This is a genomic window from Psychrobacter namhaensis (assembly GCF_016107545.1).
Classification (GTDB): Bacteria; Pseudomonadota; Gammaproteobacteria; order Pseudomonadales; family Moraxellaceae; genus Psychrobacter; species Psychrobacter namhaensis.
Genome location: NZ_JABASS010000015.1, coordinates 1 through 56196 on the forward strand (window position 1 = coordinate 1; position 56196 = coordinate 56196).

67 protein-coding genes (1 of these 67 only partly in view) are annotated in these 56196 nt (G+C 44.3%); 13 read left to right on the forward strand and 54 right to left on the reverse strand.

Translation table 11 applies throughout. The features are described 5' to 3' along the window. Window positions 1-435 precede the first annotated feature (435 nt). Window positions 436-1332, reverse strand: coding sequence for a CDP-diacylglycerol--serine O-phosphatidyltransferase (gene pssA / locus JFC06_RS10340; protein ID WP_226949477.1), 897 nt, complete (start codon window positions 1330-1332; stop codon window positions 436-438). Between the two features lie 26 nt (window positions 1333-1358). After that, window positions 1359-2234 carry a 23S rRNA (adenine(2030)-N(6))-methyltransferase RlmJ gene (locus tag JFC06_RS10345; protein WP_198334999.1) on the reverse strand — a complete coding sequence of 292 codons (876 nt, stop codon included), beginning with the start codon at window positions 2232-2234 and terminating at the stop codon, window positions 1359-1361. 141 nt (window positions 2235-2375) lie between these two features. On the opposite strand from JFC06_RS10345, the gene JFC06_RS10350 reads away from it, so the two are divergent. After that, a complete protein-coding gene (locus JFC06_RS10350; RefSeq protein ID WP_198335000.1) occupies window positions 2376-3131 on the forward strand; it encodes a 2OG-Fe(II) oxygenase in 756 nt (251 codons plus the stop codon). A gap of 53 nt (window positions 3132-3184) precedes the next feature. After that, on the forward strand, window positions 3185-4402 hold the full coding sequence (gene dapE / locus JFC06_RS10355; RefSeq protein ID WP_198335001.1) for a succinyl-diaminopimelate desuccinylase: 1218 nt from the start codon (window positions 3185-3187) through the stop codon (window positions 4400-4402). A 98-nt stretch (window positions 4403-4500) separates the two neighbouring features. Here the strand turns inward: dapE and JFC06_RS10360 are convergent, their stop codons facing one another. From JFC06_RS10360 to JFC06_RS10385, 6 genes are all read right to left on the reverse strand, one after another. After that, window positions 4501-5010: a GyrI-like domain-containing protein gene (locus tag JFC06_RS10360; protein ID WP_198335002.1), complete on the reverse strand. Its 510-nt coding sequence runs from the start codon at window positions 5008-5010 to the stop codon at window positions 4501-4503. Window positions 5011-5074: 64 nt separating this feature from the next. Beyond that, a complete protein-coding gene (gene iscX, locus JFC06_RS10365) occupies window positions 5075-5284 on the reverse strand; it encodes a Fe-S cluster assembly protein IscX (RefSeq protein WP_021812734.1) in 210 nt (69 codons plus the stop codon). A gap of 163 nt (window positions 5285-5447) precedes the next feature. Beyond that, a complete protein-coding gene (locus tag JFC06_RS10370) occupies window positions 5448-5987 on the reverse strand; it encodes an acyl-CoA thioesterase (protein WP_198335003.1) in 540 nt (179 codons plus the stop codon). Between the two features lie 135 nt (window positions 5988-6122). Further along, window positions 6123-7520: an NAD(P)(+) transhydrogenase (Re/Si-specific) subunit beta gene (locus JFC06_RS10375; protein WP_198335004.1), complete on the reverse strand. Its 1398-nt coding sequence runs from the start codon at window positions 7518-7520 to the stop codon at window positions 6123-6125. Further along, window positions 7517-7855: a proton-translocating transhydrogenase family protein gene (locus JFC06_RS10380; protein WP_198335036.1), complete on the reverse strand. Its 339-nt coding sequence runs from the start codon at window positions 7853-7855 to the stop codon at window positions 7517-7519. Before JFC06_RS10380 ends, JFC06_RS10375 begins: the two co-directional genes overlap by 4 nt. Before the next feature lie 114 nt (window positions 7856-7969). Continuing rightward, complete coding sequence (locus tag JFC06_RS10385) at window positions 7970-9124, reverse strand: Re/Si-specific NAD(P)(+) transhydrogenase subunit alpha (RefSeq protein ID WP_198335005.1); 1155 nt, start codon at window positions 9122-9124, stop codon at window positions 7970-7972. Between the two features lie 500 nt (window positions 9125-9624). Here JFC06_RS10385 and yaaA point away from each other — a divergent pair, with 500 nt between their 5' ends. Further along, on the forward strand, window positions 9625-10437 hold the full coding sequence (gene yaaA / locus JFC06_RS10390; protein ID WP_198335006.1) for a peroxide stress protein YaaA: 813 nt from the start codon (window positions 9625-9627) through the stop codon (window positions 10435-10437). A gap of 166 nt (window positions 10438-10603) precedes the next feature. On the opposite strand, the gene JFC06_RS10395 is transcribed toward yaaA, so the two are convergent. From JFC06_RS10395 to JFC06_RS10405, 3 genes are all read right to left on the reverse strand, one after another. Continuing rightward, window positions 10604-10990 (reverse strand): hypothetical protein, encoded by a 387-nt coding sequence (locus JFC06_RS10395; protein ID WP_198335007.1) that lies wholly within the window; start codon window positions 10988-10990, stop codon window positions 10604-10606. A gap of 355 nt (window positions 10991-11345) precedes the next feature. Then, window positions 11346-12995: a chaperonin GroEL gene (gene groL / locus JFC06_RS10400; protein WP_193005989.1), complete on the reverse strand. Its 1650-nt coding sequence runs from the start codon at window positions 12993-12995 to the stop codon at window positions 11346-11348. 78 nt (window positions 12996-13073) lie between these two features. Further along, a complete protein-coding gene (locus JFC06_RS10405) occupies window positions 13074-13364 on the reverse strand; it encodes a co-chaperone GroES (RefSeq protein WP_075103679.1) in 291 nt (96 codons plus the stop codon). A 502-nt stretch (window positions 13365-13866) separates the two neighbouring features. On the opposite strand from JFC06_RS10405, the gene JFC06_RS10410 reads away from it, so the two are divergent. Then, window positions 13867-14631 carry a DUF3108 domain-containing protein gene (locus JFC06_RS10410; protein WP_198335008.1) on the forward strand — a complete coding sequence of 255 codons (765 nt, stop codon included), beginning with the start codon at window positions 13867-13869 and terminating at the stop codon, window positions 14629-14631. A gap of 124 nt (window positions 14632-14755) precedes the next feature. Here JFC06_RS10410 and JFC06_RS10415 read toward each other — a convergent pair whose 3' ends face one another. After that, entirely contained in the window at window positions 14756-15238 is a 483-nt protein-coding gene (locus JFC06_RS10415) for a hypothetical protein (protein ID WP_198335009.1), read from the reverse strand. 62 nt (window positions 15239-15300) lie between these two features. Beyond that, window positions 15301-15918 carry an NAD(P)H:quinone oxidoreductase gene (gene wrbA / locus JFC06_RS10420; RefSeq protein ID WP_198335010.1) on the reverse strand — a complete coding sequence of 206 codons (618 nt, stop codon included), beginning with the start codon at window positions 15916-15918 and terminating at the stop codon, window positions 15301-15303. Window positions 15919-16246: 328 nt separating this feature from the next. Between wrbA and JFC06_RS10425 the strand changes: the two genes are divergently transcribed. The 3 genes from JFC06_RS10425 (at window position 16247) to JFC06_RS10435 (ending at window position 20899) form a co-directional block, all read left to right on the forward strand. Beyond that, a complete protein-coding gene (locus tag JFC06_RS10425) occupies window positions 16247-17797 on the forward strand; it encodes a YihY/virulence factor BrkB family protein (RefSeq protein ID WP_198335011.1) in 1551 nt (516 codons plus the stop codon). Window positions 17798-17889: 92 nt separating this feature from the next. Next, entirely contained in the window at window positions 17890-19509 is a 1620-nt protein-coding gene (locus JFC06_RS10430; RefSeq protein WP_198335012.1) for a DUF2254 domain-containing protein, read from the forward strand. A 118-nt stretch (window positions 19510-19627) separates the two neighbouring features. Further along, window positions 19628-20899, forward strand: coding sequence for a cation:proton antiporter (locus JFC06_RS10435; protein ID WP_198335013.1), 1272 nt, complete (start codon window positions 19628-19630; stop codon window positions 20897-20899). Between the two features lie 92 nt (window positions 20900-20991). Here the strand turns inward: JFC06_RS10435 and JFC06_RS10440 are convergent, their stop codons facing one another. The 3 genes from JFC06_RS10440 to JFC06_RS10450 are packed head-to-tail and all read right to left on the reverse strand — an operon-like array spanning window position 20992 to window position 23878. Further along, the gene (locus JFC06_RS10440) at window positions 20992-21540 is read right to left on the reverse strand and encodes a DUF2127 domain-containing protein (RefSeq protein WP_198335014.1); all 549 of its coding nucleotides are present in this window, start codon (window positions 21538-21540) and stop codon (window positions 20992-20994) included. After that, window positions 21533-22744 carry a dihydroorotase gene (locus tag JFC06_RS10445; RefSeq protein WP_227670131.1) on the reverse strand — a complete coding sequence of 404 codons (1212 nt, stop codon included), beginning with the start codon at window positions 22742-22744 and terminating at the stop codon, window positions 21533-21535. Before JFC06_RS10445 ends, JFC06_RS10440 begins: the two co-directional genes overlap by 8 nt. A 60-nt stretch (window positions 22745-22804) precedes the next feature. Next, window positions 22805-23878 carry an aspartate carbamoyltransferase catalytic subunit gene (locus tag JFC06_RS10450; RefSeq protein ID WP_198335015.1) on the reverse strand — a complete coding sequence of 358 codons (1074 nt, stop codon included), beginning with the start codon at window positions 23876-23878 and terminating at the stop codon, window positions 22805-22807. 389 nt (window positions 23879-24267) lie between these two features. Here JFC06_RS10450 and JFC06_RS10455 point away from each other — a divergent pair, with 389 nt between their 5' ends. Both JFC06_RS10455 and JFC06_RS10460 read left to right on the forward strand, forming a co-directional pair. Next, entirely contained in the window at window positions 24268-25248 is a 981-nt protein-coding gene (locus JFC06_RS10455) for a class 1 fructose-bisphosphatase (RefSeq protein ID WP_198335016.1), read from the forward strand. A 107-nt stretch (window positions 25249-25355) separates the two neighbouring features. Next, the gene (locus JFC06_RS10460) at window positions 25356-26150 is read left to right on the forward strand and encodes a TrmH family RNA methyltransferase (protein WP_198335017.1); all 795 of its coding nucleotides are present in this window, start codon (window positions 25356-25358) and stop codon (window positions 26148-26150) included. An 85-nt stretch (window positions 26151-26235) separates the two neighbouring features. Here JFC06_RS10460 and JFC06_RS10465 read toward each other — a convergent pair whose 3' ends face one another. The 8 genes from JFC06_RS10465 to JFC06_RS10500 form a co-directional block, all read right to left on the reverse strand. Further along, window positions 26236-27168 carry an electron transfer flavoprotein subunit alpha/FixB family protein gene (locus tag JFC06_RS10465; protein ID WP_198335018.1) on the reverse strand — a complete coding sequence of 311 codons (933 nt, stop codon included), beginning with the start codon at window positions 27166-27168 and terminating at the stop codon, window positions 26236-26238. 148 nt (window positions 27169-27316) lie between these two features. Beyond that, a complete protein-coding gene (locus JFC06_RS10470) occupies window positions 27317-28066 on the reverse strand; it encodes an electron transfer flavoprotein subunit beta/FixA family protein (protein WP_193006005.1) in 750 nt (249 codons plus the stop codon). A 432-nt stretch (window positions 28067-28498) separates the two neighbouring features. Beyond that, on the reverse strand, window positions 28499-29059 hold the full coding sequence (locus JFC06_RS10475; RefSeq protein ID WP_198335019.1) for a DUF421 domain-containing protein: 561 nt from the start codon (window positions 29057-29059) through the stop codon (window positions 28499-28501). A 253-nt stretch (window positions 29060-29312) separates the two neighbouring features. Continuing rightward, a complete protein-coding gene (locus JFC06_RS10480) occupies window positions 29313-29525 on the reverse strand; it encodes a cold-shock protein (protein WP_057758834.1) in 213 nt (70 codons plus the stop codon). 369 nt (window positions 29526-29894) lie between these two features. Beyond that, a complete protein-coding gene (locus JFC06_RS10485; RefSeq protein ID WP_193006007.1) occupies window positions 29895-30320 on the reverse strand; it encodes a hypothetical protein in 426 nt (141 codons plus the stop codon). 279 nt (window positions 30321-30599) lie between these two features. Then, window positions 30600-31616 (reverse strand): ketol-acid reductoisomerase, encoded by a 1017-nt coding sequence (gene ilvC, locus JFC06_RS10490; protein WP_193006008.1) that lies wholly within the window; start codon window positions 31614-31616, stop codon window positions 30600-30602. Between the two features lie 167 nt (window positions 31617-31783). Next, complete coding sequence (gene ilvN, locus JFC06_RS10495) at window positions 31784-32281, reverse strand: acetolactate synthase small subunit (RefSeq protein ID WP_193006009.1); 498 nt, start codon at window positions 32279-32281, stop codon at window positions 31784-31786. Beyond that, window positions 32281-33993 (reverse strand): acetolactate synthase 3 large subunit, encoded by a 1713-nt coding sequence (locus JFC06_RS10500; protein WP_193006078.1) that lies wholly within the window; start codon window positions 33991-33993, stop codon window positions 32281-32283. The genes ilvN and JFC06_RS10500 overlap by 1 nt, the downstream gene beginning before the upstream one ends. Window positions 33994-34873: 880 nt before the next feature. On the opposite strand from JFC06_RS10500, the gene JFC06_RS10505 reads away from it, so the two are divergent. Continuing rightward, window positions 34874-35368, forward strand: a complete 495-nt coding sequence (locus tag JFC06_RS10505) for a DUF4124 domain-containing protein (protein WP_198335020.1) — start codon at window positions 34874-34876, stop codon at window positions 35366-35368. A 3-nt stretch (window positions 35369-35371) separates the two neighbouring features. Here the strand turns inward: JFC06_RS10505 and JFC06_RS10510 are convergent, their stop codons facing one another. Further along, complete coding sequence (locus JFC06_RS10510; protein WP_198335021.1) at window positions 35372-37183, reverse strand: NAD(P)H-hydrate dehydratase; 1812 nt, start codon at window positions 37181-37183, stop codon at window positions 35372-35374. A gap of 194 nt (window positions 37184-37377) precedes the next feature. Between JFC06_RS10510 and queG the strand changes: the two genes are divergently transcribed. Further along, entirely contained in the window at window positions 37378-38562 is a 1185-nt protein-coding gene (gene queG, locus JFC06_RS10515) for a tRNA epoxyqueuosine(34) reductase QueG (RefSeq protein WP_198335022.1), read from the forward strand. An 82-nt stretch (window positions 38563-38644) separates the two neighbouring features. Here queG and lysM read toward each other — a convergent pair whose 3' ends face one another. The 6 genes from lysM to JFC06_RS10545 all read right to left on the reverse strand — a co-directional run bounded on the left by lysM (window position 38645) and on the right by JFC06_RS10545 (window position 43197). Continuing rightward, complete coding sequence (lysM, locus tag JFC06_RS10520) at window positions 38645-39154, reverse strand: peptidoglycan-binding protein LysM (protein WP_193006015.1); 510 nt, start codon at window positions 39152-39154, stop codon at window positions 38645-38647. Between the two features lie 291 nt (window positions 39155-39445). Beyond that, complete coding sequence (gene acpP, locus JFC06_RS10525) at window positions 39446-39682, reverse strand: acyl carrier protein (protein ID WP_057758815.1); 237 nt, start codon at window positions 39680-39682, stop codon at window positions 39446-39448. 270 nt (window positions 39683-39952) lie between these two features. Then, window positions 39953-40687, reverse strand: coding sequence for a 3-oxoacyl-ACP reductase FabG (gene fabG / locus JFC06_RS10530; RefSeq protein ID WP_230709260.1), 735 nt, complete (start codon window positions 40685-40687; stop codon window positions 39953-39955). After that, window positions 40678-41646 (reverse strand): ACP S-malonyltransferase, encoded by a 969-nt coding sequence (fabD, locus tag JFC06_RS10535; protein WP_193006017.1) that lies wholly within the window; start codon window positions 41644-41646, stop codon window positions 40678-40680. Before fabD ends, fabG begins: the two co-directional genes overlap by 10 nt. Before the next feature lie 456 nt (window positions 41647-42102). Further along, window positions 42103-42285 carry a 50S ribosomal protein L32 gene (gene rpmF, locus JFC06_RS10540; protein WP_010196743.1) on the reverse strand — a complete coding sequence of 61 codons (183 nt, stop codon included), beginning with the start codon at window positions 42283-42285 and terminating at the stop codon, window positions 42103-42105. A gap of 318 nt (window positions 42286-42603) precedes the next feature. Then, the gene (locus tag JFC06_RS10545) at window positions 42604-43197 is read right to left on the reverse strand and encodes a YceD family protein (protein WP_198335023.1); all 594 of its coding nucleotides are present in this window, start codon (window positions 43195-43197) and stop codon (window positions 42604-42606) included. Between the two features lie 159 nt (window positions 43198-43356). Between JFC06_RS10545 and JFC06_RS10550 the strand changes: the two genes are divergently transcribed. Beyond that, window positions 43357-44118 carry an elongation factor P hydroxylase gene (locus tag JFC06_RS10550; protein WP_198335024.1) on the forward strand — a complete coding sequence of 254 codons (762 nt, stop codon included), beginning with the start codon at window positions 43357-43359 and terminating at the stop codon, window positions 44116-44118. Between the two features lie 285 nt (window positions 44119-44403). Next, a complete protein-coding gene (locus JFC06_RS10555) occupies window positions 44404-45024 on the forward strand; it encodes an L-threonylcarbamoyladenylate synthase (RefSeq protein WP_198335025.1) in 621 nt (206 codons plus the stop codon). Window positions 45025-45112: 88 nt separating this feature from the next. Here JFC06_RS10555 and rplQ read toward each other — a convergent pair whose 3' ends face one another. From rplQ to rpsS, 23 genes are all read right to left on the reverse strand, one after another. Continuing rightward, window positions 45113-45472, reverse strand: coding sequence for a 50S ribosomal protein L17 (rplQ, locus tag JFC06_RS10560; RefSeq protein ID WP_021813387.1), 360 nt, complete (start codon window positions 45470-45472; stop codon window positions 45113-45115). Window positions 45473-45491: 19 nt separating this feature from the next. After that, window positions 45492-46499, reverse strand: coding sequence for a DNA-directed RNA polymerase subunit alpha (locus JFC06_RS10565; RefSeq protein WP_193006024.1), 1008 nt, complete (start codon window positions 46497-46499; stop codon window positions 45492-45494). A gap of 81 nt (window positions 46500-46580) precedes the next feature. Then, the gene (gene rpsD / locus JFC06_RS10570; RefSeq protein ID WP_010196731.1) at window positions 46581-47222 is read right to left on the reverse strand and encodes a 30S ribosomal protein S4; all 642 of its coding nucleotides are present in this window, start codon (window positions 47220-47222) and stop codon (window positions 46581-46583) included. 48 nt (window positions 47223-47270) lie between these two features. Next, on the reverse strand, window positions 47271-47660 hold the full coding sequence (gene rpsK, locus JFC06_RS10575; RefSeq protein WP_058368279.1) for a 30S ribosomal protein S11: 390 nt from the start codon (window positions 47658-47660) through the stop codon (window positions 47271-47273). A 20-nt stretch (window positions 47661-47680) separates the two neighbouring features. After that, on the reverse strand, window positions 47681-48037 hold the full coding sequence (rpsM, locus tag JFC06_RS10580; RefSeq protein WP_021813384.1) for a 30S ribosomal protein S13: 357 nt from the start codon (window positions 48035-48037) through the stop codon (window positions 47681-47683). A gap of 251 nt (window positions 48038-48288) precedes the next feature. After that, a complete protein-coding gene (gene rpmJ, locus JFC06_RS10585) occupies window positions 48289-48405 on the reverse strand; it encodes a 50S ribosomal protein L36 (protein ID WP_010196721.1) in 117 nt (38 codons plus the stop codon). Between the two features lie 31 nt (window positions 48406-48436). Further along, window positions 48437-49768, reverse strand: a complete 1332-nt coding sequence (gene secY / locus JFC06_RS10590; protein ID WP_193006079.1) for a preprotein translocase subunit SecY — start codon at window positions 49766-49768, stop codon at window positions 48437-48439. A gap of 19 nt (window positions 49769-49787) precedes the next feature. Continuing rightward, window positions 49788-50228, reverse strand: coding sequence for a 50S ribosomal protein L15 (gene rplO / locus JFC06_RS10595; RefSeq protein ID WP_193006026.1), 441 nt, complete (start codon window positions 50226-50228; stop codon window positions 49788-49790). Continuing rightward, on the reverse strand, window positions 50228-50407 hold the full coding sequence (rpmD, locus tag JFC06_RS10600) for a 50S ribosomal protein L30 (RefSeq protein WP_057758718.1): 180 nt from the start codon (window positions 50405-50407) through the stop codon (window positions 50228-50230). Before rpmD ends, rplO begins: the two co-directional genes overlap by 1 nt. A gap of 20 nt (window positions 50408-50427) precedes the next feature. Further along, window positions 50428-50943 carry a 30S ribosomal protein S5 gene (rpsE, locus tag JFC06_RS10605; RefSeq protein ID WP_193006028.1) on the reverse strand — a complete coding sequence of 172 codons (516 nt, stop codon included), beginning with the start codon at window positions 50941-50943 and terminating at the stop codon, window positions 50428-50430. A gap of 2 nt (window positions 50944-50945) precedes the next feature. After that, window positions 50946-51296, reverse strand: coding sequence for a 50S ribosomal protein L18 (gene rplR, locus JFC06_RS10610; RefSeq protein WP_087040761.1), 351 nt, complete (start codon window positions 51294-51296; stop codon window positions 50946-50948). 11 nt (window positions 51297-51307) lie between these two features. Further along, a complete protein-coding gene (gene rplF, locus JFC06_RS10615) occupies window positions 51308-51841 on the reverse strand; it encodes a 50S ribosomal protein L6 (protein ID WP_198335026.1) in 534 nt (177 codons plus the stop codon). Window positions 51842-52065: 224 nt separating this feature from the next. Continuing rightward, on the reverse strand, window positions 52066-52464 hold the full coding sequence (gene rpsH / locus JFC06_RS10620; protein ID WP_193006032.1) for a 30S ribosomal protein S8: 399 nt from the start codon (window positions 52462-52464) through the stop codon (window positions 52066-52068). Between the two features lie 11 nt (window positions 52465-52475). Continuing rightward, window positions 52476-52781, reverse strand: coding sequence for a 30S ribosomal protein S14 (gene rpsN, locus JFC06_RS10625; protein ID WP_193006033.1), 306 nt, complete (start codon window positions 52779-52781; stop codon window positions 52476-52478). A gap of 12 nt (window positions 52782-52793) precedes the next feature. Further along, window positions 52794-53330, reverse strand: coding sequence for a 50S ribosomal protein L5 (gene rplE, locus JFC06_RS10630; protein ID WP_198335027.1), 537 nt, complete (start codon window positions 53328-53330; stop codon window positions 52794-52796). 21 nt (window positions 53331-53351) lie between these two features. Continuing rightward, complete coding sequence (rplX, locus tag JFC06_RS10635; protein ID WP_010196703.1) at window positions 53352-53669, reverse strand: 50S ribosomal protein L24; 318 nt, start codon at window positions 53667-53669, stop codon at window positions 53352-53354. 8 nt (window positions 53670-53677) lie between these two features. Beyond that, the gene (gene rplN, locus JFC06_RS10640) at window positions 53678-54046 is read right to left on the reverse strand and encodes a 50S ribosomal protein L14 (protein ID WP_010196702.1); all 369 of its coding nucleotides are present in this window, start codon (window positions 54044-54046) and stop codon (window positions 53678-53680) included. 182 nt (window positions 54047-54228) lie between these two features. Further along, window positions 54229-54504, reverse strand: a complete 276-nt coding sequence (rpsQ, locus tag JFC06_RS10645; protein WP_021813375.1) for a 30S ribosomal protein S17 — start codon at window positions 54502-54504, stop codon at window positions 54229-54231. Continuing rightward, the gene (rpmC, locus tag JFC06_RS10650) at window positions 54501-54698 is read right to left on the reverse strand and encodes a 50S ribosomal protein L29 (protein WP_010196696.1); all 198 of its coding nucleotides are present in this window, start codon (window positions 54696-54698) and stop codon (window positions 54501-54503) included. Before rpmC ends, rpsQ begins: the two co-directional genes overlap by 4 nt. Continuing rightward, window positions 54698-55111 carry a 50S ribosomal protein L16 gene (gene rplP, locus JFC06_RS10655; protein ID WP_075102274.1) on the reverse strand — a complete coding sequence of 138 codons (414 nt, stop codon included), beginning with the start codon at window positions 55109-55111 and terminating at the stop codon, window positions 54698-54700. Before rplP ends, rpmC begins: the two co-directional genes overlap by 1 nt. 3 nt (window positions 55112-55114) lie before the next feature. Continuing rightward, window positions 55115-55843: a 30S ribosomal protein S3 gene (rpsC, locus tag JFC06_RS10660; RefSeq protein ID WP_193006036.1), complete on the reverse strand. Its 729-nt coding sequence runs from the start codon at window positions 55841-55843 to the stop codon at window positions 55115-55117. A gap of 3 nt (window positions 55844-55846) precedes the next feature. Next, on the reverse strand, window positions 55847-56176 hold the full coding sequence (rplV, locus tag JFC06_RS10665) for a 50S ribosomal protein L22 (RefSeq protein WP_021813373.1): 330 nt from the start codon (window positions 56174-56176) through the stop codon (window positions 55847-55849). Window positions 56177-56186: 10 nt separating this feature from the next. Beyond that, on the reverse strand, window positions 56187-56196 hold the end of the coding sequence (gene rpsS / locus JFC06_RS10670) for a 30S ribosomal protein S19 (protein WP_010196682.1). 266 nt of this gene lie beyond the right edge of the window; 10 of the gene's 276 nt are visible here — the last part of the coding sequence; the start codon falls outside the window, past its right edge; the stop codon is at window positions 56187-56189.

The following is a 56196-nucleotide window of genomic DNA, read 5'->3' on the forward strand; positions in this document are numbered from 1 at the left end:
GTGCGTATTATAGACGCTTTTTTTATCAAGTCAAGAAGTATTTTTTATTTAGTTTGAGGTTCTTTTCATACTCTCTATGAGTAGTAAAAGCCCTTCATTCTAATAAAGCATTCTGAGTGGTTATGCAGTTTTACTGCCCCTTCAGTCTGCCTTCCCTTTCGACTGGGTGGCATTATACGCGCTTTTAATGTGGGGTCAAGCACGAAGTTATAAATAGTTTGATTTATTTTACTAGCAGTACAGCAGTTCCGCTTAACTATTTGTTTTAGTTAAAAAATTTATTTACGCTTGATGCTCCTCACCTTGTCTTTTAAGGAGAGATGGTTGGTTTACTGTCTCCTCTTATCAATATAAGTAAATTGACACCCACATTTGACCATAAAAAAAGGAACTTACCGATTGGTAAATTCCTTAATATAAAACGTATCACTGGTTTTACATCTTTGCTTTGATCGTAGTAAAAATACCTGATAGGGCATATATAACACCAATGGCTAAAATACCGACAGGGATGTCATAGAGCACGATGCTCATAATCAATACGCCAATAATAAGAACGACAAAAGGCACTTTCTTTTTATCAAACTCTTTAAAGCTATAGTACTTAACGTTACTGACCATCAGTAAACCACAAGTGACTACCCACGCGGCAAATAAGAACATGACCAGCGTGTCGTACTGCCCTATCCATTCATTATGATCGATGGCTACCATCACCGCTGCAGTAACCAAGATGGCGGCAAGCGGACTGGCCAAACCCACAAAATACTTTTTATCAACGATGCCGACTTGCACATTGAAGCGTGCCAAACGGAACGCGCCACAAGCGGTAAAGACAAAAGCACAGCCAAGACCAATACGACCTAATGGTTGTAGCGCAAAACTATAAATCAAAATAGCAGGTGCCACACCAAACGCTAACATATCTGCTAGGGAGTCATACTGCTCACCAAATGGGCTTTGGGCATTGAGCATACGTGCGACGCGGCCATCTGCCCCATCGAGAATAGCGGATAAAAAGATGGCCAAAGACGCTTTATAAAACTCACCTTGTGTACTCGCTAAAATCGAGTAAAAACCTGATAGCAGTGACAAGGTTGTGATCAAGTTGGGTGCTAAATAGACACCGCGACTGACCACCCGTTTACCTTCGGCAACCTCAGCCTCAATCACCTCAAATGTCAAGCCATCATAACTGTCACTATCCGCTAAGCGAATATTAAACTCATGCTCATCGACGAAAGGCGGCTGGGTTGCCGCTCTGTCGTGTATTGGCCCATCGTTTAGCGGCGTGTTACTTGACTGGCTTTTGGGTGGTTGCTTATTTGTCATCTTAATATCCTTATTTACCGATATTACTATTCACCAACTAGCCAGCGCACATTGGTCGCACTATCAGGCGTTAAATCTGGCGCGTCAGCCACTTTTAGGGCAGGCTGTAAAAAGCGTACGATCTCACGCGCATGATTATCAAACTGCCAAGGTGGATTGATAACGAGCAGTCCCGTCCCATTCAAGCCAACTGCGACATCATTTGGATAGATGTTTAGCTCACAAACCAGCTGACGTCTCATTTCGGTACGTTTGAGCTTTTTGTAAAACAGCTCTACTGCCTCGATGTTTTTGATTGGATACCAAAGTGCATAAGTACCTTGTGGCCATTTATTATAAGCCGCAACCAGCAGGTCAATAAGGCGCGTAAAGTCTTTGTGCTCTTGCTCATAAGGAGGATCAAGGAAGATGAGACCACGTTTCTCTTTTGGTGGAATAACCGCAGTGATGCCCTCAAACGCATCACGATGATGAATACCGATTGGTAATTTATGCAATTGATAGTTCAACGCGTCATATTCGGTGGCTTTGGCTTCAAACGCCTCACCGCGTACGCCGGCCTCAGGGTTTTTCTCAACATGATGAGCAATCCACCAAGGGGAACCTGGATAGACTTTATTGTCATAAGTAAATCTGGCTTGCTTAATGCCTTCCATATAATCTTTGACAGCGGGGGGCGCTTTTTCGGTATCTGCTTGTAGCAACGCTTGGATACCGCCTTTGGCCTCCCCTGTCTTGCGTGCTTCTTCACTGCTCAGTGAGTACAGTCCACGACCGCCATAAGCGTCAAGCACATAAAAAGGTTTGTTTTTTTGCCCCAATTGATTGAGCAGTTGTACCAATAAAATGTGTTTAACCACATCAGCAAAGTTACCAGCGTGGTAGGCGTGTTTATAGTTCATAATCTCAAAAGTTTAAATAAGAAAAATTACATCTATGGTAGCATAGGCAGAGTAAAAGATAATGTGGTTTTGGTAAGTGCTGGCAATAAAAAGACACTGATTGACGATATATTGACAGCTGATTGATAATAATGAGATGAAATGACGCAGATTATTAGCAACCTTAATGTGACAGAGTTGGTCGTCGATCATCCGATAGGTCAGGATAATCCACCCTCTCTGTTTGCAAACCGTGATAACGCGGGTCAAAAGCCGCCCACTCAGCGTGTATTGCAGTTATCTGATTTTGAGATAAATTGGCAAGACAAGCTAACGGACACACAGCTGGATAAGTTTGTCAGTGATGGCTGGCTAATTATTGACGATGTGTTTGAGCCTAAAGCGTTGATGGCCTTGCAGGCGGAGAGTGGTTTTATTGACTACCGAGATGCTGCACTGACCGCTGGCGTTCGTATCAGTGATATTCGCGGTGACAAAATACGCTGGATCACTGAGAACTTCTTTGCAGGTTACTATTACTTGCAGAGTATTAATGCACTTGCCGCTTTATTCAATCGAAGCTTATTCGCCGGTATTCGCCATAGTGAAGCCCACTACGCCTGCTATCCTGTCGGCTTTGGCTACCAATGGCACAGCGACAATCCTGCTGGACGGGATGAACGCGTTATCTCAGCGGTATTTTATCTCAACGATGAATGGACACTTAACGACGGCGGCGCGTTAGAGATCGTTGATAAGCAGGGTGTGCATCATAATGTCATGCCTGCCGCCAATCGGTTGGTCATATTTGACAGTGACCTACCCCATCAAGTGCAAATCGCCCACCGCCAACGCTACTCTATCGCTACTTGGATGCGCCGAGATGGTTTGGTGCCGTTTGTTGAAGAAAGCCCTTAACGCATCACTGACAAAAACTCTAAAAATCGACTTTACATATAAAAGGTTTATCCATGTCTGACTCTCATAACCAAACCCACACTCATCAACAAACGACGCATCAACAAGCAACTCTAGATTTGAGTATTGCGCTACTGGAACGCCCTTCGGTCACACCAGATGATGACGGCTGCCAAGATATATTGTCCAAGCGTTTGGCACAGGCAGGCTTTGATTGCGAGTTTATGTATTTTGGCGATAGAGATCAAAGCGGCGAGTACGCTGAAGTCAAAAACTTATGGGCACGTCGTGGTAGCACTGATCCTGTGATTTGCTTCGCGGGTCACACGGATGTCGTACCGACTGGCGATGAGACCAACTGGACTTACCCACCTTTTAGCCCAACCATCGCTGATGGTTATTTGTGGGCGCGCGGTGCCGCTGATATGAAAACCGGTATTGCTGCTTTTACCATCGCGGCCGAACGCTTCGTGCAAGCCCACCCTGAGCATAATGGCTCTATTGCCTTTTTAATCACCTCAGATGAAGAAGGCCCGTCAGTAAATGGCACAGTCAAGGTCATTGAAACCCTAGAAGCGCGTCATGAAAAAATCACTTATTGCCTCGTTGGTGAGCCATCAAGTACCGACACGCTTGGCGATATTATCAAAAACGGTCGCCGTGGTTCATTAGGAGCGGTGCTCACCGTCACAGGCAAGCAAGGCCATGTCGCCTATCCGCATCTGGCCTCGAATCCTATCCACGCCGCGATGGCAGCACTGGCTGAACTGACGGCTGCCACATGGGATAGTGGTAACGACTACTTCCCCGCAACGTCCTTGCAAATATCAAATATCAATGGCGGCACAGGCGCGACCAACGTCATTCCTGAAACCTTAGAGGTTATCTTTAACTTTCGCTTCTCAACAGAAACCACTGAAGCAGAATTAAAAGCAAAAACGCACGCTATATTTGATAAATATTTTTCAAACAGCAAAGCCAGTTACGACATTGATTGGAAGTTATCCGGTCAACCATTTTTAACGCCTGAAGGTAAATTGGTTTCAGCCTGTCAAAAGGCGATCAAAAAAGTGACCGATGTTGATACCACGCTATCTACATCAGGCGGCACCTCAGACGGTCGCTTTATCGCGCCAACGGGTGCGCAAGTTGTGGAGCTGGGTGTGCGCAATGCCACAATTCATCAAGTTGATGAAAAAGTAGAAGTCGATGACTTGGGTAAATTGGCGCAGATTTATGAAGGGATTTTGGAGAACTTACTGTTGGGTTAGTTAGCGTAATATCAATTGTAGGCAATTAAAAAAGCGCCCTCTATGTAAAAGGGCGCTTTTTTATATTTGTACGTAATTAAGAATACTTAACCCCAGCTTTACTCGATACCAATATACAGATCGACTTGACCGTACTCTAGATTGCCATCAATATAACGCTCAAAATCGACAGCAAACGTTCGGGTGTGCTCACAGTCTGCTGTATTGAAATATTCCCACGCCTTCTCCCACGCATTCATGACCGTATTTGGCATATTGCCTTTTTCAGAAAATACCAAATACTTGCCAGCAGGAATGGTTACCTCTACCACATTGCTAGCGTTAGCCGTACCGTCACTGTCTGACTGTTCCGCTTCGCCTTGCTCATTAGTCGTCTGCCAAGCAGCGACCACATCAAACGCGCCTACTAAGTCGTCGCTCTCATAGTTATGATAAATACCATAAATGTCCTCACCTTTCTCAAGATGACTGACATGGTTCTGGTAAAATTTCTGCCATAACCTACCTAATTTAGCCGTTTCATGGCTGATCTCAGCGTTATTGGTCGTACGAACGCTGATGCCGCGACAAGCTATGGCGTCGGATAGCTCTTGAATTTGTGATGTCATCATGCAGCCTTTTCTATCTGTTTATTTAATTTTTATTTGTAGCAATGCTAAAAAGCCGAGTCGATTAATCCGCTTCATCAATCCAATTCATTTGAATGGCTTCTAAGATGCCTTCGTTTGATTTTTGTGGGTCATCATCAAAGCCTTCTAGCTCAGTCACCCAGCGATGCAAATCAGTAAAACGTATGTACTGTGGGTCTGTCTCTGGGAATTTCTCATAAAGCTCAATCGCGATATCTAAGCTGTCTGTCCATTTTAATTTTTGTGGTGTCATAACGGTACCTTATTTTTTAGTCGTTTTAAAAATAGTCATTTTGAAACACGGTGTGGTCGCCTGAATATTGACGACTTGATGGACTCTATCCTACCAAAATTCAGCAAATGATTATAGCCAAGTTGTTTTACGACAGTATTTTTCGCTGTTTTTTCGGTGTTATTTATACCGACTTAGTCGACTTAACAGCCACTTGGTGCTCATTCCATGTGGTAATAACAGCCGTTAGCTGCTTCCCTGTCATATCTAGTACCTCTGGGGCCTGCTGCTGTCCTTTTTTATCCATCAAGACAAATTTGGTCATCCCCACGCTCATTAACTGGTTTTTGACAAAGAAGCGATGTTCGACATACACGTATTTATGGTCCCAGCCCACCAATGTACTACTGACAGTCATCTTGTTAAGAAATTTGATTTCTTTTAGATAAACCATCTCTTGCATGGCGATCACCCAGTTTAAAGGTTTGGCGCCTTTTTGTTGGCAGCACGTCATCAGCCAGCGGGTAATATTTAGCTCAATAAAAGACAGGTAGCGATAATTGGGAAGATGATCGCGAAAGCCCATATCATGGGGCAACACACGATAATGACGAACTATCGGCGCGGTCAGGGTTTCTATACTAAGACTTTCTCTCACCGACTGCTGTTTGAGTTGCTGCTTTAGCAAGCTGGTCATAATAAAAAAACGCAGTAACATATTCATGAGCAATTCTCTTATTTGTATTCATTGTAATAAGCAATTATATAGGTGGCAATGTCGTAGGGGGCATCAATGTCGCCCACTTTAACGCAAAAAAGCCACCTAGGTGACTTTTTTATTGAGCAACTGGCTTAGAGATTAATGACCGCCGCCATTGATACTGCGCACCATTTCTTCTACCATTTTTTTGGCATCACCAAAGATCATCATAGTTTTGTCCATGTAGAACAAGCTGTTATCTAGACCAGCATAACCCGTGCTCATCGAGCGTTTGATAACCATGACGGTTTGGGCCTTATTCACTTCTAGGATAGGCATACCAAAGATAGGTGACGTAGGATCGTCCTTCGCAGATGGGTTTACAACGTCGTTTGCACCAATAACCAAGACCACATCGGTACTAGCGAAATCTGAATTGATCTCGTCCATCTCAAGGATATCATCATAAGGTACGTCGGCTTCTGCCAATAGTACGTTCATATGGCCTGGCATACGACCAGCAACCGGATGAATCGCAAAACGCACGTTGACGCCTTCGTCTTTTAATAATTCATACAGCTCTTTTACCGCATTCTGGGCACGGCCTTGTGCCATACCATATCCCGGTACAATGACCACATTGCTGGCGTTAGACATCAAGAAGCCTGCGTCTTCTGCCGAGCCTGCCTTGTAGTTCTTAGGTGCATCATCACCGCCTGCTGCGACGGCTGACGTACCCATACCACCAAACAGTACATTGAGTAATGAGCGATTCATGGCTTTACACATGATGTAAGACAAGATCGCACCTGAGGAACCAACGAGCGAACCTGCGATAATTAGCATTGAGTTGCCAAGGGTAAAACCAATCCCCGCGGCCGCCCAACCTGAGAATGAGTTTAGCAAAGACACAACCACTGGCATATCACCGCCACCAATTGGTGCAATCCACATCCAGCCAAAGATAACCGCAATCACTGCCATCGCATAAAACGCTGGGAGTGAGTCGGTAACAAAATACACCCCGCCAAAACCGATCATTGCAATAAACAATAGCGCTTGTACAGGTTTCACCCAGCCGCCAACCAAGGTCTTGGCCCAGCTTTTTGCGGCCAATTTACCAAAGGCAAAAACAGACGCTGAGAAAGTAATCGCCCCGATAAAGCAACCGATAAATAGCTCGACACGAGCCACCGCACCATGCTGTTGTTCAGTATGCAGCACTGTTGCCAGCGCAATCGCCACCGCTGCCAAGCCGACAAACGAATGCATCAAAGCGACCGTCTCTGGCATTTGGGTCATTGCGACTGTTTTTGCCTTCCACATCCCAACGACGGCCCCTAAAATCATCGCGCCGATAATCAACCAAAGGACAGGGCCTTCTGCTAAAAAGAAAGTCGTCACGACAGCAATCGCCATCGCTGCCATACCGAAGCGGTTACCGCGAATGGCGGTCTTTGGACTAGACAAACCACGTAGGGTCAAGACAAAGAGAATAGCACCGACTAAATAGAACCAATCAGCATTGGTAGCAATGAAGTTTGTTAAGTCGCTCATACATCGCCTCCACTTTCAGTCGTAACGACTGGTGATTTTTTTGCTTTAGGTTTAAACATCGCAAGCATACGCTCAGTCACGGCAAAACCACCAAAAATATTGATACTGGCCAAAAAGACAGCAAAGGCACCAAGCAAGCTGGTTGGCGTAAATACCGAGCCGTCAATCGTGACGGTCTGTAGCATCGCACCCACGATGACAATACTGGATAAGGCATTGGTTACCGCCATCAAAGGCGTGTGCAGTGCCGGCGTGACGCCCCAAACGACGTAATATCCAACAAAAATAGCGAGTACAAATACGGTAAAAATCGCTACAAATGGTGTGCTACTCATGGCGGCTCCAGCTGGCGCTGCAGCTAAAATAGTGGCTATCATCTAATCCTCCTAAAATTTATTCGTTACTGGCAAATGTATGGTGACAACATGTGTAATGATAGGCCGTCAAACCTAGCGCTTGGCAAGGCGTACTTGACTATCATGCGTCACTGCCAGTGCACCCTGAATTTCATCATCCATGTCTATATTAAGTGCCAGCTCAGTTGTTGCAGCGTCATCGTGAGCAGGCGCAATCAAAGTCGTGATAAAGTTGACAAGGTTATTTGCGTACAAGTCTGAGGACTGCGCGGCAAGCATCGATGGAATGTTGGCCGCGCCAACAACACGCACGCCATTATCCGTGGTGATGGTTTCGTTAGGCACACTGCCTTCTACGTTACCGCCTGTGCCAGCAGCCATATCGATCAGCACAGAACCGGCCTTCATTTTGGCAAGAGTGGCTCCATGGACCAAACGCGGGGCTTGACGGCCCGGAATTTGCGCTGTCGTGATAACGATATCAGCGTTGCTCAAGGCTTTGTCCACCACGGCAGCTTGGTCTTTGATATATTGCTCTGAGGGCGTCCACGCATAGCCGCCCGTTGCTTTGGCCTTCTGGGCTTCATCTTCGCTCATCGGCACATCAAGCCATTTACCACCAAGGGATTCGACTTGCTCTTTGGCCGCAGGACGCAGGTCACTGGCTTCAACGACTGCCCCTAAACGCTTCGCTGTCGCAATCGCCTGCAGACCTGCCACACCCACGCCTAAGATCACCACTTTGGCTGGCTTGACGGTACCCGCTGACGTCATAAACATCGGAAAAGGACGCGAGTATTCATTGGCCGCGAGCAATACCGCTTTATAACCAGCAAGGTTGGCTTGTGATGACAATACGTCCATATTCTGTGCACGTGACAGTGTGCGTGGTAACAGCTCCATCGCAAAAACCGTTGCGCCCTTGGCTGCATAAGTGTCAAGCTGCGTATTGCGATATGGGTCGAGCATGCCAATGACAATTTGACCAGATGTCAAGCCATCAGTCGCCGCAGCTGGCAAGTCATTGACGGTCGTAATAATCTGAGATTGGCTGATGACCTCGGCGCTGCTGTTGGCAATGTCGGCACCCGCAGCCTGATACAGCTCATCAGCATAATACGCTGCTTGACCTGCACTTGACTGTATGACGACTTCAAACCCAAGCTTACGCAATTTTTTGACCGCGTCTGGGGTTAGCGCGACGCGGCTCTCGCTCGCGATATCTGCACTGATTACACCGATTTTCATACCGTCTCCTTACTTACGTCTAATGACTTTATTTACGTCTCAATGACTACCTTTAATACCCTCAACGCACATTCAAAAAGCACAGGGGACAAAAAAACCTTTGGTCATATTTGCTTCAAGATTACGACCAAAGATTATCAATTTAATAAATGATAGCTACTTTGCCATCATGTCTTTTTATTATAGAGACATCATCCGGCAACTTTCATTGTCTAATGATGACCCACAAGTAAAATAAAAAGTTAGGCATTTACACCATCTGCATAACTTTTATTGTTATATTAAAAACTTTTATTTTTCTGATAAATGGTTAGGCTGATTCAATATCACCTCTCGATACTCAAAACCACCTTTCAAATGTTTGTAAATTTCGAGTAGAGCGCTAAAAAGTACAAAATAATGGTGCGTAAGATCAGTTAAGCGCGTGAGTATCGTATAATAAGAAAACTGGATACTTTAATAGAATGGTCGCCATTGACTCACTATAATAAGGAATAGCGATGTATTTTTTACTCTCTGCTGCCAAATCTTTGAATGAAGCAGATGCGATACCGGTAAATCTAGGCAACTACTACAGTCAGCCTGAGCTCATCGAACACTCACAGGCGCTGATGAAAATACTGAAGACAAAAGAACCTGTCGATTTGCAAGCATTAATGAGCATCTCTGATGATCTGGCGCAGCTCAATGCAACGCGCAATCAGCAGTGGCGTTGGAGCAAAGAGCAGCCGTTTACTACTGACGCATCTGATCATGCCGCCAAACCTGCGGCTTACTTATTTGATGGTGATGTCTATACTGGCCTTGACATGTATCACATGGATAAAGACACGGCTATTTATGTCAATGAGCATCTGGGGATTTTGTCTGGTCTTTACGGGGTGTTGAAGCCGCTGGACTTAATCCAACCTTATAGGTTAGAGATGGGCACCAAGCTTAAAAACGAGCGCGGTGATAACTTATATGAGTTTTGGGGTGAGGAAGTGACGGACGTGATTAATGCGCGCATGGCTGACAGCGATGACAAGGTCTTGGTCAACCTAGCCTCTAATGAATACTTTAAGTCGGTCAAGAAAAAGGCGCTAAATGCTGACATCATCACACCACGATTTGAAGATGAGAAAAATGGTCAATACAAAGTCATTAGCTTTTATGCCAAAAAAGCACGCGGACTGATGGTGAAATATGCCGCTGATAACAAGCTGACTAGTGCGGAGCAGTTAAAAGATTTTGATTTAGCGGGTTATTATTATTGCGAAGCAGCGTCTGATGATAAGACGTGGACGTTTAGGCGAGAAGCAGCGGATCAGTAGTGTTAAAGTTTCAATCTATTCTCATAAAAATCCTCTGATAAGCTCAGCTGATCAGAGGGTTACTTGGTTTATACCTGCCTAAGAGTTACGATACGAAGATAAAATACATCACCTAAATAACGTACAACGATATAATCTGTATCGTCTCCTACCTATTAATACATAATTACTTAACGGTCTCGTCAGTTACATCAGCGCAGCCCTTTCTATTATACTGCGTTGAAGCTGCTTCATATTTACCTCTTAAAAGAGCATAGTTAGATTGAAGTGCACCATCACCTCCTTCTAAAAAGAAAAGTGCAGGCCAAAACAATACTAACCCAACACCCATTTGCCAAGCGTCAGCTGATGCCTCTTTATCTACCTGACCAGTAATCGTGGCTACTCTTTGCGATATCTCTCTCATTTCATTTTCTAAAGTAGCACAGCTAAGATTAGCGTATTCATTCGGAGATACGTAAGTGATAGGAATCTTAGTAGATTTACTAGCACAGCCGCCTATGGTCAAAACAGTAGCTAGCCCTAACAAAATGGCAGGTAATTTAGCTTTCAATAAATACTCCTTATTTTTTATCTTTGAACTTTTAATAGTAAGCAAAGAGGATAAACAATGATCTAATTGTCAAAATTTACATTATATACAAATAGAAATAATTATGTAACATTATTAATGTTCTAAAAAATGTGTAAAACTCCAGTAAACTCTACCTATGGCACAAAAAAAAGCGCTGCTATCTTAACGATAACAGCGCTTTCGGTAGGCAAAACACTTTTACTATTCTAGATTCATAGTGAAAAGCACTTTATGGGTTGACTGAAGCAGTACGACTAGGCAACCGAGTAAAGCGTGTACTTATAGTACATCGAACACAGTTAACGACATCGTACAAATTCAGTCGAGGCATAAATTACATCATGCCGCCCATTCCACCCATACCGCCCATTCCACCAGCACCAGCCATGCCAGCCATTGGGTCTTCTTTTTCTGGTAGGTCAGTAATCATGGCTTCAGTCGTCAGCATGAGACCAGCAACAGAGGCGGCATTCTCTAGCGCTGAGCGAGACACTTTAGCTGGATCAAGGATACCCATCTCTAGCATATCGCCGTATTCACCAGAGGCAGCATTGTAACCGTAGTTACCAGTACCGTTTTTCACTTCGTTCACCACGACTGATGCTTCTTCGCCAGCGTTGGTGACGATTTGACGCAGTGGTGCTTCCATTGCGCGACGTAAGATGTTGATACCCGCATCTTGGTCATCGTTATCGCCTTTTAGCTCAGACAACGCATTCATTGCACGTACTAAGGCAACACCGCCACCAGGGACAACGCCTTCTTCAACCGCTGCACGAGTTGCATGTAGCGCATCATCAACACGGTCTTTTTTCTCTTTCATCTCAGTTTCGGTCGCTGCGCCAACTTTGATAACCGCTACGCCGCCTGCCAGTTTCGCAACACGTTCTTGTAGCTTTTCTTTATCGTAGTCAGACGTTGACTCTTCGATTTGACGGTTGATAGACTCAACACGGTTATCGATGTCAGCCGTGTTACCAGCGCCATCAACGATTACGGTGTTTTCTTTACCAACAGTGACTTTCTTAGCTGTACCCAATTGCTCAAGCGTCGCAGTCTCTAAGCTTAGGCCAATCTCTTCAGAGATAACCGTACCACCTGTTAGCGTTGCGATGTCTTCTAGCATGGCTTTACGGCGATCACCAAAACCTGGTGCTTTCACCGCACACGTTTTTAGGCCGCCACGCATGTTGTTGACAACCAGAGTCGCGAGCGCTTCGTTTTCTACGTCTTCAGCGATGATGAGCAATGGCTTGCTCTGCTGCATGACCTGCTCAAGTAATGGCACGATCTCGCGGATGTTGCTGATTTTTTTGTCAACGAGCAAGATGTATGGGTTTTCAAATTCAGCAGTCAGGCTGTCTTGCTTATTGGCAAAGTACGGGCTGATATAGCCACGGTCAAACTGCATACCTTCAACCACTTCTAAGGTATCTTCAAAGCTTGAACCTTCTTCTACCGTGATAACGCCTTGCTTACCTACTTTTTCCATCGCTTGCGAGATCAGCTCACCGATTTTGGTGTCTGAGTTAGCAGAGATAGAACCCACTTGTGCGATGGCTTTTTCATCATCAGCTGGCGTTGATAGTTTATGAATCTCTTTAACTGCCGCGCGAACTGCTTTGTCGATACCGCGCTTAAGATCCATTGGGTTCATGCCAGCAGCCACTGACTTCATGCCTTCTTGCAAGATTGACTGAGCCAATACCGTCGCAGTCGTCGTACCATCACCAGCGACATCATTTGTGCGGCTAGCGACTTCACGGACTAACTGAGCGCCCATGTTTTCAAATTTGTTTTCAAGCTCGATTTCTTTGGCAACGGATACACCATCTTTAGTGATGGTAGGCGCACCAAAAGATTTATCGATAACCACGTTACGACCTTTAGGGCCTAAGGTTACGCGTACTGCGTTTGCTAGAACGTTTACGCCGTCCATCATTTGTTTACGGGCATCAATGCCGAATTTTACGTCTTTTGCCATGTTAAATTACTCCACTATTATAAGTATGAGAATACAATTGAATGATTCGTTAGTATGGTTGGACATGCTGTCAGCCAATTAGCCTTCTAGCACACCCAATACATCAGATTCTTTCATAATAAGCAGTTCTTCGCCGTCAACTTTTACGGTTTGACCAGCATATTGACCGAACAAAACTTTGTCGCCAGCTTTTACATCTAATGCGCGAGTTTCACCGTTGTCACGAACTTGACCATTACCAGTTGCAAGCACCTCACCTTGTGATGGTTTTTCTTGTGCTGAACCAGGAAGTAAGATACCACCGGCAGTTTTTGTCTCTTCTTCTATGCGGCGGACGACAATACGGTCATGTAAAGGACGAATGTTCATCGATATGACTCCAAAAGTTGGTTATTTAAATAAAGGGTTTATTTGAATTAATAGTCTCAACGCTAGTATCTACAAGCATTACTGCGTAAAGCAGCCTGCTTAAGATAAGCCTTGAGCTTGTAACAAAAAGTGGGGGCACGCGTGGCTCGCTTCAAGTGTAAAGCCCAAAAATTTACAAGAATTTTGCATAACACGCGCTATTAAATGAGGAATGTCATTATTTAAAAACGTTTCGTTTGCAGTACCCTATGACAAATGGCGTTAGTATGGTGTTTAAAGCGTTAATTTGAGTCATGATAGGATTACAGTCGGTTACTCAGTATGCGAACACTAGCTTTGCTCGTAACATTAACTACAAGCGCACCACATCAAAGGCCACTGCCTTCCTTGAAAATGTAACACAATATGACCATTATAATTTTTGACCCTGTCATGTCAGTCATCAAAAAACAGTCATCAAAAAAACGAACATGACTGCATAAAAGTTAATTAAGGAATATCCATGAGTTTTTTCTCAATGATTAAAAAAGCAACTGTCACTAATGACGCACAGCGCAGCAAGTCTAAACGCCTGACTGCCTTAACCTCAGGGGCAAGTATTGCTGCCATTGGAGCTTTAAGTATGACCGCACCCACACTAGCAAACGCAAAAACCGTTCAACCATCAAGCGCGAATTATAGTTTTACAGTAGAAGATAAATATAAAGGGACGGCTACGCGCACCTTAAGCAAGTCGGGCAATACTTGGAAATATGATGTCAATGCTCGCGTGGCTGGTGTTGCAAGCGCGGCGCAAAGCAGTACCTTTACCATCATCGGTAATAATGTCACGCCAACCCAAGCGAGCACCACTTATAAGTTACTAGGTATGGGACGTACCCATAAGTTGAACTTTAACCCTCGTAGTAAAAAAGTCACCAGCAACTACAAAGGCAAAACGACGACCATGGACATGGCACAGCAAGCCTTTGATGATTTGAGTCTTGAAGTACAGATTCGTCAAGACTTGTTAAACGGTAAATTCTCTGGCAACTACTACATGGCGAAAAAAGATAAAATTGAGAAGACGCCATTTAAAAAGTCTGGCAACACTAAAGTCACTGTACCAGCTGGGACATTTGACACTGTGCGTGTCGACCGTATCCATGATGACAACAGTCGCTCTACCAGTTTTTGGTTAGCGCCAAGCTTAAATTACTTACCCGTCAAAGTAAGCCAGATCAATGACGGTAAAAAAATGGATTTAGAATTGACTAAGGTCAACTAATAAAACTATCGGTACTTTTCTTGTTTTAAATGGATTGTACAAAATACAAAAGCGGCGCTCTAAATAGAGCGCCGCTTTTTTTTGATCCTGATCGTACATGATGAGGTTACGATTCATTCATCGGTCAACGTGGGGGTTTGACGACGTTATTCATCGATGGCAGACGCTTGAGCAAAACAAACAGCCAAACATTGATAGTGAATAACAGCACAAAATCAACCAGATAAACTATTATTTCAGCCCAGCTGCTGCCGTAAGCGCGGGTAAAAAGCACCACACCACTGGCTCCTAAGTACACCAAGGTAAACATACTGCCTATTAATAACGCATATGGTGAGCGGCCACGTAGTATCCACGGCGTCAAAACAAATGCTGGCACCAGCCACAGCGCTTGCCATGCGATGCCACCGATGATATCGGGACTACGTGGGTTAAAGAGGTTAATAGAAATAGGCAGTCCAAGCAATCTGTAGACCAACCAAACGAGCCAAGTCACCATCAAGCGCTGACGAATAGGCGCAATAGGCTTTTTGGCTTTGACAGATTTACCGGACTTGTTTACTGGTGCAGTAGACTTTGTCTCACTATTGGAGCGGTTTGTAACCATTAGATGTATGTAGTTCCTAATTAATAACACGGTAGCATGAGGCTTAACAAGCTAAGCGCAGCTTAGTTACTCCAGTTGGCTTGCGCCAGCGCAGTGGCACTAATAGCCAAACGACGACCTTGGGCGATAGCCAGCTCACGCTCATCAGCAGACACTGGCTGATCATGAAGTGCGCCACTGACGTGACTGGCGCCATAAGGCGTACCACCGCGATGGGTACGGTTGAGCGCAGGCTCTGCATAAGGCACACCAACGATGATCATGCCGTGATGCATCAATGGTAGCATCATCGTCAATAAGGTCGTCTCTTGGCCGCCGTGCATCGAACCCGTTGCGGTAAATACTGACGCGGGTTTATTCTGCAAATTACCTGCCAGCCATAGCGTGACGGTATTGTCCCAAAAATACTTCATGGGCGCGGCCATATTACCAAAATGCGTGGGGCTACCAAGTGCCAAACCGCTACAGTCTTTCAGATCATCCATTGTGCAATAAAGATCCCCTTCATCAGGTATCGCAGGCTTACTCGATGTGGTCTCTGGTGCCACCGTTGGCACCGTACGGATACGCGCGGTCATGCCCGCATCTTCAATACCTTGAGCAATAGCATATGCCAACGTCTTAGTCGTACCATAACTAGAATAATAGAGCACCAACACATAGGGGGCGGTCTGACTCATTAGCAACACTTCCTCATCAATCATTAACATTATTATGGACAGCAATCATCATAGCAGCTTCTATACCTATCTATCATGCCGCTAAAATTTTGCCTATAACATCAAAACATATAAATAAATAGACAGACAGGCCAGTGATTTGCACCATTAGCATGTGCACACATTATGCCCGAGTCATTCCCTGACATGCAAACTCGCACGCTTAGTATTGCCGCCAGCAAAACCCTGTAACGGTTACTGCTGTGCATTTTGACACAATTAAACGGCAGATGATAACGACATATTTTTGTTACACTACTTTCACTCTAATACTTGCTCAATGGTTAACATGGAAAACATAACAAAAAAAATCCCATTTTTACATCAACGCTGGTTTCAGTTTTTGCGATTTTTGGTTCGGCATTTTTTTGAAGACAACTGCCAGCAAAAGGCTGCGTCACTGACCTACACCACCATGTTATCCATTGTGCCTATATTTACGGTGCTACTGATGATCTTATCGTCAGTACCAGCACTGGCGTCTGTGAGAGCACAGATCTATGAGGTGATTTATAGTAACTTGCTACCACAGTCCAGCATGCAGGTTAGTGAATACATCAATAACTTCGCCGAAAAGTCGTCTAATCTAACCATTATTGGTGCCATGGTACTGTTTTTTACCACTATCATGACGTTGACGACCATTGAGCGTGCTTTTAACCAAATCTGGCGGGTAGAAAACCGCTCGGGCGGCCTAAAAAGCATACTGCGCTATTGGACCATAGTGACGTTAGGGCCCTTGGTGTTGGGGACGGCTTTTATCGCCTCAAGTGCGGTGCAAAGCCTGAGCTTCTTAAATCGGCAAATTGCTGGCTATGGTATTGACTGGTCTTTTTGGGTACAAGCCGTCTCGATTGGTATTACCATTGCAGGCTTTATCGGTATGTACTGGTTTACCCCCAAAGCGCGTGTGCCAGTAAAAAACGCCGCCATTGCCGGTCTGTTTGTCGCCATTGTGTTTGAGCTGATGAAGCATCTGTTTGGTACTGTGATGGCAAACTTTACCAGTTATGAAGCGATTTATGGGGCATTTGCCGCCCTCCCAATTTTCTTACTATGGATCTATTTATCCTGGAATTTGATTTTATTAGGGGTGGAGGTGAGCTATACCTTGACCATTTTTGAGACCGAAGAAGTCTGCCCTCGTCATCCGTTGCTCAGCTTACTCGACATGCTAAATTTAATCTACACACACCATCTAAAAGGTGAGTCAGTCAGCGAGCAAGCACTGCGCAATGTACTGGGACGTAAAGAGTTGCCAAAGTGGTACACCTATATTAATTACTTACAAGACAGCAATCTCATCACCATGACTGAAGATGAGAACTACGTGCTCAAAAAAGATTTAAGCAAAATGACGTTGTGGGACTTTTATCGCACCTTGCCCTATCCGCTACCTATTAAAGATGAGCTTGATGAGATGAGGCTGGAAGATCATAAACCTTGGTTGAGCTTATTGGTTCATCGTTTTGAGCACACCGAAGCGTATGCTAAGCAGCAATTAGATTTGCCATTAAATGCGATTTTTGCCAATAGCGAGCCGCGTAAAAAGGCGTCTTCTGACCCAAAAGGCTTTCATAAAGAGCGCAACACGGATTTATTTAGAAAAAACCCTCCGACAGCGGCCCGTCAGCTATCCAAAGCTAACTCAAATACTGAAAAGTCACCGCACTTTGACCCTATCGCCTATGATAAAGAAAGCAATATTGAGTGTGATGAGCACAACCATGAAGCGATCATTCCTATGGACGCTGGGGACAGCGATGCCAAAACAGAGACGTCTGGGCGTGAACATAAGAATGCCATCATTACTGAAGCGGATAATCCCAAAGCACCTTAACCAAAAATAGAAAACGGTAGCGGGCGGCTTGAAATAACGTCATAAAATGAGAACAAGCCACAATCCTATTACTTTTGGATACATTGAAGCTTATGACAGTACATAAAGACGATGAAAAGAGCGTCTTGGCCCGTATTTTTGATACCGGTCAAGACAGGCTCAAACAGTTTACCCAGTTATGGTCGCTTCAAACCTTGACTGACCTACCCGACCGTCTCAGAAACCTGTGGCAGCAGCTGATCGGCTCTTATTGGTTTATCCCAACCGCTTGTGTGCTCATCGGTATATTGCTAGCCCCTTTATTCGTGACTATCGATCAGCATTTTGACCGTGAAACTATCCGAGAGATTACCTTTGCTTTTACGGGTGACGATGAGGCGGCGCGCGCCATCATGACCGCAATTGCAGGAGCCGTGTTGGGCGTGGCAGGTACCACCTTTTCGATTACGATTGCCGTCCTGTCTATGGCCTCTTCACAATTTGGCCCACGCTTATTACGCAATTTTTTGACAGACACGCCAAATCAATTTGTATTGGGCGCGTTTATTGGCACCTTTAGCTACAGCCTATTGGTCTTAAAATCTATTCATCAGTCCGATGTGGCTTTTGGCGTGCCGCAACTAGCAGTGACCTTTGGCATTATTATGGCCATTATTTGCGCCCTTTTGCTGGTGTACTTCGTCCAACATATGGTACATGCCATCCAAGCGTCTCACGTCATTCAAAATGCCAGCAATGATGCGATTAACAATGTGCATTATTGGTATAGCGACCATTGCGATCTCCAGCATCAACGCGATGTTGAACACCATGACGTCGAGCAGTTTCATAGTTGGCCAGCTACGCCTATCTATGCCCCACGCTCGGGTTATATCCAGCAAATTTATCTTCAATCACTGATCACCCTGACCCAAGAGTACGGTGGTGTGGTACAAATTCACGTCAATCTTGGTGATTACGTCACTGACAAAAACGTTATGGGACATTTTTACCAACGTCCTGCAAATCATCCAAATAACCGACAAAAAACAACCACACCGCACTTGGTGGTCGTACCGCGCGCGCCTGATGGTACGTTCTGGCAACGTTTTGCGGGTTGCGTCCGACTCGAACAACGATTGGCACACTCTAATGACATCGCTTATAGCCTAGGGCAAATAACTGAGATCGCGGTGCGGGCACTATCTCCTGGTATCAACGACCCAAAGACAGCGGTCAATTGCGTACAATCTTTGACCAGCTGCTTAAGTATCATGATGCGGCGTCAACCACCAAGCCCCTATCATTTTTATGTACCAGCACAAGATAAAGATACTCCCGAGACTGTGGTCAAACCACAACGAGTGGCGATATTGGCCTTGGTCACGCACACGCCTAAGATATCTGACTTTATCAACGTGTCGCTTGGCGAGATACGTCGTTATGCGGCGGCGGACTTGATGGTTCTAAAAGCGCTGTGTCAGGCCATGGTCGATTTAAATTATGCACGAGTGAATAAGGCGCAGCAACAAACGCTACTACATGAGTTAAATTTAATTAAGCGTGCGGGAGAAGAGAATCTCAGTTATCAAGAGTTGGTAGACGATTTGGTCGCTATGTGCCATCAAGCCGAGCAATTTATGACTGATAATGACGCAAAACATCGGCACTTTCGTTATGCCAGTGATTTTGCTACCCATATTCGTCAAGCGCTACAAACACAATCCAGTTAATCACACTAGCGTGCTTAGCAATTCTAATAATGTCGCATCAAACAAACGCTCAATACCTACGCCTTTCTTATAACCCCTAGGTTTAGGACAACTTTTATACTGATATGGGACCCACTTTATGGCATCTGCAACCAGCCTCACCATCCTTGAAATCAGCGCCATATTCTTATCCATTACCGCCTTGTTGACCTATGTCAATCATCGTTTTATTGGTCTGCCAACCACGATTGGTGTGATGGTGATCTCTATCGTATTGTCTATTGGCGCGATCTTTTTAGGCTTTTTAGGGTTTGAACAGCTGATTGATTATGAAATCAGTTTGTTAGAGCAGCTTGATTTTACCGAAGTGTTGTTAGATGGCATGCTCTCTATGCTGTTATTCGCCGGCGCATTACACGTCAATGTTGGCGATTTAAAACGCTATAAGTTGCCCATTGGCATCCTTGCAGGACTGGGCACTATCGTATCAGCCATGCTTATCGCCACCGCGATTTATGTTATGTTGCCGCTGTTTGGCTTTGGCTTACCGTTTCTTTGGTGCCTATTGTTTGGCGCTTTGATATCCCCTACTGATCCTATTGCCGTTATGGGCATTCTCTCATCAGCAGGCGCACCCAAAAGTATCGAAACTGTCATCGCTGGCGAGTCACTGTTTAATGATGGTATCGGCGTGGTTATCTTTGTCTTACTGCTTGGCATTTTATCAAGTGGCGATATCCCAACGGTCAATTATGTGGCCCACACATTGGCGGTTGAGGCAGGTGGTGGTGTGATCTTTGGCTTGGTACTCGGTACAATTTTGTATTACTTACTAAAGAGCATTGATAGCTATCAAGAGGAAGTCCTACTCACGCTAGCGGGCGTCATTGGTGGCTATGCATTGGCCAGTCATTGGCACTTATCTGGGCCTTTGGCCATGGTCATGGTGGGACTGATGGTTGGCAACCGCGGACGAGAATTGGCGATGAGCGATCGGACGCGTCACTATATTGACTTGTTTTGGGAGCTCATTGATGAGATTTTAAACGCGATTTTGTTTGTGCTCATTGGTCTAGAAGTGGTGATGATTGCTTATTCGGGTAATTTATTTATCGCCAGCGGTTTGACGATTGTTATTGCGCTAGTGGCTCGGTTCATCGTCGTGGGTATGACCACCAAAACCTTTCACCGTCAGCTTGACTTGCCCACAGGGGCGTGGAAAGTGCTGACGTGGGGTGGATTACGTGGCGGCATCTCGGTGGCCCTCGTGTTGCAGTTACCGATAGGGACTGAGCGCGATATTTTATTGGCACTTACCTATGCTGTCGTCATATTCTCTATCTTGGTACAAGGGCTAAGCGTTGGTAAAGTGGCAAAAAGCATTCGCACCGATAAAACAGCAAAAGTATAACTGGTACAATAACGTCACTGCTCAAAAAGCCCGCATAAGAATAATATCTTAGGCGGGCTTTACCAGTTAATTTAACCACTTGTAGCATACTTTTATATCAAGCCCTTGCGCTTCATATTACGATAAACCACGATAACAATTAAAATATTTGAGACCAAAATACCAAGCTTAAACCAATCAAATGGGCTAACCAGCAAGTAATAAAGCTCAATGGGAATAAATATCCCGTAACCAAGTACCCCAAACCAATACGCCCACGTTTTGTCTTGCCATAAGCCATAAGCTTCAAGAAAACGTAAACTGGCATAAGCAAAAATCAGCAATAAAAATAGCGACCAATTTTTGCTTGCCTGCTGAGCAATACGTACCGCGCTATCAATCTGCGGGGCCAGCAAATAACCAAAGCTTTGTTGCCAAGAAGCCGTCACAGTCGACAGCCAATGCTCAAGATTGCCATGCCACGTCCATAACGCCGCCGCCCCTAACAGCGCACCCACCCCCTTAACCACTTCATAGATGGCCACCGCCTTGATGGACTCACTAGAAGTGCTACGCGGGCTTTCCTGCTGGCGACGTAACGTAGGCTCATTATCCTTCGAGGATGGCAGCAGATTGTCATCCTGTTGGGGGAGATTAGCCAAAGAACGTCTCCACAACACGGCCTTGTAGTTGCTGATTAAAAAACGGCGTGTTTTTGCCGTTTGATAGCATGGTTTGCGCCGTCACCTGCCATTCAAGATTGGGGTCGACCAACACAGCACCACCGATGTTTTCATATTGCTCACTAATACCTGCTATTTTTGCAGGGTTGAGACAAATTTTCTCCACCAGTTGCTCTAAGGTTAATACCTCATCATGCACCAACTGACACGCCAACGCCATAAAGGTATCAAAATTTGAGATACCTGGGGTACTCTCAGCAAACGGGGCTTTTTTGGCGGTACTGTTTAGTGGTTCATGATGGCTGCAAATTGCATCAATGGTGCCATCTTTTAGCCCACGGCGTATTGCCTGCTGGTCGGTGTTACTACGCAAAGGGGGTAGTACATAGGCTTGAGCGTTAAAGCCTTCTAAATTATCATCTGTCAAATACAGCTGATGCATCGCCACATCACAAGTCACTGGTAAGCCTTTATCTTTTGCCCAGCGCATCAACTCTATTGAAGATTTACAAGACAGTTGGCTAAAATGAGCGGCGATCCCTGTTTCTTCAACCATGAGTAATTGGGTGGACAAAGCAACTGTCTCAGCAATCCATGGAATACCTTGTAGACCGTGATATGAAGCGATATACCCTTCATGGGCGACCCCATCTCCAGACAAACTGGCCTCATCCGGGTAAAAGAATACTTTCATGCCAAAAGTCGCCGCGTACTCCAACGTACGTAGTAACACCAAGTCATTGCGAAAAGGTCGACGAGCGTTAGAGACTGCAATACAGCCACCTTTTTTTAAACCGGCGATGTTGGATGGGCGCTCACCTTCTAGCCCAGCAGTCAATGCGCCTAAAATATGCAAATAAATCCCGCCATCATCAAGCGCGCGCTCACGCAAGCCTTTGAGTAGCGAGCCGTTTTCTAAGATAGGATTGGTATCTGGGGGAATCACCACATGCAAAAAACCATTGCTGCGGGCAGCACGTCCCTCAGACTCTAGTGTGCCATGTTGCTGTTGGCCTGGCTCACGCAGGCGTGCACACAAGTCAACCAATGGTGGCAGCAGCCACATTTCACGCCCTGCTTCAAGGGCGGCCAGCTTGTCAGTTACTGTACTGGGTAATGCGTTTTTAATGGTGTCAGGAAGATGGTCACGTATCGGTGCATCAGTGTTAAGCATAGTAGACATGAGCGTTATTACCGTATCAATAAAATGAGTTAAATAAGAATGAAATAGCGCGGCAGAATACTATTTGCCAGCCGCTTGATGAGCACGTTGCCCTTCCATCGCAAGTGACAAAACAGCCATGCGAATAGCAATACCGTTATTCACCTGCTTTAAGATGACGGACTGTGCGCCATCAGCGACACTAGAAGCAATCTCAACCCCGCGATTCATCGGTCCTGGATGCATTACCAGCGCATCCGGTTTGGCCAGCGCCACTCGCTCTGGCGTAATACCGTAGTGTTTGTAATATTCACTCGATGAAGCCAGTAATGGCGAGCCGATACGTTCGTTTTGAATCCTCAAACCCATAATAACATCGCAGTCAGTGACGCACTCATTCATGTTTTCATAAACTTGTACCCCATAACGCTCTATTCCTTTAGGCAACAAGGTACGTGGCGCGCAGACGCGGATGTCCTTGACCCCTAAGGTTTGCAGCGCACTGATATCAGAGCGCGCGACGCGTGAATGCTTAATATCCCCCACGATAGCGACCGACAACGCTTCAAATGGGCGCGGTGCCTCACGGTGGATAGTGAGCATATCAAGCATCCCTTGCGTCGGATGCGCATGCCAACCATCACCCCCATTAATAATGGCAATGTCAGGGGTCACTTCTGTGGCCATAAAATGGGCGGCACCTGATGCTGAATGTCGCACCACAAAAATATCTGCCGTCATCGCTTGCAGATTCCACAGCGTATCGCGCAGGCTCTCGCCTTTTTTAGTACTGGAGCGTTCGATATCGATATTGAGCACGTTGGCACCCAGACGCTTTTCGGCGACTTCAAAGGTGGTACGCGTCCGGGTCGACGGCTCAAAAAACAAATTCATGACCGTACAGCCATCAAGCTCAGGACGGTTGATCAGTTGTCCATTTTCATCAAAGAACGTCTCTGCTTTGGCAATAATCGCTTGCAACTGTGCTTTGTTTAGACCTTCGATGCCCAAAAAGTGGCGAATGCTACCATCGGTGTTGAGCTGGGGGCGACTTAGTGAGGTATTAAGCCTTTGGTGAATCGTATCGGGATCAAATTTTGCATAATCAGTCGGCGAGACCGTATGTATTGAGCTGCTATCGATAGAATTTGACATAATGGCAAGTCTTTATTGTGGGTTTGTATGGGTCTATAGTAATCATTTATTTGTCTTTGTTCGAGCATTTATGTGTTGATGTACACAGACACGAGGACATTTTGACGCTTATTTGCTACAATTTACCGTAATAAAACCAGCCCTGTCACCTAAACTGAGTCGCCCTGTTAGGCAATGCCAATCAGTCTTTAGCATCCATCATAAAAAATAAGCACGTCAAAACTATAAATGAATAACAATAGATATAGTGTAGCTGATTTTGTGGTCGGGACAAAGATACCGTATAGGCAATTTATTCCATTGCTCATTTAAGGGGTGCTTAGGGCGACTACGCCTATTCTCCAATTTTCATCTGTCTTTTACTGTCCAGACCATTTATAGGAAGCGTTATGACGACCTTAGCAAACTATCTCAACGAACAGGCGGTCAGCCCTGCCCTTAACGACGTAATTACTACCGTCACTGACGTTGGTAAGACCATCTCACAGTTACTAAGAAAAGGGGCGTTAGCCGATATTTTAGGCGAAGCTGGCAATCAAAACGTCCAAGGTGAAGATCAAAAAAAGCTGGACGTACTGGCCAATGACTTATTGTTAGATGCCTTAGCAAAAAACGCACATTGTGCCGGTGTGGCGTCAGAAGAGCTAGATGATGCCACCCCCGCTCATGCTGATGGCAGTCTATTGGTATTGTTTGACCCACTGGATGGTTCATCAAATATCGACATCAATATGGCAGTGGGTACTATCTTCTCTGTTCTACCGTACCAACGTCAAGGGCAGACCAGTGAGAATAGTGACTTCTTGCAAGCGGGTCGTCAGCAGCTAGCAGCTGGTTACTTATTATATGGCACCTCTACCGTACTGGCACTGACCATCACAGACAACGTGGTCATGTTCAGCTTAGACCCAGATACGAATGATTATGTGCTCATAGAAGACAACGTCCAAATCGATGCCGATACGAGTGAGTATGCCATCAACGCCTCAAATTATCGCTATTGGCGCGCACCCATGCAACAGTATATCGACGAGCTCATCGCGGGCGAAACAGGCGTGCGTGGTCGCGACTTCAATACGCGCTGGGTTGCTGCCATGGTTGGAGATGTTCATCGTATCTTATGTCGCGGCGGCCTCTTTACGTATCCGTTTGATACTAAGTACGCTCATAAAGCGGGTAAGTTACGTTTGATGTATGAAGCCAATCCGATGAGCCTACTGATTGAGCGCGCGGGCGGCGGTGCCACTGATGCCATCAATCGTATCTTAGATATCGAACCAACTGACATTCATCAACGCGTTCCTGTGGTGCTCGGTAGCAAAAACGAAGTCAACTACATTAAAGATTTGCATGTAAACTATTCTGAATAAACAGCTGATTTGAACGCCCATTCAGAAAACCGGCATCATGCTACATAAATAATAAGCATGATGCTGGTTCACTAACCCACCTACTACTCTTCTCTAAGCGATCCACTATGGTATTAAATCCCACCGAGCTGATTACCTCAGATAAGAACACGACCGTTAAGCTCGTAAAGGCGCTGTTGGCCCAAGCACGCCAGCGTAAAAAGCATGGGCAGACAGTCATAGAAGGCGTACACCTGATAGATGCGGCGCTGCGTAGTGACTATCCATTTGTGCAAATACTATTGTCTGAATCGGCGCGTCGCCACCCTGAGGTTCAGCAAATTTTGACTCGTCTGCCGACCTATACGCCTATTCTCACGCTCTCAGACACCCTTTATGAGAGTATTCGCAGCTTAGGAACAGGCATCGATGTCATGGCAGTTATCAACGTACCAACGCCTAGCTTGCCAATGATCGATGAAGACTGCCTGATCTTAAATGATGTGCAAGATAGCGGTAATGTCGGCACCTTACTACGCACAGCAGCAGCTGTTGGTATCCGCAATATTTTATGTACCAGTGCGACTGCTCAAGCTTGGTCTCCTAAGACGCTAAGAGCCGGTATGGGCGCGCAGTTTGCGCTAACTATTTTTGAGGGCTTGAGTACGCAAGACATTCTAGATCATGTGCAAGTCCCCCTCTTAGCGACCAGTTCACACACTGATACCTTGATTTATGATCACAATCTATCTACCCCTGTGGCGTGGATTATGGGTCATGAAGGACAAGGCGTCTGTGACGACTTGATGCAGTGTGCCACACCCATCGCTTTACCGCAGCCTAACGGACAAGAGAGTCTAAACGTAGCAATTGCAGGGTCTTTATGCCTGTATGAAACCTTACGACAAAGACAGTACTCTTAGCTTATATCAAAATCATATGACATAAAAAAACCCACTATCAATGAGCTGATAATGGGTTTTTTATACCTCTATCACGACTGAGATATTAAACCTTGCTGGTTAGCTCAGGTAGTGCGTCGAATAAATCTGCTTCTAGAAAGTAATCAGCAACGCTAGCGATAGGGGCTTCTGGGTCGTTGTTGATAGCAACAATGACTTTAGAGTCTTTCATACCCGCTAGATGCTGAATTGCACCTGAGATACCAGCCGCGATATACAGCTGCGGTGCAACGATTTTACCCGTTTGACCGACCTGCATATCGTTTGGCACATAACCTGCGTCAACAGCGGCACGTGATGCACCAACCGCAGCGCCTAGCTTATCAGCCAATGGCTCGATATATTTGGTGAAGTTTTCACCATTTGCCAAGGCACGACCACCAGAAACGACAATGCCTGCTGATGTCAATTCTGGACGGTCAGATTTGGCCATCTCTTCATTAACAAAGCTTGCTTTACCCGTTTCTTGTACGTTGTCGATTGTTTCAACAGTGGCTGAGCCACCTTCGCTTGCGACTGGATCAAACGCCGTGGTACGTACGGTCAATACGACTTTATCTTCTGACGTTTTTACGGTTGCTGTCGCGTTACCTGCATAGATAGGACGCTCAAATGTTTGGGCATCGACCACACCAGAGATTTCTGACAACATGCTGACGTCAAGCAAAGCTGCAACACGTGGCATAAAGTTCTTACCAGTGGTCGTTGCAGCCGCAATGATGTGGCTGTAATCGCTAGCAACATCAGCAACCAACAATGCGACGTTACCGGCCAATTGATGCTCATAAGCGGCGTTGTCTGCCAATAGTACTTTAGTCACGCCTTCCGCTTTTGCGGCTTCATCAGCGACCGCTTGAGCCCCACTACCTGCAACCAACACATGGATATCATTACCCATTTGCTTAGCAGCAGCGATTGTGTTCAAAGTTGCCTTTTTTAGACTGGCATTGTCATGTTCTGCATATACCAAAATAGCCATGGTTTTAATCCTTTATTTATTCGTATTATCTATTCATGCGGTTGTTTGTGTACAAAGTCACTGATACGGATCGTTTGGATCTACACCCAACCCAGCGTCATAACTTTGCACATGATATGCCGTGGCGAAGTATCCAATCATTGCAACATTAAATGACTTTTGCTTCGTTTTTTAGCTTATCGACCAACTCATCAACTGACCCTACTGTAATACCAGCTTTGCGTTCAGCAGGTGGCACGACTTTAATAATCTCTTGCTTAGACGCCATCTCAACACCAAAATCAGCTGGCGTTTTTTCATCAAGTGGCTTTTTCTTCGCTTTCATGATGTTAGGCAGTTTAGCGTAACGTGGCTCATTCAAACGTAGGTCAGTCGTGATGACCGCTGGCAAGTCAAGAGCAACAGTTTGTAGGCCGCCGTCGATTTCACGCGTCACGTTTACTTTATCGCCTTCAACCTTCACTTCTGAGGCAAATGTACCCTGACCGATACCCATCAACGCCGCTAGCATCTGACCCGTTTGGTTATTGTCATCGTCAATCGCTTGTTTACCGAGCAAAATGATGTCAGTGCTTTCAGTTTCAGCGATATTTTTTAGAATCTTAGCAACTTGTAGGGGATATGGTTTTTCGTCACTCACTACTAGTATGCCACGGTCAGCACCCAATGCTAGGGCTGCACGGATCTGCTCTTGTGATTCTTTTGGACCGATAGACGCAACAATGATCTCATCAATCACACCAGCTTCTTTTAGACGCACCGCTTCTTCTACTGCGATTTCATCAAAAGGGTTGATTGACATTTTAGTGTTTGATAAGTCAACGCCAGAGTTATCGGCTTTTACACGAACTTTTACGTTATAATCAATGACACGCTTGACCGCTACTAATGCTTTCATACGTTCCTCGTTTATTAATGTTATGAATTAAAAATTGTCAGTTAAGAACCAAAGGTTCATGGTTTTGCAAACTGTCGTTCAAAGTACTACTCAAGGTTATTACTGCAACAGCAGAAAATCATTAATTGAGCAAGATACACCAATAGTAAAAATCGTATTGGCCTCATATACCCTTTTAATAAAATCCACTAAAGCTAAGCCAACCGTTATTATCAGACCTATGTATCTTGCGTGAGCACGGGCCTAAGGTCAAGACAACGCCGTGAATAATGCGTCATAAATTTGTCACCACTCTACAATATATAGTCTATAAGCACACAATTTCACCGTTTTTTGCTAGAGCTTTGTCTTTTATAGCATTACCCCTGCTCTATTCGCTTAATAATTGGTTGTTCTTTATCGGCTCTACAATATAGGCACACTAGGACAGTACTACGATGCGCTTTTTTTAGGCTTAATCAGCAACTCACTGTCCCGTATATCATTAAATAACGTCCAATCAGGCGTGACGTCATTGTTTTTAATCACGCTCATGTCCCCTGTCGTCTCCATGATAACGGCAAACACTTCTGTTTTAGACTTAAGACCATTTTTACGCAATACTTCTTGGACGTCACTGGTGCTGAGATTGGCTTCTTTTAAATTATCCTCAAAATACTCACCGTGGGCCATTAATATGATGGCCTGATTGTCTATTAAAGATTTCAGCGGTTTTATTTTACGTCTGAGGACCGAGATAACACCTTGAATCAAGAATAACACAGCAACAGCAAATAAACCTTGTAGCAGCGACGGTGTATCAGAGAGTACGGTTGAAGCAAGTATGCTACCAATGGCAACTGTCATTGCAAAATCGTGGCTTGAAAGCTTAGAAAAACTCCGTAGTCCCATCACCCGCGTGCACAGCATTAGTCCTATGTAAAACCCTAGTGCAGATAAAGAGATGCCCAGCACTTGCTGCCAATCAATCGAAAACCAAGTCTCCCATTTCATAGAATATCCTTTTTTATTATGTTTTTATTGAGCCGACACTCACTGTTACCTGATGACACTCGTGGCCATAATCAATACTGGAGTAATGCTTCAAGAAAAATTTATATAAAAAAAGCAACCTGATGAGAGGTTGCTCTTTTTTAAAGTCGAAACAGTATTTTTATTGTTTTAACAAACAAAGTAATCAATGCATCTTCGCAATCTTACTGTGATCAAACACCCTGAAAGTCAGTGTGCTCAATCTCAAGTGAGATTAGATAGCTTCGATTTGCTCAGCTTGTGGGCCTTTTTTGCCATCACCTAAGATGAAAGACACTTTTTGGCCTTCGGCTAGCGTTTTGAAACCGTTACCTTGGATAGCGCTGTAGTGAGCGAATACGTCTTGTCCGCCGTTGTCTTGAGCGATAAAACCAAAACCTTTAGCTTCATTAAACCACTTTACAGTGCCTTCAACTTTATCTGACATAAATTTTCCTGACTCTTTAACTGTTGGCGAGACTTGTGTCATCACCGATTAATTGATATATACCCGAGTATTTTTTGCTAAAAGCGGCGGTTGCTAATTCTAAATAATCTTAAAGAAAACTTAAAATTTTTACCTCAAATACTTTGAGTACAGCCTGATTATAACAGTTTTCTATGCAGGTAACAGGCTAAATTGATGATTTTTGTAAATAATTGCCAACTATCTTGACAAATAAAAACAGAGTAAGCAAAACCATGTATATCATTGATATTAAAATAACTTTTCGGTGAGCCCCATCACTACTCTAAAGCGCTCTCTAAGATCAACCAGACAGGAAGGAGGACGCTAGGTTAAAACCGCAGTCATTTCTTACTGTGAGATCGGCAGCCAGGGTGAGGCTAACACCAACAAACAAAGCGCAAAAAATATCAGTGAAAACGATTGGCTATAAGCGATGTATTTGGTGGGTATCACCAAATCTTTAGGAGAATCCGGTATGCCTTTACGCTTTAACAGCCGCGTCCCATAAACCCAGCCGAAAGTGGTATAGATACCATAGGCCGCAGGTACGGCGATGGCCAATGGTGTCAGATCAATCACATACAACATGACGACAGAAACAAAGAACCATGAGGTGTCTAAGAGAGAGCTGATTTGAAAAAACTTGGACTTGGGCAATTTGCCATCCGTTTTTTTAAGCATCTCTCCTTCTATCCAAATTAAAACGGCTACCACAGCACTAAGAGTAACATACACGAATTGCGGCGTTAGCCAGTCAGGATAAGATATTTGCACAACACACAACCTGTAATCTAGAGAAAATAAGAAAGAAGAAATCTTTTGCTTTATTTAACAGCCCAACATCAAACGAAGATAATAATCACCTAAGCGGGTCGGCCGTTAACGAACACAATGACGCTTGCCTACATTGGGTAGCTGTTATTGATTTTCAACCCACCTAGGCCGATCAGTGTAAAACATCCATCAAATAGCGCTCAATAAAAACCCCGTGCCATCAAGTGATAGCACGGGGGTTTATATTGAGGTACGAATATCTAATCGCTCAATGCTATATTAGTTTTTGTCTTTATCGATAATTTTGTTGCCGCCAATCCAAGGCATCATACCGCGCAATTTAGCACCAGTTACTTCAATTTGATGCTCAGCGTTGTTACGGCGACGCGCGGTCATTGATGGGTAGTTGGTTGCCCCTTCAGAGATGAACATTTTTGCGTATTCACCAGACTGAATGCGTTTTAGCGCATTACGCATGGCTTCGCGTGATTGCTCATTAATGACTTCAGGACCAGTTACATATTCGCCGTATTCAGCGTTGTTACTGATTGAATAGTTCATGTCAGCGATACCGCCTTCATACATCAAGTCAACGATCAGCTTTAGCTCATGTAAGCATTCAAAATAAGCCATTTCTGGGGCATAGCCTGCTTCTGTTAGGGTTTCAAAGCCCATTTTTACCAGTTCTACAGCGCCGCCACAAAGCACTGCTTGCTCACCAAACAAGTCAGTTTCTGTCTCGTCTTTGAACGTGGTTTCAATAATGCCTGAACGACCACCGCCGACACCCGCTGCATAAGAAAGTGCCACTTGCTTGGCTTGACCTGACGCATCTTGATAGATAGCGATAAGATCTGGGATACCGCCGCCTTTGGTGAACTCAGAACGAACGGTATGACCTGGTGCTTTAGGTGCAACCATGATGACATCAAGATCGCCACGTGGAACCACTTGATTGTAATGAATCGCAAAACCGTGAGCAAAAGCCAATGTCGCGCCTTCTTTGATATTTGGCTCAATCACGTCACTGTAAAGCTCTTTTTGAAACTCATCAGGCGTCAAAATCATCACCACGTCAGCAGCTTTTACCGCGTCTTCTACTTCTGCAACTTTTAAACCCGCGTTTTCCGCTTTTTTCCATGAGCTTGAGTTGGCACGTAGGCCAACAGTCACATCGACGTCTGAATCTTGTAGGTTAAGTGCGTGCGCGTGGCCTTGTGAACCGTAACCAATAATCGCAACCTTTTTGCCTTGGATAATCGATAGATCACAGTCTTTATCATAATAAACGTTCATAAGTAGAGTCCTTTTCCTCAATCATGGCAAGCCATGGATAAATAAACGCTTAGGTTACAGTCACTGTATTAAAGTGAGTTGCTATATAAGCGCTATGTTAAGTATCGAATAAATAAGTATTAAATGGGGTGTATGAAACACCGTATTTGAAAAACAGTAAATGCTGGTTATACGCTTAGTGTTTTTTCGCCGCGAGCAATACCAATGACACCCGAGCGTACCACTTCCATTATGCGTTCGCGGCCAATGACATCAATAAAACCGTCCAGCTTGGCTTTGTCACCGACAATTTGAATCGTATAAAGATTAGAGTTTACATCAACGATTTGTGCGCGAAAAATATCTGCACTTCGTTTAATCTCTTCACGGACACCGCCCGTCGCTCGGACTTTTATGAGCATCAATTCGCGCTCAACGTGTACGTTCTCTGTTAGATTTAGCACTTTAACCACTTCAATCAATTTATGCAATTGTTTGGTGATTTGCTCGATTCTTTCAGGCGAAGTAATGGTGGTTACTGTTAGACGCGAGATACTTGGATCATCAGTGGGTGCGACATTTAGCGTTTCGATATTGTAGCCACGCTGTGAGAACAAGCCGACTAGCCGCGACAACGAACCCGCTTCGTTTTCCATCAGTACCGAAATCAGATGTTGTTGTTGCATTAGGTACGCTCCCCTTTTGTTAACCACATATCACGCATCGTCTGCCCAGCGATTTGCATCGGATATACATGCTCATTACGATCGACATAAACGTCGATAAATACCAGTCTGTCTTTGATTGCCATGGCTTCAGCCAACTGTGCTTCCATGGTTGCAGGATCAGTAATTTTGACACCAACATGGCCATAGCTTTCAGCCAATTTTACAAAATCTGGCAAAGAGTTCATGTACGACTGCGCGTGACGGCCTTCATACAGCATGTCTTGCCACTGCTTCACCATCCCTAGCTGGGCGTTATTTAGGTTTAATATTTTGACCGGCAAGTTGTACTGTAGGCAAGTGGATAGCTCTTGGATATTCATCTGAATAGAGCCTTCACCAGTAATACACACCACATCACGCTCAGGGTTGGCAAGCTTCGCTGCCATGGCATATGGCAGACCAACGCCCATCGTCCCAAGACCACCTGAGTTTAGCCACTGACGAGGCTCATCGTACGTATAGTAGAGGGCGGCAAACATCTGATGCTGGCCGACGTCACTCGTGATAATGGCTTTGCCATCAGTAACCTTACATAAGGCTTGTACGACACTTTGCGGTTTAATGCCCTCATCTGTGCTGGTGTCATAGCGCAGGCCATGGCGCTTACGCCACTCATTAATCTGTGACCACCAGTCTAACAGAGCGTGCTGCTCAAGCTCTTTATCATCACCGATAATATCTAACATGTCAGTCAATACTGATTTTACATCGCCCACAATAGGAATATGAGCAAGAATCGTTTTAGAAATCGAAGCCGGATCGATATCGATATGGATAATCGTCGCATTCGGGCAGAATTTTTTGACATTGTTGGTCACGCGATCATCAAAACGCGCGCCCACTGCCAAAATCACGTCGGCATGATGCATACTCATATTGGCTTCATAAGTGCCGTGCATGCCCAGCATACCTAAGAACTGACGATCAGAACCTGGGAAAGTGCCAAGGCCCATCAACGTGTTGGTCACAGGCAAGTTTAAGCGATGAGCAAGATCCGTGAGCTCTTCATGCGCCTTGCTCCAAATCACACCGCCACCCGCATAAACAACCGGACGCTGTGCAGACAATAAGGTCTCAACCGCTTTTTTGATTTGACCCGTGTGACCTTTTAGTGACGGCTGATAAGAGCGTATGAATACCTCTTCTGGATACTCATAAGCAAATTTTTCGCTAGGGGCGGTCATGTCTTTTGGTACATCAATGACGACTGGGCCTGGGCGTCCAGACTGTGCAATATGAAAGGCTTTTTTGACAATACTTGGAATTTCACTAGCATGGCGCACCTGAAAGCTGTGCTTGACGATAGGACGCGATACACCGACCATATCTGTTTCTTGAAAAGCATCTTCACCGATTAAGCTGCTAGGCACCTGACCTGATATCACGACCATCGGCACTGAGTCCATAAAGGCAGTTGCAATAGCAGTTACCGTATTGGTCGCGCCAGGACCTGACGTTGCCAGTACGACACCCGTGCTCCCAGTCACTCGTGAATAGGCATCTGCCATATGACCCGCTGCTTGCTCATGACGCACTAAGATATGCTCAATCGCTTCTTGCTGAAACAGCGCATCATAAATGTGCAATACCGCACCACCTGGATAACCAAAGATATACTTGACACCTTCGTCAGTCAGCGCTTGTACCAACATCTCAGCACCGGACAACATCACAGGCTGCGTGCTACCTTCTGCAAGGCGTTGCTGCTTTTCTTCAAAATTTTTGGCGGCATTACCCGTTTGGGTGTGTCCAGTCATATTTGGACTTTGCGTGGTTTGCGTCACTGTCGTCACCTTTTTTCAAGAATGTGTGCCCGCTATATTTCTCAGTCATACTGCTTGATAAGACAGCATACTGCTCAAACATAGCAATATATTTAGGGTCAGCTTTGCGACAGGCGTTTACTATATACAGTGACAAGATGCGAGTGCATCTATAAAAGAAGCTTATTATTGAGGATTGACAACAGCCAGCATTTATAACAGATTGATGTATACAAAGACATTCATATAGACAAATAAAGTAATTTTCATAGCCAATACTGCGTTGTAAGATCACTAGATTTTACAATAAGGTCATTAAAAATAATTTCATATCTAAATTTTTGGCCTGTTTAACACAATCGCTAGTATAAGATTTAGCGCGTTTCAAATAATAAGTTTATCTTAGTCATTGTAGACAGATAAGTCCGGAGACAATGTATAAACGTATCAGTAGCAATCGTGATGATTATTACCTTTTTTATAGCATTGTCACAAAGAAAACAAAACTGCATAAGCCACTGATAAGCAACCCGTAGTCCATGTTTTCAAGTGCCACGGCAATATCATAAAAGCCGCTCACTGACCAATCAACTGTTATTATATTCGATGGTTTGTGAGCTATTGTCAAGAAAAACTTCTAACACCTATACCAAACTATTGGTTATCAAATTTTTTAAATTCATAAGTATTATTTGTTAAAATCAAACCCTCGTAAATTTTAGTGCCATTAAAACACGCAAATGTTATATTGACCTGTCTGCTTCTACCAATTGAGAGGATTGCTTCTATGGCATATGCCATTCAGATAAACACCGCCGCTAAAATGCTTATCAGTACGGCGTGTATGCTAGTGCTATCCATGAATGCCAGTCAGGCCGTTCAAGTGTATAAGTCTATCGGTGCGCATGGTGAAGTTAAATACAGCCAACATGCGCCGCAAAATGGCAAAAATGTTGAGTTACTCGAATTTCGGAGTGACGGTAGACAAAGCAATGCAGGAGAGATGGCAGGCAAAACAGATGCCAATCAGGGCAGCACACAAAGTGCAGAAGAACAGCGAGTTGCCCAGCTAGAGGCGCGTATTAAAGAGCAAGAAGCTCAAGCTAATGCCCAGCGCTGCCAGTCACTACGCAATAACTTGACCAACTTAAATGTCGGCGGACGTATCTATGAGATGGATGCCAATGGCAATCGTCAGTATTTGGACGGCCGTGAAATTGAGCTAAAACGTGAGCGCGTCCAACAGGCGATCGATCAGTATTGTGGCAACGCTACTATCTAAATGTTAGGCATGGACGCCAAGCTGCATAACATGACGAATGGCTGCAGGCATGTCTTGCGCTTGTAGCCCTCGTTGACCAATCAGTAGCGTGTCCTTGTCGCCACTCTTTGTCTGGTTAGCCAGTATATCCCCTGCTATCCCATGTATCATGGCCGCTTGGTGCAGGCTGCGCGCTTCTGTTTCTAAGTCTTGTTGTGCTAACAACCCAGCAATGACGCCAGACAGCACATCGCCCATACCAGCCGTTGCCATACCAGCATTCCCGGCCCCGCAAACATAAACCTGCTCTCGCGCTGAGCCCTGCTCTAACACCAAAGAACCGGCGCCTTTTAGTACCCAGTCACCGCCATAAGTCTCCGCACACTGCTTTATAGCGGCCAATCTATCACTTTCTACCTCATGCACTTTTTTATCCAGTAATCTAGCAGCTTCCCCACTGTGCGGTGTCAAACAAATCTGATGACCAACACTATATTGTCTTAATTGAGTTATAAGTTCATGATTGTCCGTCTGTAGCGTCGCCAAATGATACAGACCATCCGCATCGATAACGATGGATTTCTCCTCCACTATGGCCGCTTGTACATAATTTATAAACAGGGCTTCTGCTTTTTTATCACGGCCCAGACCCATGCCAATGGCAATCACACTGGCGTCTTTAATCAAACCCTTTACCCCGTCGCTATCATGTAGATTGATCGTCATCGCATCGGGCAATGAGGTTAGTAGCGCCCCATGAAAAGCCTCATGGCAGGCCACTGTGATTTTCCCCGCCCCTGTTGCCATGGTGCTGGACGAAGACAGTATCGCAGCCCCGCCCATGCCTTGTGAGCCATCAACACGATTACCCCCGATAATCAGTACGTGTCCATAACTGCCCTTATAGCTATTTTGGCGGCGTGCAGTGAATCCCCGTGCAGCTGTCAGCAGTGTGGCAATGGGTGTCAACACTTGATTGGCCTGTCGACTGTTTTTTTTGTCAGCTCCTGTCTGCTGAAGGGCTGTTTGATAAGGTATCAGCGGTATATCGCGCACTTCCCCGCTATAGTCGGCCCCATCTTTGGTGTGCAGACCAAATTTTCGTGCAATCAGACACAACGTCACATCCGCTTGGATAGCTATGCGCTCGAACACCTCTCCAGTAGAAGCAACCAATCCACTTGGAACATCGACTGCGATTGCTAACGCATTGTTTTGTTGGACGGTACGATTAAAAGTGTGGATGGCCTGCTGATAGATACCTTCAGGTGCACGATCAAGTCCAATACCAAATAATGCGTCGATACAGACATCCGCTGGCAAAACGCTTTCACTTAAACCATTCTGATTGTCGCCACTGTCTTCAAAGCGTTGGTATTCACAGTTAGCAGATATAGCGATGTATCGCGCTTTTGCCGCGTCGTTAGTTGTGGAACTAGTGGTATTAGACATCTCCGCTGTGTTATTTATATCAAGCGCTTGCTTTTCAAAACCGACCGTTATTACTTTTACTTGCCAGCCAGCTTGACGCAAATAGTGAGCAATCAGCCAACCATCACCCCCGTTATTGCCCTTTCCTACCCAAACACTGGCTCGAGGCACTCGGCTGTTACTGGTGTAAAATTTGCTGTTGACAGATGAGGGGGTTTTTAACTGTTTTTGTTCATAAATTTGCTCTATCTGTTGCGCCATTTGCCAAGCCGCTTGTTTCATCAACCCAAAGCTGTCATGCCCTTCTGCAAACCATGCTTGCTCCATAGCATAGATCTGCTCACTACTATAGAGTGCTAACGGTTTTTTGGTTGTTGTGCATAATACATTGGCGTGAGTTTGCATGGCTGACCCTCGTTTATTTTTATTGGTTTATTTTATATTACGGTAAAACTGACTGAATTTTTACTTTTATTAGCTTAGCAAAGCTTACTTTGTCTTGTGTATCAATATGAAGCCATGTTTATTTGCTTTTATGCTTGCGCTCTGCGCTCACTGGCTTATCATAACGGTATTCACATCATTCCTTACTGCCATACATGAATAATTCCACCAAACCGAACATAGTACACTCTGCAAACCAAATTGCCGTTAATAACAAGACAGTATTTGCAACGCCAGCAGACGTTAAGCTATGGATTAAAGCGCAAGCACAAGCGTTAGGATTTGCTGACTGTGGTTTCTTATCTGTCCATCATCCTTTGTTTGCTCAGCAGATTGTGCAATTGCAGCAATGGTTAGATAAAGGCTATGAAGGTCAATTGCAGTTCATGCACCACAACCATCATCTGCGCGCCAATCCTGCCCAGCTGGTAGAGGGCGCCAAGACTATCATCAGCGTGCGTATGGACTATCTCACCCAAGCGCCGACACCACGTACTGTTACTGACAATGATCATCCCAATCAAGGTATCATTGCGCGTTATGCCAGAGGGCGCGATTATCATAAAACAATGCGCAGTCGTCTAAAAAAATTGGCATTAACGATTGAAGCCATGCTGTCTGACTGGCAACACCTTAACATTGGCTCAGAACAAGACTTTATTTTCAGACCCTTTAGCGACTCTGCCCCCATTTTTGAGCGCCCTATTGCTGATGCTGCCGGTCTGGGCTGGACAGGAAAGCACACCCTACTACTCAACAAGCAAGCGGGGTCATTTTTCGTCCTAGGTGAACTATTTATCAGCCTCGAGTTGCCTGATGACACACCTGTCAAAGCGCACTGTGGCAGTTGTAGCGCATGTATCGATATCTGCCCTACTCAGGCGATTGTTGCCCCTTATGAGCTCAATGCCGCAGCCTGCATCTCTTATCTTACGATTGAACACGATGGCGTTATCGATACTAAATATCGACGCGCGATTGGCAATCGTGTCTTTGGCTGTGACGACTGCCAGCTTATCTGCCCATGGAACCGTTACGCCAACCTTACTGCCATCGATGACTTCGCCCCACGGCATAGTCTTGATAACAGCAGCTTACTTGAGCTGTGGCAATGGCAAGAAGCCGACTTTATGAAAAAGACCGAAGGCAGCCCCCTTCGACGCACAGGTTATGTGAATTTTTTACGCAATATTGCCATTGGACTAGGGAACGCTAACGCCAGTTTGGAGATCGCCAATCAGTTAGCGTCTAAACTAGGAATACACAATGACATGCTTGATGAACATATCAGGTGGGCATTAGCTGAACAATACAACAAACTCAAGAACGTCAAACTATAATTTTGTGTTTAGATAAACCAAAAAATGCCTCTTATTAAGAGGCATTTTTTATTCACGCATACTTTAGAATGTAAAAGCAATATTATGGTTTAGGAATGCGTAATACTTGACCTGGATAAATCTTATCGGGATCAGACAGCATGGGCTGATTGGCTTCAAATATTTTCATATAATCACCAGATTCACCATAAACGTCTTTGGCAATCTTAGACAAACTGTCGCCCGATTTTACAGTGTACATCGTTGATTCAGGCGCATCTTCTTCAATATCGATGTTATCAATGACTTTTGCGACATTTTGTACATTACCAATAGCGATAATGGCTTTTTCGCGATCAGCCTGAGTCTTAGCATTGCCACTGATTTCTGCGGTATCGGTAGAACCGTTATATTTAATTTTTAAGTTACTAATATTGAGGTTTTGCTGCTGGATACGGCGCAGTAAAAGATTGGCAACTGACTGGGCAGAAGGCTCGCTGCTTTGTACTGGTGTATTGGCATCTGCTTTGGTTTCTGATTTAGCATCATGCTTATCGTCATCCCGATTAAAAATTTTGTCTCCAATGTCTTTGGCAAAACTGAACATACCCATAGAGTGACTCCTTAAAATATCATTATTTTATTATTCATCATTATTTTTTAGTGGCAAACACATCTACGGTTTACCACTTATTGCGGCTTACCACTATGAGTATAAACAACAGGCATGGCGGTAGATAGTAAGAGTATGTTGTGTAATGTTGACTTGGCGTAGCTTATGTTAACGTTCAAGCTAACCCCATTCATAAACCCTATTCTGACAAACAATGAGCATAAAAAAACCGCCTATCTACTAAGATAAGCGGTCATATAATAACATAAAATCGGATAAGCCAATCGCTAATTATAGCTGCGCTTGTACGTAGTCAATTGCTTTTTGAACAGTCGTTAATTCTGCTGAATCTTCATCAGGAATAGTAATGCCAAAATCGCTTTCGAATGACATAACCAATTCTACTAGGTCTAGTGAATCTGCACCTAAGTCTTCCATGAATGAAGCATCGTTGTTGATATCTTCAACGTTCATACCCAATTGCTCAGCTACTGCCGCTTTAACTCTTAGCTCGATATCGTTACTCATGTAGATTTCTCCTTTTTGATCTATTATTTTGACAAACTTCCATGGCCCTATTAACAGAGCCTATGGCATTGTTTATAAAATGGTATTTTCAGACTAGCGTCGCTGTCTAAGTGCTTTATAACGGGTTATACGTTTTGACCAATGTCTGATAAAGCCTTGCTATCATACAGGGCTTTGACATAAAAGTATTCGTCATTATAGCACCCTTTAATATAGTTTACACTCGTTCACAGAGTTTTTTATTATCACTGTGTAACGCAGGCTCGTGCGTTACATATACATGCCACCGTTGACAGGAATGACAGCGCCTGTGATATAGCTTGCCTCATCGCTGGCTAAGAAATGGACGGCGGCTGCAATGTCTTCTGGCTGGCCAAGACGACTGATTGGCACGGCATCTAACATGGAGTTTAGTAGGCGCTCGTCCAGCTCATCCGTCATATCGGTCTCGATCAAACCTGGTGCGACGCAGTTGATGGTCACTTGGCGTGAGCCAATTTCACGCGCTAGGGTACGACTAAAACCTTCCACTCCTGCTTTGGTCGCGGCATAGTTAGATTGACCGGCATTGCCCATTTGAGCGACAACAGAGGTGATATTGATGATACGACCGCGACGCGCTTTCATCATACCGCGGACCGCGCGTTTACTCATACGATAAACTGACGTCAAATTAGTATCAATGACATTTTCCCAGTCTTCATCCTTCATGCGCATCAATAATCCGTCTTGCGTGATACCAGCGTTATTAATGAGCACTTGTACCGCTCCATAAACGCTTTCAATCTCTTCAAACAGCTTATCAATTTGTGCCGTATCACGGACATCTAAGACGCGACCAATGCCCCCACTATCATGGAGATAGTCTTCGATGAGTGCAGCGCCTTTTTCAGTGGTCGCAGTCCCAATAACAAAATGTCCTTCTTTGGCAAAGCGTTTGGCGACAGCTTTTCCAATACCACGGCTAGCGCCAGTCACTAATGTAATCGTACGACTCATGATAATACCTCCATTAACTTATCGAGACGGGCAGGTTTATCCGTAGGATAACTGGTAATTGGTTGCGCTTGACGCTTAGCCAAATTACTCAATACATTACCACTGCCACATTCAATTAAAACATTAATTTGTTTGTCAGCCAGCTCTTGCATTGTCTTTGACCATAAGACAGGTTGGCTTAACTGCTCTGTTAATGCTTGTTTGATACCTACAGCACTACTCTCAACGCGCGCATGACGATTTTGAATAACAGGAATCGTCGCTTGATCAAATTTGATTGCGGCCAATATCTCAGCGAGCGCACTACTTGCGGGCTCCATAAGCGCACAATGTGACGGCACACTTACCTTTAGAGAGATCGCTTTTTTGCCCGTATTTTGCACTTTATCAATCACCGCACTAACGCCAGCAGCATTGCCCGATATGACCACTTGGCCTGGGCTATTAAAGTTGGCGGCATCAACCACCGCATCGGCCACATGTTCAGTCGCTTGCTCACACAGATTTTCGACCCGATTGTCCTCAAGCCCCAATACTGCTGCCATCGCTGTATCGACACCAACGACAGCCTCTTGCATCAACTGACCACGCTTATGTACCAAGGTTACCGCATCACCAAGCGATAATACGCCCGCTGCACAAAGCGCACTGTACTCACCTAGAGAATGACCAGCCAAGTAGCAAGGGGGTGTGTCTATTTTTTGTTTTAAAATACGCCAAATTGCTATGCTAGCCGTCAGTAGTGCAGGCTGAGTGTACTGGGTTTGATTGAGCTTTTCTTCATCCTGACAGATTGCCCATAAATCCTCACCAAGTGCGTCACTCGCCTCGGTGAAAGTATCACGAATCTCTGGATAAGTTTCAGCAAGCTCACTAGTCATCCCGACCACTTGTGATCCTTGTCCCGGAAAAATTACCGCAATACGCGTGGGCTGCTTTTTTACCATATCGGGTGCAGAGGCCATAACCAACATTCCTTATTTAATTGGAAATATCCCTAAAAATAATGGGGGTAATGATGTTATTAGGTACTATATACCGTTATTAGATACGATATCAGCCGATCCTTTCATTATTTGTCTAAGAAAACAAACCATCGGTAAACTATACACTGACGCACACTATTATCATAGCGAATGACAACCAAACACACCAAGCAAAGCCCCCTACTCGGAACAAAGTGATCAATTGTGTTAGTTCATCTTCATGTCTACTAAAAGCTACAGATAAAAGGGTGTGAAAACACGGTTGATAAAAAATATATAGCAAAAAGCCAAGTTATCCAGCCACATAATATATGATAGCGAAATAACTTGGCTTTTTTTAGCTTAAAACATATTGTCTAATAACGGCTGCACACAAGTAATGACAATCACCAGTACTATCATTACTTATGTATTAGCTATTGAATAGTCAATGACTTAAGCGTCTTGACTGACCTTGAATAACTGACGGCCACGGTAGAAACCATCTTTAGTCATGTGATGACGACGATGTTTTTCACCAGTGGTCGCATCTACGCTTAGCTCAGCCACTTCCATACGATGGTGTGAACGGCGCATGTCACGACGAGAACGGCTTTTACGACTTTTTTGAACAGCCATGATATAGCTCCTATACTTAAAAGGGATAAGCTTAAAATTCAGCTTTAGTCGATACTGACAGAGGCTATATAATCACCACAACCTAAGTCTTAAGCATCATTAGTTAAATAGATTGTCACCTACATATAATACTGACTGCGTCTAAAATCCACAGAAATTTTGCCCAGTCAGCGTCTATCAGCAAGTAACTTGTTGCTAGAATGCAATAAACCGGACATTATACGCATGTTTAATGGATTAATAAAGCCCTGCCTTTCACTCTTCTGTACAAAGCAGATAAAAGGCATTATAAATCTAAAGAGTAGAGCATTTATACGGTTAGAGCTTGCCTTTTAAGGAGGCTAAAGCCGCAAATGGGTTTTCACTTTCCTCTTCTTCTGGTATCTCACCAAATTGCTCTACCGTCATTTCGCAGTCATCATGCTTTGGCGCCATTGGGATCTTGAGCAAGATTTCATCTTCAACCAGCTTTTTAAAGGGTAGTAAACGCTCTGGTGATTGCTCCGTAATGATTTCATCAAGTAGCAGATAGTCTTGCTCTTCATTCACTAAGCGCACTTGGCTCTCGTTTTCTAGCAAGGCAATGTCATAATCATCAGACAGATTAATAGCCACTGGTTGCAGACAACGTTGACAAGTTAGCCAGACGTTACCCGTCAGTGTAAAAGCCAGATGTAAGACATTATTACGGCGATATAGGTTAGCATCGAGCTGCGTTTTTGCCTGTTCATGGTCGGTGGACAAAACAGTAGCGAGACGTTGAAAAGAGCTCGGCTCTACTTCTCCTGCCCACTCATAACCCGTATCTGCCCATTTATCTAAAGAGATGTGCTCAGGCATGCTATTCGTTACAGGCGCTTTTTTATTGTCAGGGTTCAATGCTGACGGTTTACTTTCTGGAGTGCTTGACATGCGCGACCTCATTCGTCAAAACGGTGTATAATATTGCCTGCCATACTAACGGAAAGCACCGTGCTGTGCCAGCGCTAGTATGTTAATATTTTTTGGCATTCTTTTTCCTCTACCGATCTTCCCTTACTTTTTATCCTCTATTTGATCAGTGTGTTATCTATGGATCCAGTTAAAAATAAAGTTGATTTTTCTAATCTACTTCCTTTTGTCAAAACCAAAGAACTGCTACAACGTCTTACCAATCTGACCAGTAATAACAACCTACTTTCTCCTGAGTCAGTAAGCGTGCGAAGAGATGAGTATTTAAATGAGTGTTTAAAGAAGTGGCAAGATGAATGGTGCAGCCTGCTTACTAGCAAAGCAGCTGATAGCACTATACAGGCATCTGATGATAGGGAACACGCAGCGACAGACTGGCTTATCCAATTATTCAATACCCTATTTGCCGCGCAAAAAGTCGTCTTGGTCCGTAGTGAGGGCGAACCCGAGTACTTCCCTGCACAAAACAATAAGCCCGCCAGAATAGCGTTTGCCCATGGGTTCTTTGCTAGTGCGCTGCACGAATTAAGTCATTGGTGCATAGCAGGGGACGCTCGTAGACGCTTGCCTGACTTTGGCTATTGGTACGCACCAGATGGACGATCAGCCGCTCAGCAGCAAGCGTTTGAGCGTGTAGAGATCAAACCACAGGCGCTTGAGTGTCTATTCACTCTAGCTTGCGGACGCTCTTTTCAAGTCTCACAAGACAATTTGTTTGCAACATTTGATACCAGCAGTAGTACCTTCGAAAATGATGTTTATCGACAGGTTGAGGAATACGTCGCAAAGCCTCATACCCTACCCCGTGATGCTAAAGTCTTATTACATGCTCTTCTTGCGGTCTGTGCTACTGGCGACGCTAACGACAGTACATGGGCTTAGCCTTGCTACTCTCTATGATCTTTCGTTAACGATTTTCTACGGATAGTAACGTCTTGCCACTAAACTTATATTTGCTGTGCGCTATACTGGGTCTAATGTATAACGCAGTACAAAACGATGCGTGATCTCTAAGGCTCGTATAATATCACCCACCCTACTTATAAAATATCTGTACAGTAAACAAGACAGGTATTTGAACAACTCTGTATAGAGTTGAGTCGTAGTGTGAATAAAAACAACCTTTCCTAATGACAAAAACCAAATAATTATAAATAAGGATCTATTATGCAAGTACTCTATATTCATCCAGACAATCCACAGCCGCGTCTTATTGAACAAGCCGCTGATCTGTTACGCAAGGACCAATTAATCATCTATCCCACTGATACCAGTTACGCGTTTGGTTGCCGCCTAGGGGCAAAAGAGGCACTAGAGAAGCTTAAGCAAATTCGTGAACTCGATGACAAGCATCAATTTACCTTACTGTGTCGTGACTTAAGTGAAATTGCTAATTACGCCACCGTAGACAATGTACAGTTTAAACAACTAAAAGCGCATACCCCAGCACCTATTACATTTATTCTAAATGCCACAAAAGATGTGCCAAAAAAACTGGCACATGCCAAGAAAAAAACCATAGGTATTCGCGTACCGAGTAACCCTATTGCTCAGGCTCTTTTAGAGGCAATGGATGAACCAATCTTGACCAGCTCCCTCATACTACCTAATAGAGACAATATACTCGATGATCCATTTGAGATTGAAGAGCTGTTGGGCAATCAGATAGATGGTCTCATTAACGCGGGTATCAAGACCACTAAGCTCACCACCATTGTCGATATGACTAGCGGCCAACCTGAGATTATCAGACAAGGTGCTGCTGACGTTGCTTCCTTGCTACTATAGTTAACGAAGAATAATGACAAATGTGACGCACAAAAAAAAGCTCCAATTTATTGGAGCTTTTTTTATATACTTATAGGTCAGTATAAAATTAGTCGCGATCAACCAATTCTACATAAGCCATTGGCGCATTGTCACCATCACGGTAACCGCATTTTACGATACGCAAATATCCACCTGGACGTGTTTGGTAACGAGGACCCAACGTGCCAAATAATTTGCCTACCATAGCTTTGCTACGCATACGGCTGAATGCTAAACGACGGTTAGCAACGCTGTCTTCTTTAGCCATAGTGATTAATGGCTCGGCAACGCGGCGTAACTCTTTTGCTTTTGGTAAAGTTGTTTTGATCAGTTCATGCTCAAATAATGAGTTGGTCATGTTCTGAAACATTGCCTTACGATGACTGCCGGTACGACCCAGCTTGACTCCACTCTTACGATGGCGCATAGTCAAAAATCCTTAAAGTTTAACGGCTACGATAAGAAAAGCGATCATCAACACGTAAATCAGCTGGTGGCCAGTTATCTAGGCGCATACCGAGCTCTAAATCTTTAGACGCTAATACGTCTTTGATTTCCGTTAATGATTTCTTACCAAGATTTGGGGTTTTTAATAGTTCAGTCTCTGAACGTTGTACCAAATCACCGATATAGTAAATGTTTTCAGCTTTCAAGCAGTTGGCTGAGCGAACCGTTAGTTCAAGATCGTCCACAGGGCGTAATAGCACCGGATCAACCTCTTCTTTTTCTTTCACAGGCTCAGGCGCTTCTTCAGCTTCTAGGTCAACAAAGATAGAAATCTGTTGTTGTAAAATAGTGGCTGCTTTACGAATTGCTTCTTCTGGATCTATAGTGCCATTAGTTTCAAGCTCAACGATAAGACGATCAAGATCAGTACGCTGCTCAACGCGAGCGTTCTCAACCTGATAAGCAACACGAAGCACAGGACTAAAACTTGCATCAAGCTTTAAACGTCCAATAGCTTTGGTATCACCATCTTCACGGCGCTGGTTTGCTGGCTCATATCCACGACCCATTACTACACGCAAACGCATCTTAAGATGACCACGATCACTCAATGTACCCAATACCAATTCTGGATTGATGATGTCTACATTGTGTGGTAGCGAGATGTCTGCAGCAGTAATAGTGCCTGGACCTTGTTTATCCAAGGTCAAAAATACTTCATTTTGGTCATGAAGCGTAATTGCCAAGCCTTTTAAGTTCAAAAGCAAGTCAAGTACATCTTCTTGTAGTCCTTCAAGCGTTGAGTATTCATGGTCAACACCATCAATCTCAGCTTCAATGACTGCAGCACCAGGTAATGAAGATAACAAGATGCGACGTAAGGCATTACCTAGGGTATGCCCAAAGCCGCGTTCTAACGGTTCGAGCGTGACTTTCGCAATCGTTTCATTAACCGTGTCCACGTTAATGGCATTCGGCGTTAGAAACTCAGTTGCATTTAGCATCATGATGTCACCTCGATTTATTAAACTGGTTTAATTAACGTTAATCGCTCAATGCTATTTTCATAACATCGAGCAGTACGTTACTTATTTAGAGTATAGCTCAACGATCAAGCTTTCGTTGATTTCAGCAGGTAGATCAATGCGATCAGGCGCTTGTTTAAACGTGCCTTGTAGTTTGCTGTGGTCAACATCTAGCCATTCTGGAATACCACGTTGTGTTGCTAGTTCAATAGCGTTCTTAATACGTAGTTGTTCGCGAGACTTCTCTTGGATAGCGATGACATCACCATCTTGAAGCTGAATTGATGGAATGTTCACACGAACAAACTCATCACGACCAGCTTTTTTTACCATAACAGTGCGATGACTGACTAGCTGACGTGCTTCAGCGCGAGTTGAGCCGAAGCCCATGCGGTATACCACGTTATCTAGACGGCTCTCAAGCATTGCTAGTAGGTTTTCACCAGTAGCACCACGCTTACGAGCAGCTTCTTTATAGTAATTAGCAAACTGACGCTCTAGTACACCATAAATACGCTTAACTTTCTGCTTTTCGCGCAGCTGTAAAGCATATTCAGAGGTCTTGTTACGGCTAACGCCATGTTGACCTGGTGGACGACCAGCTTTTTTTGTTTTTACGTCATATGGTTTTACGCCAGACTTAAGGCCTAAGTCTGTACCTTCACGACGTGATAATTTGAGTTTTGGTCCAATATAGCGGGCCATTGTTATGTCTCCTATAAGCTTTTGGGATAAAAAGCTTCGTCTTTAATATTAGACGCGGCGCTTTTTCGGCGCACGGCAACCATTGTGTGGGATTGGGGTAACATCAGAGATGCTATTAACTTTATAACCCAATGCACCTAGTGCTCTTACCGCAGACTCACGACCCGGTCCTGGTCCTTTGACCAAAACGTCGATATTCTTAACACCGTATTCTTGAGCCGCTTTACCAGCGACTTCAGCTGCAACCTGAGCTGCAAATGGTGTAGATTTACGTGAACCACGGAAGCCTTGTCCACCTGAAGTGGCCCAAGCCAGTGCATTACCTTGACGATCGGTAATCGTAACAATGGTGTTATTAAAAGACGCATGGATATGGGCAACGCCCTCCGATACTGAACGACGAGTCACTTTTTTGCGACTACGAGTGTCTTTAGCCATCTTTTAGCTTCCTAAGTTAATTATCTTTTGAGAGGGCGTGTCGGACCCTTGCGAGTACGAGCGTTGTTCTTGGTGTTCTGACCTCTAACCGGTAGGTTACGACGATGGCGGATGCCACGGTAACAACCAAGATCAACTAAACGCTTGATATTCATTGAAACTTCACGACGAAGGTCACCCTCAGTCATGTAATTTGCAACTTGTGCACGGATAGCATCTAACTGTGTATCATCTAACTGACTAACTTTAGTAGTAGGGGCAATGCCAACTGCTTCTAAGATTTTCTGAGCAGTGGTACGACCTACACCAAAGATGTAAGTTAGTGAAATAACAGCATGCTTATTATCCGGAATGTTTACGCCGGCAATACGAGCCATTGATTTCTCTCCATTAAAGAAAAATAAGCGTTATTTATCAATAAGGCATTATTCTTCAGATTTGTTGCTGTTAATACTAGAGTTTTTATGATTACTGTCGCTTTTTGACTCAATTACAAGCCTATCGACTGACAGTATTATAAAACATTCTGCATAAACACGGCAAGTGGCGGATGATATCCCATCCGCCGTTATTTTTCAAGTATTAATTTATTTAGTAACAAAAGTTAAAAAACTTATGGTACCAAATATTAACCTTGACGTTGCTTGTGGCGCGGTTCTGCTGTACAGATAATATGTACACGGCCTTTACGGCGCACAACTTTACAGCTACCGCAAATCTTCTTAACTGATGCTTGAACTTTCATAGCATGCTCCTTGAAATATCGTACCGCTCATTTAAGGTTGAGTGGGCGATTGAATTAACGTCTGATCATGATATTGATGGGTCATCAAATGCGCTTGTATCTGCGAGATGAAATCCATTACCACAACCACCATAATCAGTAAAGACGTACCACCAAGTTGGAACGGTACACCAAACGATGACTGGACGACCATTGGCATTAAACAAATAACCGTCATATACATCGCGCCAATAAAGGTCAGTCGGTTTAATACATGATCGAGGTAACGCTGAGTTTGTTGTCCTGGGCGAATACCGGGGATATACGCACCACTACGTTTAAGGTTTTCAGCTACTTCACGTGGACTAAATACCAATGCCGTATAGAAGTAACAGAAGAAAATAATCATTGCACCAAACAGTACTAGATACAGCGGCTGTCCAGGAGACAATACGAGTGCCATATTTTGCAATATTTTTTGTGTGAAGCTAGGATCGGTAGATTGACCCACCCACTGCCCCAAACTTGCAGGAAACAACAATAAAGAGCTGGCAAAAATAGCTGGGATAACCCCTGCCATGTTCAGCTTCAACGGCAAATGTGACTGCTGCTGAGCGTAGATTTTGCGTCCCTGTTGTTGTTTTTGCGCATAGTTTACAGGAACACGGCGCTGAGCACGTTCAATATAAACGATACCTGCGGTAACCGCGATGCCTAGTAGCACAAAAATAAATAGTACAATCAAGTTCATCTGCCCTTGATTGACCTGTTCAATAGACTGCGAAATCATACCTGGCGTACCGGCCACAATACTTGCAAAAATAAGCATTGAAATACCATTACCCACACCACGTTCTGTAATCTGCTCACCAAGCCACATTAAGAACATTGCGCCTGCTACTAAAGAAGTAACCGCTGGTATGTAAAAGGTAAGACCAGTAGATAAGGTAAGATTTTGGCTGATTAAACCCGCACACATTCCTAATGACTGTACCAATGCTAAAGCAAGTGTCCCTTGACGGGTGTACTTATTTAGCTTGCGTCGTCCCGCTTCACCTTCTTTTTTGAGGGCTTCAAGCGATGGCAATACCGCAGACATCATCTGTACAATAATGGACGCTGAGATATAAGGCATAATGCCAAGCGCCATGATGGACATACGCTCTAGTGCACCCCCTGAGAACATATTAAACATGCTCAGGATGGTATTTTCGTTGCGCGAAAACAGATCAGCCAGATTAACTGGGTTAATACCTGGTACAGGAATGTGTGACCCTAAACGATAAACAATCAATGCGCCGATTAAGAATAATAAACGCTTCCATAGTTCATCATACTTACGTATGAATGCAAATGGATTAAGCGGTATACCAGCCGATGACATTGATTGTTTTGACACGTTACTACTCCTCGATGCTACCACCAGCAGCTTCGATTGCTTGCTTGGCGCCTTTAGTCACTTTGATACCTTTAAAAGTATAAGCTTTAGTGACTTCGCCTGACAACATAACACGGGCACGCTTCATATCATGACGGATAAGGTTAGCCGCTTTCAGTGTTTCAACGCTAACCACATCGCCTTCAATTTTATTCAGTTCAGACAGACGCACTTCAGCAGTCTTCATTGCCATTTTACTGGTAAAACCAAATTTCGGTAGACGACGATATAAAGGCATTTGGCCACCTTCAAATCCTGAGCGAATGCTAGAACCTGAACGAGATTTCTGACCTTTTACACCACGACCACCAGTCTTACCAAGACCTGAACCGATACCACGACCACGACGTTGGGCAGTTTTCTTTGCGCCAACACCTGGTGATAATTCATTTAATCTAAGTCCCATTACGCTTCCTCCACTTTTACCATGTAGTTGACGCGATTGACCATACCACGTGTTGAAGGAGTGTCTTCTACTACAACAGTATGATTAATACGGCGTAAACCCAATCCTTTCAAGCTCGCTTTGTGGCTCTTTAGGCGATGGGCACCCGATTTAAATTGAGTGACTTTCATTTTTTTCATCGTAACTCACCTAGTCTAAGTTAACCCAAGATTTCGTCTACAGATTTACCACGTTTAGCTGCCATCTTCTCTGGAGTTGACATATCACGTAAACCGTTAAACGTTGCACGAACAACGTTAGCAGTATTGGTAGAACCATAACATTTAGTCAAAACATCTTTGACACCAGCAACTTCTAATACAGCACGCATTGCGCCACCAGCGATTACGCCAGTACCTTCAGATGCAGGTTGCATGTAGACTTTACTAGCACCATGACGTGCTTTGATTGGATGATACAAAGTTGCATCATTAAGATCAACAGTGATCATATTACGTTTGGCAGCTTCTAGTGCTTTTTGAATAGCAGCTGGCACTTCACGTGCTTTACCACGACCAAAACCAACACGACCATTGCCATCGCCCACTACGGTCAACGCAGTGAATGAGAAAATACGACCACCTTTAACAACTTTTGCAACGCGATCAACGGTAACTAGGCGTTCTACTAGACCGTCAGTCTGTTCGTTCTTATCATTTTTATCATTTCTAGCCATGATTAAAACTCCAATCCATTTTCGCGAGCAGCTTCTGCTAAAGCTTTTACTCGACCATGATATTTAAAACCACTACGGTCAAAGGCAACTTTAGTAATACCAGCTGCTTTTGCACGTTCTGCGATCAATTGACCCACAGACGTTGCGGCATCAGTATTGCCTGTCGCGCCTGAACGCAAACTGCCGTCCAAGGTAGATGCCTGAGCAATCACTTCACCACCGTTCGGAGAGATAATCTGGGCATAAATATGTTTCGGCGTGCGATTAACCGTTAAGCGATGAGCGCCTAAGACACGGATATGCGCGCGGGTTTTCTTAGCTCGACGCAGACGAGCTGCTTTTTTATCAAACATTTCAACTCACCTTATTTTTTCTTAGCTTCTTTGCGAATCACATGTTCGTCACTATAACGAATACCTTTGCCTTTATAAGGCTCAGGTGGGCGGAAACCACGGATATTAGCCGCTGCTTGACCAAGCTGCTGTTTATTGTTTGATTTCAAAACAATTTCAGTTTGCGTTGGGGTTTCAGCTGACACACCTTCAGGCAACGTATACTCTACTGGATGAGAGTAACCGACGTTTAAAGTTACTTTATTACCAGTAACTTGTGCGCGATAACCAACACCAATCAGTTGAAGACGTCTTTCAAAGCCTTCATTCACGCCCGTAACATAGTTGTTAAGTAAAGCGCGCATGGTGCCAGTGTGCATCATAGCTTCTTTTGAATCGACTGTAGGTGAGAAAATGATAGCATCATCTTCCTGTTTCAGCTCGACCAATTCATGCAGGCGTAAAGACAAATTGCCGTTCTTGCCTTTAACTTCGACCTGCCGATCGTTCAAAGTAACGCTTACGCCATTTGGCAGCGTCACTGGGGCTTTAGCCACACGAGACATAGGAATATTCCTTAAAAAATTAACTTCTTTATATTAGCGAAAAAACTAACAGGCTAAAAAGCCTGCTAGTTTAGCATAGTTGTTCCCATTAAACATCTTTCAATTTTATTAACATCGAATGTTTAGGTTTCTTCAAGCTTATTATAAATTTTTATAAATTTAATAAAGCTTAAAGGGGTCCAAATAGACTTTATCGTTTTATTGCCTAAAGCAAAGAATGCTAATTAGGCAACAAATGCAACGATTTCACCACCGATACCAGCAGCGCGTGCAGCACGATCGCTCATGATACCTTGGCTAGTCGATACGATAGCAACACCCATACCTTGCTTAACAGTAGGGATAGCGTCTTTACCGCGGAACTGGCGTAGACCAGGACGGCTATAACGTTGGATAGTTTCGATGACAGCACGGCCTTCGAAATATTTCAATTCAATAGTAAGGGTTGCTTTGTTGTTTTCTTCTTCAGTAACAACAGCGCTAGCCACATAACCTTCGCTAACTAGTAAATCAGCAATTGATTTACGTAATTTAGAGCTCGGCATTGCAACCGACACTTTGTTAGCCATTTGTGCGTTACGAATACGGGTTAGCATATCCCCAACGGTATCTTGCATACTCATATAGTTACTCCTTACCAGCTTGCTTTACGAACACCAGGCACATCGCCTTGCATGACACGCTCACGCAGCATATTGCGTGATAAGCCAAACTTGCGGAAGTAACCGTGAGGACGACCGGTGATAGCACAACGATTACGCAGACGTACTGGTGATGAATTACGTGGTAAAGCTTGTAGCTCTAACATCGCTTCCATACGAGCTTCGTCACTTGCAGTCATATCACTGATAGTTTCTTTTAGCTTGATACGCTTTTCAGCATATTTAGCAACCATTTTTTCGCGCTTTAATTCGCGGTTAATCATGCTCTTCTTTGCCATAACGTCTTTACCTTATTTAAATGGGAAGCCGAATGCTTTAAGCAACGCACGACCTTCTTCATCAGTACCAGCTGACGTGGTGATTGTCACATCCATACCGCGGATACGATCAATCTTGTCAAAATCTACTTCTGGGAATACGATTTGTTCTTTGATACCCAAAGAGTAGTTACCACGTCCGTCAAAGGCTTTAGGTGAAAAACCGCGGAAATCACGAATACGAGGAATTGCAATGGCAATGAGACGATCCAAAAATTCGTACATTTGCTCACCGCGTAGCGTTACTTTACAGCCAATTGGCCATTCTTCACGAATCTTAAAACCAGCAACTGATTTACGCGCTTTGGTGACAACAGGTTTTTGACCAGCAATCGCAGTCATATCAGCCACAGCACCTTCAAGCAATTTCTTGTCTTGAGACGCGCCGCCTACACCCATGTTAAGTGTGATTTTAGTGATTTTAGGCACTTGCATCACATTTGCCAAACCAAGCTCTTCTTTGATTTGCTGCTTTAGTTTATCGTTATATAAAGATTTTAATCTTGCCATTACCATTACACCCTTAGTGTCTTACGCAGTCGCCACTACTTCACCGTTCGAACGATAGACGCGTTGTTTGTTGCCGTCTTCGCCGAACTGATAAGTAATACGATCAGCTTTTTGGGTTTGCGCATTTAATATTGCGACATTTGAGATATGCAGAAAAGCTTCTTGCTTAAGAATACCACCTTCAACGCCAGTCGCCTGATTTGGCTTCTGATGTTTAGTGACAATATTAATGCCTTCAACTTTAATACGATCATTTTTTACAGCTTGTACAGTACCTTGCTTGCCTTTATCTTTCCCAGCAATCACGATAACTGTATCGCCTTTACGTAATTTTGACATGGATTACCTCACAATACTTCTGGTGCTAGTGATACAATTTTCATAAACTGATCACCACGTAGTTCACGAGTTACCGGTCCAAAAATACGAGTTGCAATCGGCGCTTTGTTTTGGTTCAACAATACCGCAGCATTGTCATCAAAACGCAACACAGAACCATCAGGACGACGAACGCCTTTTTTGGTACGTACAACTACAGCATTCATCACGTCGCCTTTTTTAACACGACCACGCGGAATGGCTTCTTTAACCGTTACTTTAATAATGTCGCCAACTGATGCATAACGACGATGAGAACCACCCAGTACTTTAATGCACTGAACTCGCCTTGCACCGCTATTGTCTGCAACTTCCAGCATTGACTCAACCTGAATCATAGCGTTACTCCACACGTATGAGCAATAAAAACCAGTTGCTGCCGCTAGCACAGTATGAGTAGTCGGCATTTTAATATTAATAACCGCTGCTTACTCTTAATGTGAGTGATATACGCTCGGCGCAATCAGCATCCTTAAAAAGGCGGCTATTTTAACAGCTTCTGGCTTTTAATGCAATTTACTTAGATTTTTTCTACTTTTTCAACCACATCAACCAAAGTCCAAGACTTGGTTTTAGAGATTGGACGCGTTTCTTTGATGCGGACAAGGTCGCCTTGTTGGCAAACGTTATTCTCATCATGTGCTTTGATTTTTGTAGAACGACGAAGCTGTTTGCCATACAAAGGATGACGAACCAGACGCTCAATCAAAACTGTGATGGACTTGTCCATCTTGTCGCTGACAACTCGTCCTGTCAATACGCTAGCATTGGTAGCTGTTTGATTGTTATCGCTCATGAGTCGCCTCGTTGTTTCTCGTTAATCAAAGTCTGAATCTGAGCAATCGTGCGACGATTGCCTCTGACTTCATGGGTATTACCCAACTGACCAGTTGCTTTAGCCATACGAATACGGAAAGCATCAAGTTGCTTTTCATCAAGTAACTGGGTCAGTTCTTCTAATGATTTATCACGTAATTCACTGATCTTCATTACATTATCGTCCGCTTAACAATGGTAGTTTTAAAGGGCAGTTTTGCTGCAGCAAGCGTTAAGGCTTCGCGAGCAAGCTCTTCTGAGACCCCTTCGATTTCATATAGCACTTTACCAGGTTTGATTTCGCATACCCAATACTCGACTGGACCTTTACCTTTACCCATACGTACTTCTAATGGTTTGTTGGTAATTGGTTTGTCTGGGAATACACGAATCCAAATCTTACCGCCACGCTTAATTTTACGAGTGATGGTACGACGTGCTGCTTCAATTTGACGGGCAGTCATACGACCACGAGTCAATGATTTTAGACCAATTTGTCCGAATGCAACGGTGCTTCCACGATGAGCAAGACCTGTGTTACGACCTTTGTGCATTTTACGAAACTTGGTACGTTTTGGCTGTAACATAGTTTAACCTCTGTCTGAGTTTCGACGGTTTCCGTTTCCACGACCACGGCGTTTTGGCGCACGAGGCTTCTCTTCGTTGACGGGATTATAAACACTGTTCATACCGTCAAGGATTTCGCCACGGAAAATCCAAACTTTTACACCGATAGTGCCGTAAGTTGTTTCTGCACGTACTGACGAATAGTCAATATCAGCGCGGAGTGTATGCAATGGCACACGACCTTCACGATACCATTCAGTACGAGCAATCTCAGCACCGCCAAGACGGCCAGACAACTCAACTTTAATACCTTTAGCACCAGAACGCATGCTGTTCTGTACCGCGCGCTTCATGGCACGACGGAACATGACGCGACGCTCAAGCTGGCTTCCGATACCGTCTGCTACCAAACGTGCATCAAGATCAGGTGAAGTGATTTCTTCAATGTTGACCTGAGCAGGTACGCCCATAATTTTGGTCAACTCTTTTTGAAGTCTTTCGATATCTTCGCCTTTTTTACCGATAACGATACCAGGACGCGCAGTGGCGATGGTGATCTTAGCAGCACCAGTAGGACGCTCGATCATAATATTGCTGATCATAGCATTATCTAGCTTTTTGCGTAGATACTCACGAACTTGGATGTCGTTGATGAGGTATTCTGAGTATTGTTTAGGGTTAGCATACCAATTTGCATTATGCTTTTTTACAACACCAAGACGAATTCCGATTGGATGTACTTTTTGACCCATAACTTATTCTCCTACCTTTATAGTGATGTGACAAGTACGCTTACTGATACGATCAGCGCGACCTTTAGCACGTGGTAGGATACGTTTTAGCGTAATGCCTTCATCAACGTAGATAGTAGCGACTTTTAGGTCATCAATATCTAAGCCGTGATTATGTTCGGCATTGGCGATGGCTGAGTTAAGGCATTTCTTAACAAATACAGCGCCTTTTTTATTACTATACGTTAGGATATCCAAAGCACGCTCGATAGATTTGCCACGAACTTCATCAGCAACGAGTCTAACTTTTTGTGCCGAAATGGCGGCACCGCGTAATTTTGCAGTTACTTCCATGGTAAGCACCTTATCTCTTA

Coding starts and splice junctions, on each gene's coding strand:
- rpsH (WP_193006032.1), bottom strand. CDS start 52,464: ATGAGTATGCAAGATACCGTTGGGGATATGCTAACCCGTATTCGTAAC.
- wrbA (WP_198335010.1), bottom strand. CDS start 15,918: ATGAGTCAGACCGCCCCCTATGTGTTGGTGCTCTATTATTCTAGTTAT.
- rplP (WP_075102274.1), bottom strand. CDS start 55,111: ATGTTACAGCCAAAACGTACCAAGTTTCGTAAAATGCACAAAGGTCGT.
- rplQ (WP_021813387.1), bottom strand. CDS start 45,472: ATGCGCCATCGTAAGAGTGGAGTCAAGCTGGGTCGTACCGGCAGTCAT.
- JFC06_RS10545 (WP_198335023.1), bottom strand. CDS start 43,197: ATGTCAAGCACTCCAGAAAGTAAACCGTCAGCATTGAACCCTGACAAT.
- rpmD (WP_057758718.1), bottom strand. CDS start 50,407: ATGAAAAAAATGAAAGTCACTCAATTTAAATCGGGTGCCCATCGCCTA.
- pssA (WP_226949477.1), bottom strand. CDS start 1,332: ATGACAAATAAGCAACCACCCAAAAGCCAGTCAAGTAACACGCCGCTA.
- secY (WP_193006079.1), bottom strand. CDS start 49,768: ATGTCATCGGCTGGTATACCGCTTAATCCATTTGCATTCATACGTAAG.
- rpsN (WP_193006033.1), bottom strand. CDS start 52,781: ATGGCAAAGAAGAGCATGATTAACCGCGAATTAAAGCGCGAAAAAATG.
- rpsD (WP_010196731.1), bottom strand. CDS start 47,222: ATGGCCCGCTATATTGGACCAAAACTCAAATTATCACGTCGTGAAGGT.
- JFC06_RS10450 (WP_198335015.1), bottom strand. CDS start 23,878: ATGTCAAATTCTATCGATAGCAGCTCAATACATACGGTCTCGCCGACT.
- JFC06_RS10425 (WP_198335011.1), top strand. CDS start 16,247: ATGGAAAACATAACAAAAAAAATCCCATTTTTACATCAACGCTGGTTT.
- rpmJ (WP_010196721.1), bottom strand. CDS start 48,405: ATGAAAGTTCAAGCATCAGTTAAGAAGATTTGCGGTAGCTGTAAAGTT.
- iscX (WP_021812734.1), bottom strand. CDS start 5,284: ATGACACCACAAAAATTAAAATGGACAGACAGCTTAGATATCGCGATT.
- groL (WP_193005989.1), bottom strand. CDS start 12,995: ATGGCAAAAGACGTAAAATTCGGCATTGATGCCCGTAAACAAATGATG.
- JFC06_RS10410 (WP_198335008.1), top strand. CDS start 13,867: ATGAGTTTTTTCTCAATGATTAAAAAAGCAACTGTCACTAATGACGCA.
- rpsC (WP_193006036.1), bottom strand. CDS start 55,843: ATGGGTCAAAAAGTACATCCAATCGGAATTCGTCTTGGTGTTGTAAAA.
- rplR (WP_087040761.1), bottom strand. CDS start 51,296: ATGTTTGATAAAAAAGCAGCTCGTCTGCGTCGAGCTAAGAAAACCCGC.
- rpsE (WP_193006028.1), bottom strand. CDS start 50,943: ATGGCTAGAAATGATAAAAATGATAAGAACGAACAGACTGACGGTCTA.
- JFC06_RS10505 (WP_198335020.1), top strand. CDS start 34,874: ATGGCATATGCCATTCAGATAAACACCGCCGCTAAAATGCTTATCAGT.
- JFC06_RS10415 (WP_198335009.1), bottom strand. CDS start 15,238: ATGGTTACAAACCGCTCCAATAGTGAGACAAAGTCTACTGCACCAGTA.
- rpsK (WP_058368279.1), bottom strand. CDS start 47,660: ATGGCTAAAGACACTCGTAGTCGCAAAAAAGTGACTCGTCGTTCAGTA.
- fabD (WP_193006017.1), bottom strand. CDS start 41,646: ATGGCCTCTGCACCCGATATGGTAAAAAAGCAGCCCACGCGTATTGCG.
- JFC06_RS10405 (WP_075103679.1), bottom strand. CDS start 13,364: ATGAACATTCGTCCTTTACATGACCGTATTGTCGTCCGCCGCATAGAA.
- lysM (WP_193006015.1), bottom strand. CDS start 39,154: ATGGGTATGTTCAGTTTTGCCAAAGACATTGGAGACAAAATTTTTAAT.
- rplO (WP_193006026.1), bottom strand. CDS start 50,228: ATGGGACTTAGATTAAATGAATTATCACCAGGTGTTGGCGCAAAGAAA.
- JFC06_RS10370 (WP_198335003.1), bottom strand. CDS start 5,987: ATGAATATGTTACTGCGTTTTTTTATTATGACCAGCTTGCTAAAGCAG.
- rplN (WP_010196702.1), bottom strand. CDS start 54,046: ATGATTCAGGTTGAGTCAATGCTGGAAGTTGCAGACAATAGCGGTGCA.
- rplE (WP_198335027.1), bottom strand. CDS start 53,330: ATGGCAAGATTAAAATCTTTATATAACGATAAACTAAAGCAGCAAATC.
- JFC06_RS10385 (WP_198335005.1), bottom strand. CDS start 9,124: ATGAAAATCGGTGTAATCAGTGCAGATATCGCGAGCGAGAGCCGCGTC.
- JFC06_RS10565 (WP_193006024.1), bottom strand. CDS start 46,499: ATGATGCTAAATGCAACTGAGTTTCTAACGCCGAATGCCATTAACGTG.
- JFC06_RS10360 (WP_198335002.1), bottom strand. CDS start 5,010: ATGACATCACAAATTCAAGAGCTATCCGACGCCATAGCTTGTCGCGGC.
- JFC06_RS10555 (WP_198335025.1), top strand. CDS start 44,404: ATGCAAGTACTCTATATTCATCCAGACAATCCACAGCCGCGTCTTATT.
- yaaA (WP_198335006.1), top strand. CDS start 9,625: ATGTATTTTTTACTCTCTGCTGCCAAATCTTTGAATGAAGCAGATGCG.
- rplF (WP_198335026.1), bottom strand. CDS start 51,841: ATGTCTCGTGTGGCTAAAGCCCCAGTGACGCTGCCAAATGGCGTAAGC.
- ilvN (WP_193006009.1), bottom strand. CDS start 32,281: ATGCAACAACAACATCTGATTTCGGTACTGATGGAAAACGAAGCGGGT.
- JFC06_RS10430 (WP_198335012.1), top strand. CDS start 17,890: ATGACAGTACATAAAGACGATGAAAAGAGCGTCTTGGCCCGTATTTTT.
- rpsM (WP_021813384.1), bottom strand. CDS start 48,037: ATGGCTCGTATTGCCGGCGTAAACATTCCGGATAATAAGCATGCTGTT.
- JFC06_RS10475 (WP_198335019.1), bottom strand. CDS start 29,059: ATGAAATGGGAGACTTGGTTTTCGATTGATTGGCAGCAAGTGCTGGGC.
- dapE (WP_198335001.1), top strand. CDS start 3,185: ATGTCTGACTCTCATAACCAAACCCACACTCATCAACAAACGACGCAT.
- JFC06_RS10550 (WP_198335024.1), top strand. CDS start 43,357: ATGGATCCAGTTAAAAATAAAGTTGATTTTTCTAATCTACTTCCTTTT.
- queG (WP_198335022.1), top strand. CDS start 37,378: ATGAATAATTCCACCAAACCGAACATAGTACACTCTGCAAACCAAATT.
- JFC06_RS10465 (WP_198335018.1), bottom strand. CDS start 27,168: ATGGCTATTTTGGTATATGCAGAACATGACAATGCCAGTCTAAAAAAG.
- JFC06_RS10345 (WP_198334999.1), bottom strand. CDS start 2,234: ATGAACTATAAACACGCCTACCACGCTGGTAACTTTGCTGATGTGGTT.
- rplX (WP_010196703.1), bottom strand. CDS start 53,669: ATGTCAAAATTACGTAAAGGCGATACAGTTATCGTGATTGCTGGGAAA.
- JFC06_RS10435 (WP_198335013.1), top strand. CDS start 19,628: ATGGCATCTGCAACCAGCCTCACCATCCTTGAAATCAGCGCCATATTC.
- acpP (WP_057758815.1), bottom strand. CDS start 39,682: ATGAGTAACGATATCGAGCTAAGAGTTAAAGCGGCAGTAGCTGAGCAA.
- rplV (WP_021813373.1), bottom strand. CDS start 56,176: ATGGAAGTAACTGCAAAATTACGCGGTGCCGCCATTTCGGCACAAAAA.
- JFC06_RS10470 (WP_193006005.1), bottom strand. CDS start 28,066: ATGAAAGCATTAGTAGCGGTCAAGCGTGTCATTGATTATAACGTAAAA.
- JFC06_RS10375 (WP_198335004.1), bottom strand. CDS start 7,520: ATGAGCGACTTAACAAACTTCATTGCTACCAATGCTGATTGGTTCTAT.
- JFC06_RS10510 (WP_198335021.1), bottom strand. CDS start 37,183: ATGCAAACTCACGCCAATGTATTATGCACAACAACCAAAAAACCGTTA.
- JFC06_RS10350 (WP_198335000.1), top strand. CDS start 2,376: ATGACGCAGATTATTAGCAACCTTAATGTGACAGAGTTGGTCGTCGAT.
- JFC06_RS10480 (WP_057758834.1), bottom strand. CDS start 29,525: ATGTCAGATAAAGTTGAAGGCACTGTAAAGTGGTTTAATGAAGCTAAA.
- JFC06_RS10500 (WP_193006078.1), bottom strand. CDS start 33,993: ATGTTGTCCGGTGCTGAGATGTTGGTACAAGCGCTGACTGACGAAGGT.
- rpmF (WP_010196743.1), bottom strand. CDS start 42,285: ATGGCTGTTCAAAAAAGTCGTAAAAGCCGTTCTCGTCGTGACATGCGC.
- ilvC (WP_193006008.1), bottom strand. CDS start 31,616: ATGAACGTTTATTATGATAAAGACTGTGATCTATCGATTATCCAAGGC.
- rpmC (WP_010196696.1), bottom strand. CDS start 54,698: ATGAAGATCAGTGAATTACGTGATAAATCATTAGAAGAACTGACCCAG.
- JFC06_RS10460 (WP_198335017.1), top strand. CDS start 25,356: ATGGTATTAAATCCCACCGAGCTGATTACCTCAGATAAGAACACGACC.
- JFC06_RS10445 (WP_227670131.1), bottom strand. CDS start 22,744: ATGTCTACTATGCTTAACACTGATGCACCGATACGTGACCATCTTCCT.
- JFC06_RS10380 (WP_198335036.1), bottom strand. CDS start 7,855: ATGAGTAGCACACCATTTGTAGCGATTTTTACCGTATTTGTACTCGCT.
- rpsQ (WP_021813375.1), bottom strand. CDS start 54,504: ATGAGCGATAACAATCAAACAGCTACCAATGCTAGCGTATTGACAGGA.
- JFC06_RS10455 (WP_198335016.1), top strand. CDS start 24,268: ATGACGACCTTAGCAAACTATCTCAACGAACAGGCGGTCAGCCCTGCC.